We start from the raw sequence: 43,665 nt of genomic DNA, 5'->3' as shown, positions 1-43,665 counted from the left end.
GCGGGCCGTGGGGAGTCTGGCGGACTGTGAGCAATCTCGCGGGCCGTGGGGGCCTGGCGGGCTGTGAGTAGTCTCGCGGGCCGCGGGGGCCTGGCGGGCTGTGAGCAATCTCGCGGGCCGTGGGGGATTCCGGCAAGTTGTAACGGACCGAGAAGCTCTTATTTCCAAAAAAACACTGTTTTTCAAGAGCTTACGGACTCAGATGCAGCTATTTACTGATACTTGCTGGGGATATGCCTGGTAAAGAGGCAATAAGCGCGTTACGGTCCGTTAGACGAACTTTTTGTGCCAAATGGAGTAAATAAGCGCATTACGGTCCGTTAGAAGGGTAATTGCTCCAAATAGAGCAGATAAGGGCTGTGCGGTCCGTAGTAGTCGTAAAGCAGCAGATCCGGAGCCAAAAGCTATGCGGCGATGAAATGTACTGCGAAAAGGATGCATCAACGCTCAAATATTGGAAACCTAGCTTTAGAGAGTAGAATCAAAACTGCAATCTCTTATTCAACTATATATGTTATATAGAATAACATCAAATTCAATAAATCGTCATGTTAAACTGTTAAATTATTTAAAATCCAATATCATGTCATGTATTCACACATATTTTTCTGAAAAATCACTACTTTACGTAAATTTATGTTGACCACTTCAAATTTGATGTATTAATATGTAACATAAAATAAGACATCATGAGGGGGCCATACTATGAAAACATCCACATCTACCCGGCATAGACGTACGCCACGCTACGCGAAGACTCTTATGCACCTTTTGACAGGCGTAATGCTCGGCATCATATTATGTCTGAATCTCTATCCGCTGATGGCCTACGCTCAATCCGAGACGGATGTAACCGAACTAGGTGTCGTAAAACTGGCCGAGGCCCTGAAGACTGGCAAGATTACAAGTGTAGAGGCTGTCCAGGAATACCTGGATCGGATTAAGGCCTACGACAAAAAAATCGGCGATAAACCTGGTCTGGGTGCAATTATTACCCTTAACCAGAATGCGTTAAAAGAAGCCGCCGTGCTTGACAAGGAACGGGCAAACGGCCATATTCGCGGCCCGCTGCATGGCATCCCGGTACTGGTCAAGGACAACATCAATACGGCTGATATGCCCACCAGCCACGGCAATCAAGCACTCGCCACCTACCAGCCTAAATACGACGCTACCGCTGTCCAAAGACTAAAAGATGCCGGAGCAATCGTGTTAGGCAAGACAAATATGGCAGAATTCGCTATGTTTTGGGATACGGTAAGCTCCGTCAAAGGCAGAACGTATAATCCTTATGATCCTTCGAAAAATATTAACGGCTCCAGCGGCGGTACCGGTGCAGCAGTCGCAGCAAGTTTTGCTGCAATTGGCCTTGGAACCGAGTCCTGCGGTTCGATTACCGATGTTGCTTCCTTCAACAATCTAGTCGGATTCCGCCCCACAGTAGGGCTTGGTTCCATGGCTGGAGTTGATTACAATCCGCTAGGAGATGCCATTGGACCTCTGGCGTTGTCCGTTGAAGACGCAGCGATGCTACTTGATGTTCTTGCAGGCACAGACCCTAAAGATCCCTGGACCGCAAAAGCAAACAGCTACAAATCCACTTCATACCTGAACTCATTGAAAGGTTCTTCCCTAAAAGGGGCCCGCATCGGTTACGTCATTGCCCCATTTGGAGGTTATGATTATTCACCAGGCCCTGAGTCTAATAATATTTTAGCGACGGCGGAGAAGGAAATTTCAGTACTAGAGGCTCAAGGCGCCACAGTCATTAAAATCCCGCTTAACCGAAGCTGGTGGAATAAGTACGCCCCGCAGAATGCTTCCTACTGGGCAACAACCGGGCATGAAAGTTATTTCGCAAAGACAGAAGCAACCTGGCCAAAAGGTCTGGCTGGACGGACTGAACCGAAAAACGCGATTAATTTCGGCGACATCGTTGCAGGCAGCCCAAATATGGAGAAGACTACCAAAGAGTGGTTAATGGCGGACGACAAGAAGCCACTAGACAAGGCAGGATTCGCAGCAGCAGTCGCTGCCCGTCAAAAATTTGCTCAAGGGGTAACTGAGTTATTCTCCTCATATAAGCTTGATGCACTCGCATACCCGACAGTAGCTGCCCCACCTGCCAAAGTTCATAAGAATCCTGCCGAACTGCTCGATTCCGAGCAATTCGGCACACATTGCGGATGGGCTAATTTCACCGGCCGTCCTGTAGTGAGTGTACCCGCTGGCTTTGCAGACAAATTCCCTGTCGGAATCAGTTTGCTCGGGTCCAGGTTTGGCGATGCCAAACTATTGGGATATGCCTATAATCTGGAACAGGCATCCCCCCATCGCAAAACGCCTGAATTGACTCCGTCGCTCCTACACATCGCAGGAAGTACTGACACAACGACATCAGCTGCTTCGGCCAATCCTTCCGGAACCAAAGCTTCGCCCGGCTCTGGTGAAGCCTCAAGCGGAAACGCACTCTCCGCCAGCACTTCAAGCATGTCGCCTTCTGGCATTCCACTACCAATCGCCGCAGTCTTCATAGTAGCCATTGGCCTGATTGGACTCGTCGTCCGGCTACGCAAAAACTAACTTTCTCAAGCATATATTCTTAACTAAAAGAGGGGCAATCGATGATTGCCCCTCTTTCCTGTCTCATAAAATCTCTTCCCTTAGACGCAAAAGAAGCTCAAGCGCTAACTACGCTTGAGCTTCTTTTGAATACGATGGACTCTCAGGGACTCGAACCCTGGACCAATTGATTAAGAGTCAACTGCTCTACCAACTGAGCTAAGAGTCCATATGATGTTCTTGGTGGAGCCTAGGGGGATCGAACCCCTGACCTCATCGCTGCCAGCGATGCGCTCTCCCAGCTGAGCTAAGGCCCCAAAGGGCTTGTCTTCTTCAGGTGAACCGTTCCCTGCAAGCGACTTTTATATCATACAAAAGATCAGCTCTACTGTCAATACTTTTCTCGAAATATTTTGAAGAATGGATTGAACAGGCTGCTATGACTCTAGCAAGCTGTTCGATATGCAATAACATCAACTTTCACATCAAAAAAAGAAACCATGGCATTATACAAAATACCATGGTGTCATAATTCTTTTGACTACTATTAAGAACTGAGTTGCTATCTTTCAAAATATCATAACTCTCTTGCTTTAGAAGCACGTTATCGCTCAATGCTTTGCAATTGCTTTATCCTTATTTACAGTCTTCTTTTGCTTAAGAACAATGAAGGCAACCAATATACCTAGCAGTGTTACGATGGTCGTAACGATAAACGCAATATGAATGGAATGATTTAGCTCAGGCGTCGTCATCGTCTCCAATGTCACATTCGAGTTCATTCTCGAGGATATGATCGCCATAATAACAGCAAGGCCAATTGCGCCGCCAATTTGCTGACCAGTTGTAATAAGTGCAGAAGCCACGCCCTGCTCTTTAGGATCGATCCCTGTGCTGCCTGCGATGAACATCGTCGTGAATACAAGTGCTTGACCGATGCCGATAATCACAGTGCCCGGAATGACTCCCCATACAGAGCCCGTAGCAGATAACTGAGTGAGCATCAGGAAGCCGACACCTCCCGTTCCCATTCCCACAGCAATCGTGCCAGCGACTCCAACCTTCGTTAACAGGATATTAATCAGCCTGACTCCCAGAAACGCGCTAAGCGTAAGCGGCAAGAAAGATAAACCGGATTGAATAGCGGAATAGTGCAGAACATTCTGCGTATACAGCGTCAGGAAGTAATAGAGTGTACCGAACGATGCAGAAAACAGGAACGCGGTCAACGCGGCTCCAGTCAAATTGCGGTTGCGGAACAAACGGAAAGATAGCAATGGCGCTGCCGAACGTTGCTCGATGGCGACAAAAGCGATAAGTAAAACAACGCCGACCAGGACAAATGGCAACGTCCCAAGGCTAAACCAGCCTTCGACTGGGGATTGAATGAGATAGTACACGATTAGCAGCAATCCTGCTGTGACCGATAGCGTGCCGCCAACGTCGAAATGTTTTGCTTGGGACGAAATCTTGCTTTCTTTGAGCACGATCGGTGTCATGACAATAGCGAAAAGCGCAATTGGCACATTCACGAAGAAGGTGGCCTCCCATCCGATATAACTTGTTAAAACCCCACCAAGCAGCAGACCAAGAGATAAGCCCACTCCGCCCATTGAAGACCAAATCCCCATCGCTCGATTGCGCTCAGCACCTTCTTCGAAATTGGACATGATCAGTGATAATGTGGCCGGTGACAACAATGCTCCCCCAAGTCCTTGCAATCCTCTAGCAATGATTAATAGGAGTTGGGATTCCGAAAGGCCTCCGAGAAACGAACCTAAACCGAACAAGACCATGGCAATAATGAACATCAGACGTCTGCCCATTAAATCGGATAACCGTCCGCCAATTAACAAAAATCCTCCGAACGCAAGCGAATAGGCGCTAACCACCCACTGCAAATGATTGGCTGTGAAGCCCAGCTCCTCGCCAAGGGAAGGCATTGCGACAAAAATAATCGTGTAATCGAGCGCCATCATCAACTGCGAAATGGCCAGAATGAACAGCGCTAATCCTTTAAACCGACTTGCGTTCATAGAAGTATTCTCTCCTTTTTCAGACCAAATGGTCTATTTTTATTATATTTGACTGATCGATCTAGAATGATCAAAATAAATGAAGCAGGAAACTGCTTCACGTTATCTATTAAGCACAGACAGGGTAACCGCCGTGATTTCCTCCAACACTTTGGCATCATCGGATAATTTGGCAACTTGAGTCAACGCATATCGGGCATGATACAAATACTTCGCAAGCGCAAGCAGGTCCTGCTGGGTATTCAGCTCATTTTGATCCTTGGCCCGAATCAAGGCCTCATGAAACGCCTTCTCTAGCCGAATTCGGTCTTGCTCGAACAACGCCGCGATCTCCGGGTCATGAGGAACCTGGTCGATAGCGCTATATAGAATCAAGCATTCCTTGCGCCGATCCGCATCCTGTAGTGTCGCCACGATCTCACTGAAAATTTTCTCAATCGATTGCTTAACGGATCCCGTCTGCTCCAGATAGGAGACAACAGCCGACGATTTTTCGTTAAGATAATGCTTGACGGCTTTAACGAAGAGATCCCGCTTCGTGCCGTACGTATCATATAAACTCTGACGGGCAATGCCCAAGCCATCGAGCAGAATTTGCAGGGATGTTCCCTCGTAACCGTAATGTCCGAACACTTCCATCGCTTTGTGCAATACAAGATTTGTATCGAATTCCTTACTTCTTGCCACTTCAGCCCCTCCTTTCTGTCTCATAGTACCCTTACCGGATCGTTCAGTCAAGAAAAAAATAGCCCTAAAAATAATTACAGACTGATCGATCTAAAATAATCATTAAAACGACCTTCTTTGTTCCCAACTTTCCAAATCACCACGCGATAATTTCCTATCCCCCTCTCTCACTTCGTGACCATATCTTATCATTTCCAGACTATTTGGTCAAGAAAGAACAAAAACAGTCCATTCAAAAACAATTTTCCCTTAATCCCCCAAAGTATTTCAGTAATTATAAAGAAATAAACAAACAAAAAAACGGCATCTCTGCCGTTTCTTCTGTGATGGACTCTCAGGGACTCGAACCCTGGACCAATTGATTAAGAGTCAACTGCTCTACCAACTGAGCTAAGAGTCCATATAATGCTCTTGGTGGAGCCTAGGGGGATCGAACCCCTGACCTCATCGCTGCCAGCGATGCGCTCTCCCAGCTGAGCTAAGGCCCCGAAGGACTTGTCTTTTTTCAGGAAGATCATTTCCTTCAGTCGACTTTAATATCATATAAAAAATGAGCTCACCTGTCAACACTTTTTTGCAGGTTTTTTTCTGACACATTTATTTTAGTTGCAAATCCTCCTCAGTCTACACTCCCACTTTCATGATAAGCCGGAAGTTCAACGACCATCTCAAGGTAGCCTTTCTCAAGAGAAGCCGATACACTCCCCTTCATCCGCTCCACCAGAAGTTTAACAATAGCAAGACCTAACCCTGTCCCCTTGCTCCTGGCGTGATCCCCCGTATAGAATCGGTCGAACAGCCGCTTAACATCAAGAACAACACCATTGTTCACGGGATTACCGAATGAGAGAATGATCTTCTCTTCCTGATATTTCAAGCGAATTTGAATTTGGCCTGATGCATGCTCACAGCCATTACGAATCAGATTGTTCACGATTCTAGCGAGCATTTCCCTGTCAGCAAGGGCAAACCTTGGCGGAGTCTCCTCAAATTGAACGGACAGCCCTCTTTCCTCCAATAAGGGAACCGCTGCCGCTACACCCTCAGCAATCAGGTTACCCACATTCACTTTTTCCGCTCGGCATTCTGGTTCTGCATTCAACAGGTAGGTATATTCGAAAAAAAGCTCAATCAGCACACCTAAGGCCTCGGTATGCTTCCGGGCAATACGAAGCTTCTCCTGCTGGTCAGAAGGTAAATCACCATTCGCCAGCAGTTGCTGATAGCCCTTAACCGCGGTCAGTGGTGTTCGCAAATCATGGGAAATGTTCGCAATCAGCTCCTTAAAGTTCTTCTCTTCACGCATGGCCTGAAGGCGGAGGTTCTCCTCCGCCTTTAAGCATTGATTAATATGAATGGCTAAACGATTAAGCTCTTTGCTCAAAAGGTCCAGGCTTACCGGTTGCCGTGTATGCTCTGCCAGCCGCTTGCCTAATTGGCGATTAATGCTGCGTAGCTGCTGGTGAATAAAAACAATATACACACTCAGCAGCAGAATTAAAATTATCAAAGCTCCTAATGCCAATGCCATCGCCAACGACTTCACAGCCCTTCCTTACTTAATCTCAGATTTTCTAAATGCCGTAAAGGTGACGGCGAGCATGAATGCAATAAAAATTACGCTGATACCGATCGTTCGTGCCATATCACCTGCAGTTGTCTCCAGCGCCATAAGAGCATGCTTGTTCCCGTAAGGGGTAAGCGAAAAGATACGGCTGAGCACCGATGAACTCTCACTTCCTCCGGCCAGTTGTGCGCACAGAATAGAGAAACCATAATAGATAGCAACCACGAACACAGGTTTTTTCAGAAAAAAAGCAAGCGGCACACATAGGCTTAACTGTGCTATATAGACAATAATCAAAGTCAGCATAATAGCCGCCAGCTTCCCGATCTCTGCAATCTCCATTACGTTGCCGCTTTCAGCTGTCAGCACATGCAGAAAGCCTATTCCCACAGAACCTACGTCGAACTTATCCCCTGTACCAAGCCCCGCCGCCGTAACGATTGCATATGGCAGCAAAAGCAACATTAAGGCAACGGCGAGCGCAACAGCTTTGCTAATGATGATAGCGTATCTCCGGGAGCCGCTAGAAATTGCGTTGTGAATCGTTTTGTTCTCAAAATCGCCGCATATGATCATACCCGCGATCACCGCTCCGAGAATACAGGTCATGTTCATGTCCGAGAACATAAATTCGATGCCTGTCATGCGGGTGTCGATCTTACCAAGCGGAATGAGATAGGCCATAACCGCCGAGATCATCGCGCTTGCTGCTGATATAGCTATCAATACTTTGACCGCCTGTGATTTCATCAGCTTGAATAGATCAGCCCGGATCAGATTAAGCATCCCCTTCACCTCCTAAACAAGAGATGAAGTAGTTTTCTAGCGTTTCACCTTCAACATTAAACTTGGTAACAACAATGCCTTTATCATGAATAGCCCTGGCAACCCGCTCCAACTGGTCTAAACAATCATACAATTTAACCGTACGATCCGGCATAACCTTATAATTCAAGGTGCCAAGCTCCGTCTCCAGTACACTCGTCAACTTTTCCGGCTGGTCACAGCGAATTAGAATATGATGCTTGCAACGCTCATCAAGCTGTTCCTGAGTAAGTGTCTGCTTAATCTCTCCCTTGTGAATAATGATATAGTTGGTCGCGGTCTGATACAGCTCAGGCAGGTTATGACTGGAGATGAGAATAGCCATCTGGCGCTCTTCGCAGAGCTGCCTTAGCAAATTACGAATTTCGATGACGCCAAGCGGGTCGAGTCCGTTAATCGGCTCATCCAGAATAAGCACTTCCGGGCTGCCTAAGAGGGCGATAGCAATGCCAAGCCGCTGCTTCATCCCAAGCGAGAAGTCTCTCGCTTTCTTCCTGACCGTATCTGCCAGACCAACCAGCTCCAGCAATTCATCTTCAATCTCCTCGTTAGGGACACCTCGCATCATCCGATGCAGCTTCAGGTTCTGCTTCGCCGTCATATACGGAACAAATCCCGGGTGCTCAATCATGCAGCCAAGCCGCTTCCGTTCCTCTTGAAGAGGGTACTTTCCGCTATGGCCGAATAGCTCGATGCTGCCTTCTGTAGGGAAGGCTAGACCAGCCAATAGACGCATCAGCGTCGTTTTTCCGGCGCCGTTTTGTCCGATCAAACCGTAGATATGGCCCCCTTTTAAGCGGATAGAAACTTGGCGTAGCGCCGTATAATCACCGTAGTTTTTACTCAGATGATGGGTTTGCACAACGTATGAGTTCATTTTATTCACCTGCCCTTTCTGCCCTCAGTATAACGATCGCAAGTTTAGAAAAGGTTAAGGCTGACATTGAAAAAGTAAAGAAACCGATAAGTTATCCCTGATGTAGCCTATAGCCCAGTCCCCAAACCGTTTCTATGTACTCCTCTTCCGGGCTCATTTTTTTCAGTTTGCTTCTCAGATTGCTGATATGCGTCTTCACCGCATTGTCATCCCCGAGGTATTCGTCCTGCCAGACCGATTCGTACAAATTCGCCTTGGTGAATACCTTACCCGTGTGCTTGAGCAGCATCTCCAGTATCATATACTCTTTGGCAGTTAGCTCAATCTCCGCACCTCCCGCCGTCACGCGTTTAGCATTCTCATCCAACAGCAGATCTTTGTGACGCAGTACCCTGCTTCCCGGTTGATCCCGCCTTGAACGGCGTAAATTGGACTCCACCCGTGCCGCCACTTCTCCTAAGTCAAACGGCTTCGTTATATAATCGTCCGCGCCCAGCTTCAGAAGATCGATTTTCGTACCTACCAGATCCTTCGCAGAAATAATAATGACAGGGGCATCGGAAAACTGGCGCATATCCTTCAGAATTTCATCCCCGCTTTTATAAGGAAGCATAATATCAAGCAGAACCAAATCATACAATCCGCTGTGAATCTCCTGCAATCCATCCGCCCCTGTATAAGCAGACTTAACGCAGTATCCCGCAGAAGCCAGCGACTCCGCCAGCATGTGGTTAACATCTTCCTGATCTTCAATAATGAGGATTGTATTCATTAGGGACCTCTCGTTTCTATTTAAATTGAACTTTAGGTTCGAATATCAGGTTCGGCGCTGAAACTTCTTATATAGTCCCTGATTACGCATTAATTCGGCATGTGTTCCTTCTTCTGCAATCCTGCCTTCATTCATGACAATGATCCGATCGGCTAGCGAAACTAGACTTAGACGATGAGTGATGATAATAACTGATTTGTGTTCCAAGTACGTTTTTAGAGAGGCCACTACTTGTTGTTCTGTAGCAGGATCCAAGGCAGATGTCGGCTCATCCATGATGAACAAATCACAATCTTTATGTATAAAAGCTCTGGCCAAGGCAAGACGTTGTCTTTGTCCACCTGAAAAGTTACTGCCTTGCTCACTGATAACCGTATTATAGTTATCGGATAATTGTTCTACGAATTCTTCAAGCTCTGCGTTTCTTGCCGCGATGTGAATATCATGATCAGTTGCTTGATCATAGGCTAACTTGATATTATCTTGCACCGTTCCAGAGAATAGATATGGCGATTGATTCACATAAACCGATTGACCATGGACCGATACCTTTCCTTGCGTTGGTTCATATAGACCACAACATAATTTTGCAAAAGTGGATTTGCCCGAACCGCTCGGCCCAATGACGACTACCGTCTCTCCGCTTTTCAAGTCAAAGTTAATATGATTCAGAATAGCTCTATCACTGGATTCAGGTTGAAAAGACACATCGTGAAGAGATAAGACTTCTCTTTTATAAGATATCTCCGTCTCTAGCTTCTCATTACTGTTAGAACTTTTTATTGGCGTATTATTAGTCGTTCCCACAAAATCATATATTCGCTGAAACGCTCCAATCCCCTCTTGCACACGGCTATACTGATCTGACATGCCAATGACCGGCCAGACTACAAGCTCGAACAGGACACTAAACGTAATAATCGTTCCAGGAGTCAGTGCATTTCTCGAAGAGGCAATCGCGATGAATACTAATGCCACAATGTAAATGAGATTGAATCCGCTCTCCGTAAAGGTTCTGCTCATGGTGTTCGTCATTGCAAGTCTGGTTTGCGCTTTGCTCAGATCCTTCCTTCCCTGCATGAATGGATTGAGGTATAACTCGCTTACATTAAACACTTTAGCAACGGTATATCCCTGGATATATTCTTGTGCTGTCTCTCTAAGCGCCCGTTCCTTCTCTTGAACATCGCTCGACTGGGTACGAATTCTTTTATCAAACATACGACCGATCCAGAATAGAATAGGTGCACTTATAGCTCCAATCAGCGCTAACACGACATCAATTCGGATCAGATAAACAAACGATAAAATAATGAGGACAAGCACAGTTATAAACTCAATAACGGCGTCTATAATTTGCGAACTATGCTCCACATCGTCCTTCACCCGGGTGACCAGATCTCCGGAATGATATTTTTTTAATTTCTGATAAGGCATATGGTTTATAACTTCAAACAATCTAAGCGTTATATCTCTATGTACATAACCCAGCAGCTTAACGATTAAATGCCGATGGAGTGCCAATAAGATAATCCCTGCAAGTAGCAAACAAATGACTAGTTTAATAACATAGAATAATCTCGCCAACGTACCATGGTCTGCGGTATCAATGAACAGGCCCTGGATTTTAGCTACTCCTAATTCAAATGCAATATCTACCCCAATCAAAAAAGGAAGGAAGATAAGAATCATCCAGTAGCGCTTTACATAGTGAAAAAGAAGGGACAACACTGCCCTGGTATTGATCTGCGAATTCAACGGATACCCTCCCTCTTCATATTTTCCTCTTGCAGTAAACCGAAATACTCCCCTTGATTCCTTATTAAATCTGCATGTGTCCCTACCTCTGTCACTCTTCCACCCTCCACAACAATAATCGTATCCGCATGCCGAATCGTGTCCAGCTTGTGTGCAACGACGATCGTCGTCCGATCTTTAGCAAGCGCTTGCAGGGACTCTCGAAACTTTCTTTCATTCTCAATATCCAACGCTGAAGCAGGCTCATCCAGCACAAGAATGTTGGGCTTTCGTAAATATACCCTGGCGAGAGACAGACGCTGAATTTCTCCTCCTGACAACTGGACACCACGTTCCCCAATAGCTGTGTCATACCCCTGTGGCAGAGCACTAATATAATTATGAATATGCGCTAACTTGGCAGCGTTCACCACTTCGTCCATAGGCACATTCTCTACTCCAAAGCAAATATTATCCTTAATGGAACCAGAGAATACAATGGCCTGTTGTGAAACATATCCAATGCGGGATCTCCACTCCGCCAGCGGGATATCATGTATAGAAACATCGTTGTACAAAATCTCTCCTTTTTCGGGAGTATAGAGTCTTAGCAATAACTTCAGGATCGTAGATTTACCCGAACCGCTGGGTCCTACGATCGCTGCCATCTGTCCGCTTTTTATCGAAAAACTTATGTTATGAATAGTCTTTCTATCGTTGTTATACGTATATTTCACATGTTTAAGCGTAAGATCATGCCGTCCCGGATGAAATACTAGATTCGAATTCTTATTTAGATCATCCTCTTCATTTGGCAAATCTAACAGACTGAGTACTCTCTGCGCTTGGGATATCGCTTGAATCATGTCTGTCCATAATCTTGATATCGATAAAAGCGGGTTCGTTAATTGTCCACTTGTTACAATAAAGGTAGCCAGTGCACCTACCATTAGTTCCCCCTTTAAGACCTGATAGCCCCCGAATCCAAGTGTAAAAATCATTCCGCCAAACGTTGCCACCCTATTCAAAGCGTCAAAGCTTCTTTCCAGAATAGAGATGCGTAGTGATCTTGCCAGCACTTGATGAAGTCTTCCTTTTAAAACACCTTGAAAGTGTTGCTGCAGCCTATAGGTTCGTACCTCTTCAGCGCCTTGAATCGCTTCTTGAAGTATGGAATCCCGATCCGCCACCTCTTTCCCACGCTTGTCATACTGAGCACGTAGAAATCGGGAGATCGGATATGTAATCGCAGGATAGGCCAGTGTAAAACCAACCAGTCCAAGTGTTAGAGGCAAGCTAAGCCAGCTAAAATACGCCATAGCCATCATAATCTGCAGCGCGTTTGTGATAAACGCCAACAGCTTGTCGTTCACTCCGGTTTGCGCATCCGTTACTCCGTTCAACAACCGCCCCACAATGTCGCTGCTATGATAGCTTTCGATATGCTCTACCTTTTTCAGATGAAGCTGGTTCAGAACGTGTTTTTGCATATTGGTTATTGAAGCATTTTTAATTTTTACTGTGACTTGAGTTTGCATGATATTGATGACCGTCTGCAGAACGATCGTTATCCCGGCAAGTGCAGTTCCATAATACACAAGATGAAGAGATTTGGACGTCGCTCCCGCCACAATATTTCGTATTGATTCCAGATAGCCCAGATTTACAAAGGTTCCGCAAAGGATAATTAATAATAATAAAATGTACCGAAACGCTTCCGGTTTTGAGAAACTTAGCAATCTAGCAAATGCTCTTTTTGTTGAATAAGTAATCTCTTGGTTCATGATTAGCTCCTATGTATTGGAATCTTTTATAATATTTCCAGCCCGCCCGCTAACCATGATACATGAACACCTCCCAAGGTAACAAATAGTATAACCGTTTTTTATCCTCATCTTTTTCTGTAAAAAGAAAAAACCCTTGATGTACAAGGGATTTCTTCTATAGAGCCACCACGTACGGTTAAGAATTGCAGGCACGGTCTTATTCTATTATTAAGCCTTTCTCCACAACCTCCAGAGCCTCTTCCAATAATTTAGCAAACTCCAATCGGGTCACTTCTGCACTATAATCCATTAAGGATATATTGACCCCGACGATCACTCCGCCAAAGGTTCGGATCGCTGGATCATCTGAACTGCGTCCAAGTCGCTTGGCAACCATCTGTGTCAATAGGTGCATCATCTGAGTTAAGTTATTCATCGCTGCTGCACGCAGTTCCGGAACTGCCATGATCAGTTGATTGCGTTGGCGCGTTGTCTCCCATTCCTCATCCGTAATCTCCGTAATTCCCGAAATCATCGCATTCCTTACGGCTTGTAGCGGACTAAGCTCTGGTGATTGATTGTCAAAAGCATCCACAAGAAGAGGATCATAGTTATCGGTTAGCACCACATCCTCTTTCGTTGCAAAATAACGAAAAAAGGTGCTCGGGGAAATTTCTGCAGCTTCCGCAATTTGTTCAACCGTTGTGGCATGATAACCCTTCTCCTGAAAAAGCCTCAATGCGTGCATCTGCACACTCGCCATCGTCTTCGCTTTTTTCCGCTCACGCAATCCGATCTTTTGTTTCGCAGTCTCAGGCATTCCTTTCACTCCTAACCAAGTCAAATCACATTCAACATGAACCTTCAAACTTATTTTCATTGATAATAGAGTTCATGTCAAATTGTAGTCAAAAGCATAAACTATTGACTCTCATGAATTGGCAATCGTATTATTCCTTCGCTTCAAGAGCGGCAGTAGAGCTATTACACTCCGCTGATCGTGTTCGTAAGAGGATAACTGTAAAAATAATTCCCACAACTGCGGCCCCTGCACATACCCATAACATATTGCCCATGCCAGTGACGAAAGCATTTTTCACGGAATGAACCAGAGAGTCTGAGCCGGTTCGCTGAGCAGCGGCTAGCCCGGCTGACACATTACGTTGCGCCATTTGGGCAGCTTCTGTAGGCCATTCCTTCAGGTCAAGACCATTGCGATAACCTGCGTTCAACACAGCCCCTAAAATGGCAACACCCAATGTTCCGCCAACTTGTCTCATCGCCATTAGCAGGGCCGACCCCACGCCGCTTCGCTCGGGTGTGAGTGCAGAGATCGCTGTGTCCATAGCAGCGGGAAGGGCAAATCCAATACCAAGCCCGACGGCAGAAATCCAAATTAATTCAAAGCCATATCCGCTTGATATTGTCGTGGCACTCCCCATCGCCAGCCCTATGCCAAGCAGTATAGAACCCGCTATAATCGCCGTCCTGGTTCCAAAGCGCGACTGTAGTACATCAGAGATTGGCGTTCCAAGCAGTAATCCTAATACTAAAGGCAAGAGTCTCAGACCTGCACTGAACGCATCCGCACCTAACACGGCCTGAAGATATTGGGGCAATACGAATAATACACCAAATAGTGCAAAAGAAATGATCGAACCGATCAACGTTCCGCCCGCAAAACGCCGAGAGTGAAATAACGCCGGGTCCACCAATGGATGAGCAGTCCGAGTCTGATACCTAACAAACCATATTAATAGAAGGAAACCTCCAACAACTGTCGATAAGGAAAAGCTATCCCCCCATCCTTTTTCACCTGCTTGAATAACACCATACGTTAAAGCAATCAGTCCAACACTTGAAAATAGCATTCCCGGTAAATCCATTGGTCTATATTCCTGACTCCGTGATTCATGCAAAAGAAAGGAAACGGAGAGGATCGCTATAATCACTAGCGGAAGATTGATGATAAATACTGAGCCCCACCAATAGTGGTTAAGGAGCCAACCTCCAAGAATAGGACCAAGCGGAATGCCTATCGCATTGGCCATCATCCAGACTGCAATAGCTTTGGGCCTTTCCTTCTCCGTGAACAACACTGGAATAATAGCCATAGATAACGGAACAATCAGGGAAGCGCCCAAACCAAGAAAGGCACGCGCGGTTATCAGCTGCCAAGATGATACAGAATACGCACAAGCCAGAGAGGCTGCACCAAAGATGAGCAACCCGGTAAGCAGCATTTTCTTGCGTCCGATCCGGTCCCCCAGCATCCCCATCGGCAGCAGCATAGCGGCAAAAACAAGATTATAACCGTTGGCAAACCATTGAAGCTCAACATTGGTCGCGTGTATGTCTTGAGCCAACATCGGCAACGCCAAATTCAAAATCGTCATATCCAGTCCGATCGCAAGTATCCCGAATGCAAGCGAAGCGAGCACCCACCATCTTTGTTGATTTTGCGAACTCATATTTAATCCCCTCCAGTTATTGACATTAACTTTCTTTTGATAGTTTATTTATTTTGAATGTAACTGTCAATATTTATTTCTCGATGTTCAAGGTAGGCACTGCTTTGTCTCACTGGACCAACTTCTTCAAACAACAAAAAACCGCTTCACATTGAAGCGGTATCTTAGCAGATGCTTGACTTAGACTATACTCTCAAGCTTAAAGTTCTTTTTGCACCCGCTGCAAATCTACTTTAGAAAAGGTGAATAAGATATGAAATATATGGCAGCCGTAATGACAGGCTCAGCATGTTTTGGATTACTCTCTACAATCGCAGTATTGGCTTACGGCAGAGGCTTCCATCTTGGTGAAGTCGTGGGCTCACAGTTTTTTTGGGGATTTGTCTTATCTCTTGCATTTTACTTGGTGAAAAATTTGAGAACAAGCCGGCACAAACAGAAAGCAGCATCTAACCCTACGGACGACTCGAAATTAAGCTGGAAACAAAAGCTGACGCTGGTCAGCGCTGGTTTTCCGCTCGCTGGAGCTGGATTGGTTTACTTCAAGTCGTTAACCTACGTGCCTGCTTCTGTTGCGATTATTTTATTATTTCAATTTATTTGGATCGGCGCGCTTATCCAATCCATTAGAAACAGACGTCTTCCAGACCGGATGACCGTTATCGTCATCGTAATTCTGCTGCTCGGAACTGTGCTGGCTGCGGGTCTTTTGGATGATGGAATTAGAAGCTGGAACCCGCTTGGCATCCTATATGGCCTTAGTGCTGCATTATTGTATTCGTTGTTTATCCTCCTTAGCGGATCTGCCGTACCTAAGGCGCCCGCAGCCACTCGAGCGGTATGGATGCTGGCCGGCGGCATGGTGCTGATCTTCATCCTGTACCCTCCAGCATTTTTGTTTAACGGGAAGATTTTCGGAGAGCTACTGATCTATGGATTCACTCTAGGATTTTTGGGTTCATTTATTCCGCCGCTATTGTTCGCTTATGGCGTTCCGCATGTAGGAGAAGGAATGGCCAGTATATTGGGAGCTACCGAACTTCCAGTCGCTGTGCTTTCATCTTTTTTCATCCTGCATGAACCGATTAGCCCCCTGCGTTGGCTAGGTGTTCTGATCGTATTAACATCTATCGCCCTGCCTGAAATCATACGACGATTCACGCAAAAGCGCAGTCTCTCTAGGGCCTAAGTCGCCAAATATTATTATCCTATCAAAAAAACACCTCCGCCCCCCGCTTTCAGCATGGTGGTGGAGGTGTTCAATCTAATTATATTCCGTCTTGGAAATCGGCATTCAAGGCGACTTCTTTTTGGTTTTCGAAATTTTTCAGTGTGTCTGTATATTTGTTCACCGCGAAATGGTAAGCATCTGCTCCAAGCAGCAACCGAAGCGGCGGTTCTTGAGACTTGGCAACGCTGATAATGGCTTCTGCAGCTTTTTTGGGATCTCCAGGTTCTTTGCCATGGGATTCTCCATTTACAAATGGAGAGATGAGCTCCTCATACTCCTTAATCGATGATTCTGTTCTGGCGGCCGAGCGTCCGGACCAATCCGTACGGAAATTGCTTGGTTCGATCAGCGTTACATGAATATTAAAGGGAGCAACTTCTTTTGACAGGCTTTCTGATATGCCTTCAACAGCGTACTTCGTAGCGTTATAAAATCCCACACCAGGGTACGATACTAGGCCTCCAATGGACGATATATTGATAACATGTCCGGAACGCTGCTTTCTCATATAAGGCAATACAGCCCTTGTCATGTTCATAAGACCCCAGAAATTAATTTCGAACATCGCCCGGGTCTCTTGCTGGACGGCTTCCTCAATAGAGCTAAAATAACCGACGCCAGCATTATTGACCAACACATCAATCCGGCCAAATTTCTCCAACGTAGCTCTTACAGCATTCTCAACTTGTTCAGGCTTAGTGACATCAAGTTCCACGGCCAGAACGTTATCTGTATTCACGCTGACAAGATCAGCAATGGAATGGAGATTTCTTGCGGTTACAACAACCTTATAACCGGCCTCAATCGTTGCTTTAGCAAGCTCTCTGCCGAATCCAGTGGAACAACCGGTGATGATCCAGACGCTATTTTTACTCATTCTGCTCTCCCCTTTAGTCTAAAAATTTGATTACAATCAAACTCTAAACTTGAGAGTAATGTCTAAGTCAAGCTTCATTCCTCATAAAAAATCAGGAGTGTTACTTCTCAATCTCAAGCTATGCATAGCTTGTTGACTTAGAGTATAGTCTAAGCCGTATAATCATTTACTACGTTTTTAAAAAAGGTGGTTTAACCATTGGGATATACAGTTAGTGAAGTTGCCGAGATGAGCGGAATATCTGCACATACATTGCGCTATTATGACAAACAGGGCTTATTGCCCTTTGTTGACCGGAATAAAGTAGGTAATCGAGATTTTAAAGATAGTGATTTTGAATGGCTAGGAGTTATCACCTGTCTAAAAAAAAGCGGGATGCCCGTGAAAAAGATCAGGCAGTATATTGAATGGTCTATGGAAGGAGACGCTACATTAAACGAGCGGCTGGAAGTATTCGAAAACCACAAAAAGGTGGTTATTGAGAAAATAGCTGAAATGCAAAATTATTTGGATAAAATTGATTATAAGATTTGGTTTTACCAAACAGCGATTGAATCCGGGACAGCAGCCATACACGCCCAAAATAACTGTGTATTTACAGAGGGAATGGACTTATCAACAGTTCCAAATCTTCATTTTCCAGAACAGCAGTAAGCTTCTCCTGGTCACCAACGCAAAAACACCTTCAACCGTTCTCCATATCTTACGATAGGGATGCTTTGCGTGAAGGTGTTTTTTCTACGTTATTCAGTTTGCTTAATGATGAGCTGCTTCTTCATTTATATTCTCTTTAATCACAGCATCAACATTCTTTTCAAAGGTATTTAGAAGCTCACGTACTTCATCCGTTGACTTCGTGCTCATCAATTGATTGCATAGTTCACTTGCCCCTCGGAATCCTTTGACATAGATCTTGAAAAATCGTAAAAGGGCTTTAAACGGACGTAGCGTTAATTCTGGTGCATATCTATCATAAAGATCAAGATGCAATCTTAGAAGATCAAGCAATTCGTCACTGTTATGTTCTCTCGGCTCTTGTTCAAAAGCAAACGGATTATGGAAAATACCTCTCCCAATCATTATCCCATCCACACCATATTGCTCAGCAAGCTTTAAGCCTGTTTGTCGATCAGGAATATCCCCATTGATTGTCAAAAGGGTGTCTGGTGCTATGCGATCACGAAGTTCCTTAATTTCCGGAATCAGTTCCCAATGTGCATCTGCTAAGCTCATTTCCTTTTTTGTACGGAGATGAATAGACAGATTAGCAATATCTTGATTTAGAATATGGGTTAGCCAACCCCGCCATTCCTCTATATCGTAGTAGCCAAGTCTAGTTTTTACACTGACCGGTAATCCTCCCGCTTTAGCTGCTTGAATAATATCTGCCGCAAGATCTGGACGCAGAATAAGGCCGCTTCCCCTACCTTTTCTGGAAACATTGTGCACCGGACAACCCATATTGATATCCACACCTTTGAAACCAAGCTTAGCCATACCAATGCTCATTTCCTTGAAATATTCAGGCTTATCCCCCCAAATATGTGCCACCATTGGTTGTTCATCTTCCGTAAATGCTAACCGTCCCCGTATACCATATCTCAATTTAGGATGACAATAGCTCTCCGTGTTTGTAAATTCCGTAAAAAATACATCAGGCTTACCTGCTTTACTTACTACATGCCGAAAAACAATATCCGTTACATCTTCCATTGGTGCAAGTATAAAAAACGGCCGAGGTAAATCACGCCAAAAATTATTTAACACTACTTACTCAATCCTCTCACTATAGATCCAATGCTACGACAAAACCGTCACAATGAGTGTTAAGTGCCTCAACAATCCAAGCTCAAAACTCAAATTTAGCATTGACGCTTCTACTATATAAATATACCGTGGATACATAGTATAACATCTCATCTCTTTTTTTCGAACCATCCAAACAAGACTTTAGACAGATAACGCATATGGTTTAGCTCTATTACTGCTTCCGTATGGCGGAATAGACCTCTGGATTCCTCCTCCAGAATGGCCAAATCCTATACTTTCCACTAAACAACAATAAAAAACCACTTCGAGTTGAACTGCAGCTCCAATGTTCAATGATTCTAACAATTGGGGTGCAGTCCAATAATGAAGTGGCTTTTGTTTGATGAAGCCTAGGGGGATCGAACCCATGACCTCATCGCTGCCAGTGATGCGCTCTACCGCGGATGGTCATTTACACAGCTACGAGTATACATTGAGAATAACTATAAAATTGGCTGCTTCGCGAGGTTCGATCGGTAAGAGTATATGGAGTTAATCATCCAATCCTCTTCCCGCTTCCCCCATGCTTCCTCCGAACGGACATAATAATGATCACGGTTAGCAGAATCGGCGGGATAGCAGCAAGCAGGAAGCGTCTTTCGCCTGATAGAACAGAGATGATGGCAAACAGGATCAGAAACGATACTCCGATTGCAATGCCCTGCACGAGTTGAAGCTTGCCTTTGCCCGTCTCTTCGGGATCGTTTGTCATACGAGCATGTAGGATGATGGAAATCAGCCCCCAGCTGCCCAGATGAACGAATAGCAGAATCCCCAGCGACGGAATTGTGCCGATGGACAAGCCTAATACTTCCAGGGACAGCAACACAGAAATCGCCGCAATCGTGAAGTACCATGAGATCGAGCGAGACTTGGCTGCTATATAGGCGAGCACCTCATCCAGAGCGTTATTTTTGACCGCGCCTCGCCTGCCAAAATACCAACCTGCAATCCCGAACAGCAGACCTCTATATATGCCTACGTATAACATCTACTTCTCCTCCTTTTCTTCAAATACGAATACATCCTCAATGTACATGTGGAACGCTTTTGCGATTTTGAAAGCGAGCTCCAGCGACGGATTGTATTTCATCGTTTCGATCGCTATGACCGATTGCCGAGAGACTCCAATGATCTCACCCAGTTGCTCTTGCGTCATGCCATGCTCGTTTCGCAATGCCCGGACATGATTTTTAATACGAACCCCTCCAAATGCGGTAATCTTAATGTAAAGCAAGGTTTACGTTAAGTGTACTTTACATTATTCAAAATGTAAATATTTCCCTTGATGAAAATTTTGATGCTGAAATTAAAATAAGCATAATAAGAAACAGAAATTACCCAATGTAAATACAACAAAGGCCCCCTTGTGAGGGAGCCTTTGTTCCAATACAATATATTTTCATTGTTAGGTGTTTTATATCATTTTAATATCTCTAGTTCTACAATTGTATTCTATCTAGTTCGACCATAGTAAAATGAATACCCATCCGACACCCCAAGCTTTGTCGTCTCCGTCCCATCCACCAGCTTGACCGCTTTCAGCAGCGATACAATTTGTGAATGCATGAGGTTCACGTCAAATTTGTCCATCTCTCTGTTCTCACTATCCGTCAGCAAGTAATCTGGCATTGGGATAAATCCAAGCACTGGGATACCCGCTTCAAAAAGAGGCTGACTCTCCCCGAACTCAAACTTGTTATGTCCGCGTAAAATTACAGTACGTGCATCGTCTCTCTGCTCAACAGCCTTCTGCCAGATCGCCGCCATCATCTCATTGCCCGCATAGGTATATTCTGTACTTATACGTCCCGTCGGACCATAATACCCCGTGTCGTCATCCTTCCATTCCATGCTGCCGAGATGCTCGACCGTAATTCCTGCTACAGCTTTCATATGGCCATTCTCGCCATCCCATAGCTCACGGTGCCCTTCCATCCAGGTGGATGTCGCCTGAGAAGTCCCTTTGAACTCCGGCAACCGGAAATGTCCGGTCACAAAAGCGAAGATCATCGTCCGTTCCGGCTGCTCCTGCTGCAAGTAACGAATCATGGACAGCATGCCTACGGCTCCATTCTCCTCCACAACATTGATCCCATCGGTATGGGTATTGATGATAATCGCTTCGTCTTTCCTTTTCCCCTCGATCTTCACATAAAAGGATTTCGTCGGTGCGTTTTTTTGTTCATCTGCTTCTAAAATAACCGTACCTTCTTTGTGTTCCTTAGCTGCGCTAATCACCTTTTGCCCCTCTGTCTCATTGACCCAGACCGCAGGGATTCCGGCATAGTCGGTGGTAAACGGCACATATTGCTTCTCAACCTTCTCGTCCGATACACCTTTCCAGACTAAAACAACAGCCTTCACGCCCATTTCCTTCGCTTGCTCCAGTTTGGCCTCTTTTAAGGCTGTGGTGAGTACAAGATCACCTTCACTAGGGGCGATTTTGTTTTGCTTTGGCGATGAATCCCGCATGTTCATGACGATCCCTATCGGAAAATCTTTAAAATTCTCAATTTCCACTACAGCAATTTTTCCGCTTGCCTGTTCATAATCACCACGCTTCGTGTACACCAATTCCCCAGTTACACCCTTTTCGTCCGTTTCCCCGGAATAAGGAAAAGCTGAAGAGACATGAATGGGCTGCTGATCAATAATCAAAGAGCTGCTCTTTTCTTCCCATCGATCAAAAGTATATTGATCACGGTATACGGTCAACCCAATATCCGTTACCTGCTGTTCCAACCAAGCAATAAACTTATTATGGCCTTCCGAGCCGGTTGTACGGCTTCCAAAGGAATTCATCACTTCAATATTCTTTAGCATTGCTGCTGACGAATCCAATCTATGTTCATCAATGGTGGCCGTAACATCCGCTGCTAATGCCACAGGTTTAGTAATCGGCTTCGCATAGATGCCCAGAGCCCACAGCGCACTAACGAGAAGAACAGCAATGCTGAATAATACTTTTCGAACTACCATAAACGCAGTGACTTTTCTTCGTACCGATTGTCCAAAAAGTCCCCTCCATACGCCCGCCACGATCAGCAGCAGGATAGATACCGCCAGCAGCCAAAACTCCTTAGTCAGCAAAAATAACCCTTCTGTTACGATAGCGCCGATCAGCACCACTTGTAGCTTCTCACGTTTCTTTAGAAGTAAATATGAAGTGCCTAATTCGATCAGTAAAATGATAATCGTCGCTATCGAGATTACTGTTTGTTGACCGATAAATACGGTAGCACAGAATGCCAGGATCAACAGCAACACCGCTGACAATCGTCTGTATAAGTTTTTTAACATGACACCCTCCCATTTTAACTATATAGAACGCATTGAAGTGTAATTAACGGCATTTTTGTACCTTAAATCCTCTGCAGCGAGGGGTTAGTGGAGATTAAGTGCAATATTGTACCTTAAATCTCCCAGAAATACCTCTCCAGCGTGTTTTTCCGAAAAATAAGATACAATAATGCCCTTATTTCCCTCATTTAGCTATATATCTGAAAAATAAGGTACAAAAATGTCGTTAGTTGGGGAAGTACCCCCTCTTTTCCACTGTTCAGACGACTGGTGAAGGGAAACTTACCGCTTCTATATGACATCCCTGGATTTAACAGCCATGAATTATAGCTCTTGTTGTCGACAGACTATGATCCGGTGCGAGCTCTCCTATGGAAATCTCGTTCAGGTGAGCGCTTTGTGCCTACAGTTCCAAACTTCTCCTTTCGCTCATCTTCGCTTTTTTTATTTCTTATGTTCGTCTTATGTAGCTACAATTTTGACATTACATTTGTAATGCCTTATGGTTTAGCATATTGAAAAGAGTCATGAAAAACAATAAAACGAACGCCAGAACGTACAAATGGAGGGGAAATGTCATCGCAAATCATGAATTATACAGTCCAAACACCTCTAAACATAATTCCAATAAAGAAACCAATCGCTTGACCAGAGAAGCCATCTGCACGGCATTAGTCTTCTTAATCCAGGAGCAGCCTTTTAGCAAAATCAGCATTACCGATATTGTGAAACGTGCCGGGGTCTCCCGAACCGCCTATTACAACAACTATTCCTCCAAACAGGAGATACTGGTGGATCTGGTCGATTCGCTTATTTTCGAGATTAATCAAAGGCTCCTGCCTTACACCAATGAATTAACAGGCAAAGCCAAAGAGCCTGAAAAGTTTATTAGCGTGCTTTTTGAAGTTATTTTTCAGCAGCGTGATATTTACAGAGCCTTGCAAAGCGCCAAGTTTGATTATGTGATCTTAGATTGCTTGAATGAAATGATGCTGTCTAACGCGCATGACACAACAGACGAAAGCAGATACCGGATATACTTTAAAGCCGGCGCGCTATATAATGCGATCTCAAAATGGATTGGGTCCGACTTCGCAATATCCACGAATGAGATGACCCGAATTAGTCTCCACATTTACCATACTCCGATGTCTCAGGAATAACCTGTAGTGTTAGTAATTGAGATTAATTTCACTGGTGAAAAGAAAAGCCAAATAGCCCGCCACAAGTACAAGTTAATGTGGCGGACTATTTTTCATTTATTCTAATGTCTCGGCCGCTCCTGATATCTGCAGATGGTATCTCCAAATTAGCAGCGATGCAGCAAGACTCTTTACAGACTCTCCAACTCACCCGTTGTCTTGGACAGCAGGCCCTTCAGTTCCTTCATGAACATGTTGATATCCTTGAACTGACGGTACACAGAGGCGAAGCGGACGTATGCGACTTCATCCACTGGATAGAGCTGTTCCATCACGAGCTCGCCGATTTGACGGCTCTCGATCTCTGCCAGGGCGATCCCGCGCAAAGTCTTCTCAACCTCCGACACGATGACCTCAAGGCGCTCCACAGGCACAGGACGCTTCTCACAGGCACGGATCAATCCACGGAGGATTTTATCACGGCTGAATTCCTCGCGGCTGCCATCCTTCTTAATTACGATAAGCGGAGTCTCTTCAATCATCTCAAACGTTGTAAAACGCTTGCTACAGCGCTCACACTCCCGCCTGCGGCGGATGGACTTATTCTCGTTGGCCGGACGTGAATCAAGCACCTTGGTATTTGTATGATCGCAGTAAGGGCATTTCATAAGCTTAATCACTTCCTTTTGCAAAATGGTGTGCGTCCCGTTCCAGTACGCACCTGACTGCGATCGAACACAATCTCTTTTTCCATAATTCACCGTTTGTTTATTGTAATGAATCTGCCAAGTCCGGCACATAATACAGTTACCAACCGATAGGAGGTGAACAGCAATGGGCCAAAACAACAACTCCAACAACCTGGTAGTTCCTAATTCCCGCGCAGCTTTGGAACAATTGAAATACGAAGTTGCTCAAGAATTGGGTATCACGCTTTCTGCAGACGGATACAATGGCAATAAAACTTCTTACGAAAACGGTTCGATCGGTGGTTACATCACTAAACGTCTTGTAACTCTGGCTGAACAACAACTGGCAGGTCAAGTTCACTAATCTGCCTATAGCTTGACTAAAGAAGTATTAAACGGCTCACGGGCTGTTTAATACTTCTTTTCCTATACACATCTAAAATCCTTTGTAGATATCCGTGTACTGATTATAATAGTAAATCACCCGCTGGACATAATGACGTGTCTCCCCAAACGGGATATCTTTTACATTATCCTCCGTACCGTCCCAGGTCCCCTGCTTCAGCCAGTTCTGGACATTGCCCGGACCAGCATTATAAGCAGCAATGACTGCCGTACGATTGCCGTCAAACTGACGAGAGAGCGAGGATAGATACCAGGACCCAAGCTCAATGTTGACGGATGGCTCATGCTTCAGCCGCTCCAGCGATACATCGGGGAGCTTGGCCTTTTCCATAGCCCATTTGGCCGTATCCGGCATCAGCTGCATAAGACCGATCGCCCCTTTTTTCGACTCTTTTCCAGTCTTGAAGTTTGTCTCCACCCGGATAATCGCCGCCACAAGGAATGGATCAATCTCGTAGGTCGTGCTGTGCTTGCGGATCTCTTCTTTATAATGAATCGGATAAAACCACGACATCCAGTTTGTACTGAGGAACAGAATACCTGTAAAGCCGATGAACAGGAGAAGCAGGACTCTTTTTTTGCGCAGCCAGCTCATGACAACCCCAGCCTGTCCCACAAAGCAAGAACCTGGGCCTCAGTATGCTCAAGATCCTTGCTGTTGTCAATGACGTAACTTGCCTTGCCCGTCTTCTCCTGAAGATCCATCTGCGATTGCAGACGGCTCTCCGCCTGCTCCTGAGTCAGACTGTTCCGTTCCATTAACCGGGTCAACTGAATCTCACGGGGAACATATACTACAATAATGTCCTGAAAAAGACCTTCCAGCCCTGACTCAAACAGCAGCGGAATATCTACCACAATCAGCGACTCCGGCGCTTCCTGCTCCATGCGGTACATCCGGTCCTTGATCTCCTGGCGAATCGCCGGATGAGTCAGACTATTCAGCTTCTGACGGGCCTCCGGCTCATGAAAGACAATATTCCCAAGCTTCGCCCTGTCGAGCGTTCCATCCGGGTTCAGAATATCCTCTCCGAAATGTTCAACGACAGCAGCCAGCACCGGGTGTCCGGGCAGCATCACTTCCCTGGCAATGGCATCGGCATCCACCAGTTTGGCTCCCTTGTTCACGAACAGTGCTGATACTGTGCTTTTTCCGGACGCAATGCCTCCGGTTAAGCCCATGATCATGTACTCACCTCATAACAGCTTCATTATTCCCATAACAATCAACATTAAAGCAGGCAGGACAGCGGCATGCTTCATCCAGGAGCTGCCGGCGAACTTGAATCCTGTCTTCATCCCCATAATTAGAAAGCTTCCGCTAAACAACGCAATCGTGACCGCCGTCCAGCCCGGGTTGAACCCAAGCAGTGCGGCACCCAGTCCTGCACCGAACGCATCCAGTGACAATGCAATTCCGAGTATCATTGCCTCCAGCGGCGAAATGCTTCCCGAAGCATCCATATCCGCAGAGGAAGGCGTACGCAAGATCTGTACGACGATGCCGAGCCTCCGCAGCTCCAGTGAGTATACAGCCGGTTTCGCTGGCTGAGCGGACTCATCACCATAACCTTCCGAGTCAGCAGCTGCTTCCCCATATTCGTCTTCGGACGAGAGTTCAGAGATACTGACTGTGGAAATCTGTGCAGTTTCCTGTTCCTGCTGCTCTGCAATAAGATCCTCTTTCTCCTTCTGAATCCGCGATTGAATCAGTGACCAACAGCCCATAAGGATAAGAATAACAGCGCCTACGCTTGCAGCGATACTGGGTGATACCACCTTCGCCAGCAAGACGCCAACCTGCATGGAGACGTAGATGACGATGCCAGAACATAACGAGATGATCAGGATCGAGAGCAGCGGTATTTTCATTTTTCGCAAACCATATGTAATGCCTACGCCAAATCCATCCAGACTCAGGGCCAACGCCAATAACAGCAATGATAAAAATGGGCTGAGCACCCGCAATCCCCCCCGTGAAGAACCGTCCTGCCTAATAAGATTACTTAGGCAAGACGTTCGCTTGATTAGAGCCTTCTTCACACAGTATATGGGCGGGACACATTGAGGGTGTCAACCATCTGCAGCTTGGGATGAAGTTCAAGTACTACATTGAGAACTCAGGCAAGATCCGGCAAGCCGGTGTATAAGATTGATTACCGAGCCAGAACCGTACTGACACGCTGGCAGCTTGGACAATAATGCGTCCCACGGCCGCCGACCACACTCTTCTCAATCAATGTACCACAGACGGCACACGGCTGGTCCTTGCGTCCGTAAATCAGCAATTGCTGTTGATAGGTGCCGCTCTCCCCTTGGCCGTTCACATATGATTTGACGGAGGAGCCTCCAGCATTGACGGCTTCCGTAAGCGTGGATACAATCGCATGATGAAGCTTGTCGAGCTGTTCCCGGCTCAGCGCTTTAGGGCTGTCCTCCGGGTGAATGCCCGCACGGTGTAGCGATTCGTCTACATAGATATTCCCAATGCCGACCACATATTCCTGATTCAGCAGCAGGGATTTGATTTTGGTGCTTTTACCAGACACAATCTCCCTGAACCGTTCCGGGGTAAAAGAAGGCTCGAGCGGCTCCTCCCCCAGCTTGTTCAGCGGCGGCAAACTCAGGTCCTCCCCCGGCTGGAACAGGTGCATCGTGCCAAATTGGCGCACATCTGTGTAGCGAAGCTCGGTACCATCTGTAAAATGAAAAATAACATGTGTATGCTTGTCCAGCGGCTCATCACTGCCATGCAGTCCGTAACGGCCTTCCATCCGCAGATGGGAGACCAGGACAAGACCGTCCAGCAAGATCCGCAAAAATTTGCCTCTACGCTCCACACTTTCAATGGTATGACCCGCCAGCATGTGGGCGAAGGCCATGGTATCATCCGGGCGCTGAATAATCCGCGCCAAGCGGACGGTGACGTTCTCTATCTGCTTTCCTTTGACTAATTCGTTAAGTGTTCTCTTCACTGTTTCGACTTCCGGTAATTCCGGCATAGTTCTCACCTCTACTCCATTATACCGGATATCGGAGGCACGCGGGGGTTCTATTTCGCCTCATACCAGTTGCTTCCATAACTTACCTCTGCCTTGAGCGGAACCGACAGTTTAAGTGCGCCTTCCATGACCTCAGGCAGCAGCACCTTCATCAGCTCCAGTTCCTCCGCTGGCACCTCGAACACAAGTTCATCGTGTACCTGAAGCAACATGCGGCTCTTCAATCCGCGTTCGAACAGTGCCTTGTCCATATGGACCATCGCCAGTTTGATAATATCTGCGGCTGTACCTTGAATCGGTGTATTCATCGCTGTGCGCTCCGCAAAGGAACGCAGGTTGAAATTGCTGGCATTAATCTCCGGCAGGTAGCGACGGCGTTCCAGCAGTGTGGTGACATAGCCGTTCTTCTTCGCCTCCACCACAATCTCATCCATATAACGGCGCACGCCCTGGAATACTTCAAAATATTGCTCGATGAACCGGGCAGCTTCCTTCCGCGGAATATTGAGGTTCTGCGATAGGCCGTAATCGCTGATACCGTACACGATACCGAAGTTTACTGCCTTGGCAGAGCGGCGCATGTTGCTATCCACTTGCTCGGCAGTCACGCCAAAGACATCCATCGCGGTCTTCGTATGAATATCCATGTCATGCAGAAAAGCGTCCTTCAACAGCTCATCGTCAGAGATATGCGCCAGAACCCGCAGCTCGATCTGGGAATAGTCTGCGGCCAGAATGGACCAGCCCGGCTCCGAAGGTACAAATACTTTGCGGAGCTTGCGCCCCTCTTCCAAGCGGATCGGGATATTCTGCAGATTCGGGAACTGGCTGCTTAGTCGTCCGGTTGCCGCAATAGTCTGGCGGTAGAACGTATGGACCTTGCCCGTATCTGGTGAAATTTCCTTGAGCAGCCCTTCCACATAAGTGGATTGAAGCTTGGCGATCGTCCGGTATTGCAGGATCAGCCGCACAACATCATGATAAGGGGCCAGCTTCTCCAGCACCTCGGCATCCGTAGAGTATCCGGTCTTCGTCTTCTTGACGACAGGCAGCCCCAGCTTCACGAACAGAATCTCACCAAGCTGCTTCGGAGAGTTCAAGTTGAATTCCGTGCCGCAAATCTCATAGATCTCAGCGACAAGCTTGGCGATCTGAGCTTCGAATTCCTTACCGAGCTCCTTCAGATCCTCCTTGTTCACGGCAATCCCTTGCTTCTCCATGTCAGCCAGGATGCGCGATAGCGGCATCTCCAGATCATCGAACAGACCGTTCATGTCTGTCTCGTCCAGTTCCTTGTCCTGCTTCTGGACAATTCCCAGCACTGCCGCACTCTTCCGCGCCACATGGTGGCCCAGAACCTCCAGCTCTGGCACTTTGTATTTGGCACCTTTGCCAAACACACTTTCGTCCGTGGCCAGACGTGGCAGACTGTATTTAGCCGCAAGATCGCTCAGATCCTGGTTGGCTTCCGTCGGATCCAGCAGATAAGCTGCCAGCTGTACATCCTTCGCCGCCCCGGCAAAAGGAATCCCTTGCCAGTGGAGGGCCAGATCAGCCCGGTGTAAATCGTAGCCGCTCTTCGGGGTATGCTCGTCCCCCAGCCAATCCCGCAGCTTGGCAGCAGCTGGACTTTGCAACAGGGAAAACGGCACATAGTAATGCCGATCCAACGAAGACAGCCCAATGCCGATCACCTCAGCACGGTGCGGATTGTCCCCGTTCGACTCCACATGCAGTGCGGAGATACCAGGCAGTGCTGCAATCAGATCGTCCAGTTCATCCTCGCCCACAATGGTAATCTCAAGCTCAGCCTCTTGAGCTTCAGCAGCCTCTTCTCCCTCAGGAGCAGGGGCGCTACCACTCAGGGACAGGCGTTCCAGCAGCGATTTGAATTCCAATTTCGCCAGCGCTGGTCCTGCAGTCTCGCGGTTCAGTCCTGTGAAGACCATATCCTCCCAGCCATGTTCCAACGGAACTTCGCGGTAGATCGTCGCGAGCTTCTTACTCATGATGGCATCATCCGCATGTGCTTCGAGCTTCTCTTTCATCTTGCCTTTAAGCTCACCAGTGCCTGCGATAACCCCTTCCACAGAGCCGAATTGATGCAGCAGCTTCAGTGCAGTCTTCTCGCCGACACCTGGTACGCCGGGAATGTTGTCACTGGCGTCACCCATAAGCCCTTTAAGGTCGATAATCTGTTCCGGGGTCAGATCATATTTCTCACGAATCTGTTCCGGTCCGTACAGTTCAATTTCGGTAACGCCTTTGCGGATCAAGGCAACAGTTGTATGCTCCGAAGCCAATTGCAGCATATCCTTGTCCCCTGAGACGATCATGACCTCACGACCAGCTTCGTCCGCCTTGCGGGAGATACTGCCGATGATATCATCGGCTTCATAGCTCTCAATTTCGAACTGAGGCACGCCGAGGTTACGCAACAGGTCTTTCAGCAGCGGGAACTGTTCGGACAGCTCCGGCGGTGTTTTTTGCCGCCCGCCCTTATATTCTTGATACCCCTCATGACGGAAAGTAATCTTGCCGGCATCGAATGCCACGATCATATGTGTCGGTTTATGTTCCTCTATGAGACGCAGCAGCATCGTTGTGAACCCGTACACGGCATTCGTCTGCTGTCCTGCCGTATTCGTTAGAGGAGGCATTGCAAAAAACGCCCGGTAAATAACGTTGTTGCCATCTATAAGAATCAATTTATCCATTGTTGCACCCACCCTTTTATGTTGCATACTTTCACCATTTTAACATATGGCCGTACGAAGACGAAACGATTTCGCCTATCACCTGGCAGAACTCTGTAAATAGAACAAACGCCGGCGGGGGCCGGCGTTCATAAAGATTCATCTATTCTGTATTCCCGTATTAACGATTATTGATTCAGATCAGGGCGCTTGCCTGTAACCAGATATACCACACTTTCACCAATGTTAGTGGCGTGATCGGCAATCCGCTCGATATAACGGCCCACCAGCGTCAGCAGCATAACCTGATTCAGTGCATCCGGCTTCTCTGTCAAGAACGTGTACAGCTCAGTGATCATCGCACTATAGAGGTGGTCTACCTGATCATCGTCCTGAGCCATTTTGTAGGCCAGATCCGTGTTCTCATCCAGATAAGCAACGATCGCTTCCTTGATCATTACGTTGACAATCTCAGCCATACGCGGGATGTCTACCAGCGGTTTGATCAATTGCTGTCCTTGAATGCGCATTGTAACCTTGGCGACATCAATCGCCAGATCGCCCATCCGCTCCAGATCGCTCGATATTTTAAAAGCAACGATAATACGACGCAGGTCCTTGGCAACTGGCTGCTGGGTAATGATCAGCTTCGATCCGATCTCCATGATCCGGTCTTCCATGGCATTAAGGCGCAAATCGGCCTTCACTATTTCCTGAGCGCGCGTAGTATCGAGGTTTTGCAGCGCGGAAACCGCACCTTCGAGCGCATTCGTTACATGCTCACTCATCTGCTGTAGCAGACTGCGCAGCTCTTCCAAGTCCTTGTCAAATTCTTTTCTTTGAATCATATCCAGAGCGATCCTCCTCAGGTGGTATGTCAGTTGTCACTTCAATCCCGCTTTATTAAAAAGCTTAACCGAAGCGTCCCGAAATATAATCTTCCGTGCGTGAATCCTTAGGGTTCGAGAACAGCAGCTCTGTATCTGCCGCCTCCACAATCACACCGTTCAGGAAGAATACTGTTCGTCCTGAGACGCGTGCCGCCTGATGCATGTTATGTGTAACCATAACAATCGTATACTTGTCCCGCAGCTCCTGCACCAGCTCTTCAATCTTAAGCGTGGATACAGGATCAAGCGCTGAGGTTGCTTCATCCATGAGCAGGATGTCAGGCTGCACAGCGAGTGCTCTGGCAATACAGAGCCGTTGCTGCTGTCCCCCGGACAGACTGAGCGCGGATTTCTTCAGGAAGTCTTTAACTTCCTCCCAAAGAGCGGATTGACGCAGACTTTGTTCTACGATACCGTCCAGTTCACTCTTCGAGCGGATTCCGTGCAGTCGAGGACCGTAGGCTACATTGTCATAAATGGACTTTGGAAAAGGATTAGGCTGTTGGAATACCATGCCGACCTGCTTGCGCAAGCTTTCCACTTCAACATCGTCACTGTAAATATCTTTGCCGCCGATCTTAACTTTACCTTCAATACGTGTTCCGGGAATCATATCATTCATTCGGTTTAGGGTACGCAAAAGCGTAGACTTACCACAGCCGGAAGGCCCGATAAAAGCTGTAACCTGTTTCTCCGGAATCTGTAGTTCCACATTCTTTAGCGCGTGAAAAGACTCATAATAGAGATCCAATTTCTCTATGTCAATGATGGATTTCATTAGTTTTGCGTCTCCTTCTCATCATCTTCGTACCTCATGATACCCGGGCAGTGTAAATAGAGTTGTGGAGAAATGTTAACGCATTGTAAAATAAGACGCAAAAAAGAACCCCCGTCAATTATATGACAGGAGCCCTCTTCTTATTCACAACGAGTTTGTAGCCAACTCCGCGAATTGAATCAATATGAACCGACTCGGGATCAAGCTCCAGCTTTTTACGCAAGGAGCTGACATGCACGTCAACCGTCCGCTGTCCACCAATGTAGTCGAAGCCCCACACTGCATTCATCAGATCGTCACGTGTAAGCACAACCCCTGGCTTGCGGGCCAAGTACAGCAGCACTTCAAATTCCTTCGGACGCAGGTTGATGCTGTGTCCGCCAAGCGAAACCTCGTACCGCTCGGGATAAATCTCAAGTTGTCCCAAAATAATGGTAGATGCAGACGCCGTCGTTTCCGCCGGTGCCTCTTCTGCCAGTCCAGAAATCCGGCGTAGCACTGCGCTGACCCGGGCCAGTAGCTCTGAGACGCCAAATGGTTTTGTTATATAATCATCAGCTCCCGATTTCAATCCACGGACAACATCTTCTTCTGCATTTTTGGCGGTCAGCACAATAACCGGTGTGCGGATGCCTTGACCACGCAATTTATCAAGAATGTCAATACCGTTCATTCCAGGCAGCATTAAATCCAGTACGATGAGGTCAAAGGGCTCCCGGGTCGCACGATCATATCCTGCGGTTCCATGATCCTCTACCGTGACCTCATAACCTTCCTGTGTCAGGTTGTAGGACAACAGGCGGGCCAGCGTCGGTTCGTCTTCAATGACAAGCAATCGTTGTGCCATAAGTTCCCCCGTATTCATATGTTTTAAATTTTACAAAACAGCAACAATGCCATCATATCACCGAAATGTTAACTTGGTGTAAAAAAGATAGAAACGCTCAGCGATTAATTATCCCCACACTTATTCTTCATCTTCCTGAAGCAGCGGAAGTTCAACAGTAAATGTGCTTCCAATGCCAAGATCACTTTCAACACTGATATTTCCGCGGTGTAAATCCACGAGATGCTTCACAATGGACAATCCAAGACCTGTACCACCGGAACTTCTGGACCTCGCTTTATCCACCCGGTAGAAGCGTTCGAAGATACGCGGCAGGTCCTTACGCGGAATGCCCATCCCGGTATCACTGACCGCGAAGATCACTTTCTCAGTGCCGTCGTCCTCCATCCGGTTGGCCACGGTTACCTTCACATTACCCCCGTCCTGGGTGTAGTTGATGGAATTGGACAACAGGTTCATGAAGATCTGACGAAGCTTGTCCTCATCGCCCTCCATGAATAGCTCCGGCGGCACTGTGGCACTGAGGCTAATATTCTTCTTCTCTGCCACTTTGCTCATCGTCTCCAGTACGGAATCGAAGAAATCAATAACATGAACTGGCGAGCATTCCAGTTGAACACGCTTGGACTCAATTTTGGATAGTTCCAGAATATCACCGATCAAGCGGTTCAATCGTTCATTCTCATCATAGATGATTTGGAGGAACGAACGTGCGGTCTTCTCGTCTGTAACACCCCCGCCGAGCAAGGTCTCCGCAAAGCCCTTAACTGCGGCTACCGGAGTCTTCAGCTCATGAGAGACGTTCGCCACGAACTCGCTGCGCATTTTCTCCAGGCGCCGGATATCCGTAACTTCTTGCAACAGGAACAACATCCCTCTGTAAGAGCCATCCTGCATCATTGGTACACCGTCCAGGCGTACAATACGCTCTGTCGGATTATAAATACTGCGTTCCTCATGGATCGGCTCTCTTCGAGAGACCCCCTCATCCACTAGCCGGGTCAACTCGTAATGACGCTTTAGCTCCTGATACGACTGTCCGGCCATCTCGTTGTTGCTGACATCCAGCATATGCTCGGCAGCCCGGTTCAACAGCGCAATCTCGCCCTCTTCATTAATCATCAGGATGCCCCCGGTCATATTGTCGAGCACGCTTTGCAGCAGATCCTCGTTGTCGCGGATCGTCTTGAGTTGATTCTGCAGACTGTCCGCCATGGCATTAATCGCTTTGGCCAACTGCCCAATCTCATCCTTGCGCTTCATCGGCACCCGGGCGTCATAGTCCAGATCCGTGATACGCCTTGCCACCCTCGTGATCTGTTCAATCGGCGAAGTCATGCCGGACGCCACCCTGTAACTGACAAAGGTAGCGGCCATAAACAGGAGAACCAGACCTGCGGCCATAATCATCCAGGCCCGGTTCAGCCCTTCGGTCACAGCATCCAGGGACATCGAGAGACGAATATAACCGTGAAAACCTTGATCGGAATCCACAGCTCCGGCAACATACATCATTGTTTTGTTCAAAGTATCACTATATCGAATGGCACGGCCTATGCCTTCCTTGGCAGCCAGCACCTCTTCCTCCCGTTTGGAGTGGTTGTCCATCAGCAGCGGATCCTTCTCCGAATCCCCGATCACCTTTCCGTCCTTGGTAATGAAAGTGATTCTGGACTTAGTCAACCCTGCGATATGTCTGGCTTGCTCCGTGTAGTAAGTCATAGCATCCGGGCTGTTCATTTCCCTGAACTGAAACGTACCCGACAGTAATTTTATTTCCCGGGACATGTTTTCTTCGAGCGCTGAAATATGTGATTCCTTGAAGAGATGCGCCATTGTAAATCCGGCACCGATCATCGAAATCCCGATAAGTGTCATCAGTATGATTGTAAGCCGAATACGAAACGGTTTCATGAATAAGTTTCCTCTTTCTTTACATATGTTCTCTAAAAATAATCCTAACCTCATTTTTGTTAAAATGCCAGTTCGATTCTGTTCATTATACAGGCCAAGTTTTAACGCAATGTAAAATGCCAAAATAAAGAAGGGCCACCTCCGCAGAAAATCTGCAGCGGCGCCCTTCCTGGTTACATCCTGCTAAGAGGCACTCAATCTTGCGTACGAGTCGCAATAAACCACTGGTTCCCATGGGGGTCTCTAATGCCGGCACCGCGTTCACCATATGGTTTATCCACCGGCTCATCAATAATGATCCCACCGGATTCCAGGCATTTTAGATAGGTTTTGTCCACGTCACTAACATATAGATGAATGGTTTGCTGCACCGGCGGATATTTCTTATTGGCTTCGGACAACTCGATCATTGAGTCACCGATTCGGAGTTCGGCATGCTTGATCCGCCCGTCGTCGCTGCGCAGCATATCAATGATCCGGGCCTCAAAACAATGCACTACAAAATCTACCAAGCGGTCAGCATTAGATACAATAAAATAAGGAGTAATCGTCTGAAGCCCGTTTCTTACATAGTGTGGTGACATCTGTTTCTTCCTCCCCCGCAATTGAATAAGAAAGCCCGCTGAGTCCATCGCTATGCGTGGGGCATCCACATATAACAAGGCTATCAAACGGGCTAGATAATGACTTACTGGAATACCGGCTCCCGGAATTGAGCTAACTTGGCAGCTGAATCCTTCTCCACGTCAGCATGCAGACTGTTCCCGTGAGCGTCCATCGTGACGATGGCTGCGAAGCCATCCACCTGCAGATGCCACATGGCTTCCGGAATGCCAAACTCCATGAAATCCACAGCGTTAACTTTCTTGATGCATTCCGCATAATATTGCGCAGCTCCACCAATGGCATTGAGGTACACGCCGCCGTGTTCCTGCAAAGCCTTCAACGTTTTGGCCCCCATGCCGCCTTTACCAATAACGGCGCGGATACCAAATTTCTTCAGAATATCACCTTGGTATGGCTCCTCGCGGATGCTGGTGGTCGGCCCCGCCGCTTTTACATGCCAGCCTTCCTCATCCTTGAGCATAACCGGACCGCAGTGATAAATTACTGCACCATCGAGATCCACCGGCGCCTCGTGATCCATCAGGTATTTATGCAATGCATCACGTCCAGTGTGCATCTCGCCTGACAAAATAACTACATCTCCGACCCGTAGGCTGCGAACGTCCTCTTCGCTGATTGGTGTCGTCAGACGCACTTCTCGTGAACCGCCTGTAGCTGTCCCGGAACCTGCATTTTCCAAACCGCTACCTGCTTCGGAAGACTCCGACAAAGCCGCTACAGGAATTGCAGCCTCGGTGCCATCTTCCACAGAGATTCCAGTTCCACTTTCGTAAAGCCATTCTGTGATTCCGCCCGTAGTTGGATCGACCAGCACCCCTTGACGGCGGAAAGCCCAGCAGTTATAAGCAACGGAGACAAAAAAGCTCGCCGGAAGACGGTTCATCACACCAACCTTGCAGCCCAGCAGCGTCACTTCGCCGCCAAAGCCCATCGTCCCAATGCCCAGCTTGTTGGCATTCTCTAAAATATAGTCTTCCAGCTTCTGCAAATCTTCCAACGGATTGACATCATCGACCTTACGGAACAGCTGTTTCTTCGCCAATTCGTAACCCGTTGTGCGGTCACCGCCAATGCCAACACCGATGAATCCGGCACTGCATCCCTGACCCTGCGCTTGATACACCGCATGCAGGATACATTTGCGGATACCATCCAGATCACGTCCTGCTTTGCCCAGTCCTTCTAGTTCGGCAGGAAGGCTGTACTGAATATTTTTGTTTTCGCAGCCGCCACCTTTAAGAATGAGCCTGACATCTATGCCTTCTTCTTCCCATTGTTCAAAATGAATCACTGGTGTTCCGGCGCCAAGATTATCTCCGCTGTTCTCCCCTGTGAGCGAGTCTACAGAGTTCGGGCGCAGCTTGCCATTCTTGGTCGCTCTTTGCACAGCGCTGAAGATATCCTTCTTCATCTCGATCTGGTTGATACCCACTGGTGTGTGGATGATAAAGGTAGGCATGCCTGTGTCCTGACAGATCGGCGAAGCCTGCTGCTCTGCCATCCCGATATTTTGCGCAATCGTGGCGAGTGCCAGCCCCGACCGGGTCGCCCGGTCTTCAAGTGCACGTCCCTTGGCAACCGCCCGCCGGACATCACCCGGCAGATTCGTGGAGGTCTCTACAATCAGGTTATAAATGCTGTCTTCAAATTGCTGCATGCTTCATCAGGCTCCTCTCAGTCCTAGGTTGTCTCAGGTCTATTTATAATTAATATAATATCATATTGAGCCTCGTATGAAAGGGTTTACTTTAAATTTGACAGGTTGACCATCTACACTTTATACCTCCCGCTGCACACCAAAAAAAGCGCCTCTCCAAATCCTGTTCAAGGATAGGATAGACGCTTCTGTTATAACCTCCAAATACGCTTAGCCGTTAACAACCTCGCCACCGTTGACATGAATAACCTGCCCGGTCACATACGTCGAGTCGTCGGAGGCCAAATAGACATAAGCCGGTGCCAGCTCTTCTGGCTGTCCCGGGCGTTTCATCGGCTGAGTGGCCCCGAATTCACTAACCTTCTGCGCATCGAAGGTGGATGGAATCAGCGGAGTCCAGATTGGCCCAGGCGCGACCCCATTGACCCGAATCCCCTTATCGGCCAGATTAGCAGACAGCGAACGGGTAAAGCTGAGAATCGCCCCTTTGGTGGACGAATAATCCAGCAGCTGCGGGCTTCCGCGATAAGCCGTAATGGAAGTCGTGTTGATGATGGTCGAGCCTTCTTTTAAATGCGGCATAGCTGCCTTCGTTAAATAGAACATGGAGAAAATATTCGTACGGAAGGTCCGCTCCAGCTGCTCGGAGGTTATGTCCTCGATTTTATCCTGCGGATGCTGCTCTGCGGCATTATTGATGAGGATATCCAGTTTGCCGAGACCGTCCACAGATTTATTGATTAAATCCTGGCAAAAGGCCTCCACGCCGATATCCCCGGAGATCAGGATACATTTACGCCCCTCCTGCTCCACCTGACGTTTAGTCTCTTCTGCATCCGAATGTTCGTTGAGGTAGGAAATGACCACATCGGCCCCTTCTTTGGCAAAAAGAACTGCCACCGCCCGGCCAATCCCGCTGTCCCCTCCGGTAATTAACGCTGCCTTGCCCAGCAGCTTGCCTGCCGCCTTATAACCCTTCGGCTCATACTCAGGACGTGGATTCATTTGACTCTCGATACCGGGCTGGCTTTGTTGCTCCTGTGGCGGTAAAGTCTTCTTCGTCTGCTTGCTATCTGACATCTTCCCTGTCTCCTTTCGCGGTGCAATTGGATGTAAGCTGATCATCTTAGGATGGCTCAAGGGTCCATGTTTATGCGTTGCTGACAGTTTGGCCTGTCTTTACGTTATGTTACTTACCACACATTGGAGTGGATCAAACATAGCAGCTCAACAAGAGGAGATTAGAAAATTTATTATTTCTCACGCCAAAAAGACCGCCTCTCGTCAGCCATGCTCACAAGTAACGGTCTTTTATCCGCTTTCAATCTGTTCCATGCAGAACTAGATAATTTGGTTGTACACCATGAAGAACACCATCAATAACAGAACCACCATTAATAGTGCACTCATAGTACGGATTTTCGCAGTCTCGCCCGAGACATCACGATTCTCGCGCATACCGGCAGCGGCCAGACGCAGCGGCTTGCTCATAATGCCACCCAGGGCAAACATCGCAAGCAACAGCACAACTACGATAATCATCCACGGTACGGAGTACTCGCCTTTGGTCATCATGTAACCACCAGTCAGTAGTTGAATAACCAATCCATACTGGGCAAAACGGTTAAATCCGCCAATCGCGCTGAGCGTACCTTCTTTAGCAGCTGGTGACAGCTTCTCCGCACGGCCCAGAATAAAAGGCAGCACCAGATAAAATCCCAACGCCAGAGTCCCGATCATATGTAAGAAAAACAAAATCTTCCCGTCCATAATCTACCTCCTCCTGTATTCATTGTGATAAAAGTTATATCACTATCAATTATACCCAATATCAATAGCCAAGAAAAGGATATCGGGCTGAAATTGGAAGGTTGTTTGGGAAAAGGAGGTGTTGGGCAGAGGGTTGGTGGTGGGGGAGCGCTATGCTCCCACATGGGAAGCTACAATGCTTCTAAATTAGTTACTCAGACATTTGCTCAATTTCAATCTATGCTTTCGCATGGGGAGCGACGTCATAACTTCAGCGCTGGATCCGCTTAGTTCGATTTCAATCCACGCTCCCGCATGGGGAGCGACTGGTTACGTCCGGGTTATTGGTGACCACCTGAAAGTATTTCAATCCACGCTCCCGCATGGGGAGCGACTAAATCTGCTCCTGCTTCTCGTTCATAGCCATCAGATTTCAATCCACGCTCCCACATGGGGAGCTACCCTTGCAGATAGGTTAGGTATGCCTCCTGATACCCCATTTCAATCCACGCTCCCACATGGGGAGCGACGGAATCGCATTGTTTTCTCCACGATTACCCGCAAATTTCAATCCACGCTCCCACATGGGGAGCGACGAGGCTGAAGATCCGGCTATGACTCCTATCAAAATATTTCAATCCACGCTCCCACATGGGGAGCGACTTCTACTATTCGCGAACTTAATTTTTGCCCATCATTTCAATCCACGCTCCCACATGGGGAGCGACTGATTACGACTATGACGGACTTGATATAAACTATATTTCAATCCACGCTCCCACATGGGGAGCGACCTCCTTCTCTCGTTCTAACTCAATTCCCTGCTGATTTCAATCCACGCTCCCACATGGGGAGCGACAGCGATTTTCACCTATAAAAAGGTAAAATACCTTATTTGGGGCGAAAAATTACTCATTAACTCCAGTCCAAAGGATAAAACCACACTTTACCAACAAAAAAATATACAATTAATGTAATATTCGTGGTGCGGAGGACCCGGGATTTTTATGTGAGCTATACATTCGCACTGCCATTTGCAACGTACAAAGTCCATAGCCTCATATGCAAATTGAGTGATAGCGTGACTGGCATCGCCATATTCCTCTTTCAAGATTCTCCATCTTTTTTCAAAATCCTTGTTTTGCGATCTATCTCAAAATCAGTACTCGCTTCGTGTTTCGTATTGTAACGGACTCCAGCGACGTTATTGACTCCGACCGGCCACTTTTAGGAAAATAAAGGACTCCAGAGACCCTATGAACAGAAATCCGGTTAAAAATCCGCTGTTTGGGAGGAAATAACGTCACCTGAGTCCATTACATATTCCAAGGGCAGCTTAATGTATAAATAACGACCATAGGGTCCGTTAGCGCCTTTGCAAGAGCTTCAATCCTCTGAAACGGCTGTTTTTACGAAGTTGTTTGACGAAATTGCTCAGACAAAATTGGTAGACGAAGTTGGTTTGACTGAATTGGTTTTACGAAGCTATTTTGGCCAGCACTGATAGGGAGTTGAGCCGCTTTCTATATACAAAAAAGCACCCGAAAGCCTTCAACGGCTTTCGGGTGCTCTTCACTTCAACATTTACCGCAACTTAGACTGTAATGATGTTCGTTACGTCACGTACGGATTCTGCCGATTTATCCAATGCGGCCTTCTCTTCAGAAGTCAGCTCCAGTTCAAAAATCTGCTCAATCCCGCCAGCCCCAAGCCGTGTAGGAACGCCCATGAACAAGTTCTCATAGCCGTATTCACCTTCCAGCAGGGCAATGACCGGAATGATCCGCTTCTTGTCCTTAAGGATCGCTTCAGTCATCTGCACCAGCGAAGCCGCCGGCGCGTAGTAGGCACTACCGTTGCCCAGCAGGTTGACGATCTCACCGCCGCCCACACGGGTGCGCTGCACGATTGCTTCGATGCGCTCTGCTGGAATAAGCGTGTCGATAGGGATGCCGCCGACGCTGGAGTAACGAACCAACGGCACCATATCATCGCCATGGCCGCCCAGTACAAAACCGCGCACATCCTCAACAGAGACGTCAAGCTCCTCGGCGATAAAAGTACAATAGCGTGCGGTATCCAGCACACCGGATTGTCCGATGACGCGATTTTTCGGGAATCCCAGGGTCTTATAAGCCACATAAGTCATAGCATCCACAGGATTACTCAGAATAATTACGATGGATTCCGGGGCTACACGCTTCACATTTTCACATACTGATTTCACAATCCCGGCGTTCGTGTTGACTAGATCATCACGGCTCATTCCCGGCTTACGGGCAATCCCCGCTGTTATGATCACAATGTCAGAATCCGCGGCATCTTCATAGTTCGACGTACCGGTAATCTGACTATCGAACTTCTGCACAGGACTGGCTTCCATCATATCAAGTGCTTTGCCTTTAGTCGGATTCTCAAGCTGGGGAATATCAAGCAGCACCACATTACCAAGCTCCTTCTGAGCCAGCATAAGTGCTGTGGTAGCACCGGTGAACCCGGCACCCACGATTGTAATTTTATACCGTTTGATAGCCACCGTTTATCCTCCTAGATCGGTTTTGACGGGACAGCCGGACTGATTCGTCCATGACTGTCACCGGCAGCACTCTTACATGTGGTTGATAACTTCGTCAGCGAATGCGGAGCATTTCAGCTCAGTAGCACCTTCCATCAAGCGGGCAAAGTCATAGGTAACTGTCTTGTTGTTGATTGCAGTCTCCATGCCTTTGTAGATCAGATCAGCCGCTTCCTGCCAGCCCAGGTGCTCAAGCAACATAACGCCGGAGAGGATAACCGAACCTGGGTTTACAACGTCTTTATCTGCATATTTAGGAGCTGTACCATGGGTCGCTTCGAAAATAGCATGTCCTGTCACATAGTTGATGTTCGCTCCTGGAGCGATACCGATACCGCCGATTTGCGCAGCCAGTGCATCGGACAGATAGTCACCATTCAGGTTCAGCGTTGCAATGACATCGAAGTCCGTAGGACGAGTCAACACTTGTTGCAGCGCGATGTCCGCAATGGCATCCTTGATGATGATTTTGCCAGCAGCTTCGGCTTCTTTCTGTGCCGCATTCGCAGCAGCTTCGCCATCACGATCCTTGATTACATCATATTGGTTCCAGGTAAATACTTTATCGCCGAACTCCTGTTCAGCCACTTCGTAACCCCAGTTCTTGAAGGCACCTTCGGTGAACTTCATGATGTTACCTTTATGCACCAGCGTAACGCTCTTGCGTCCGTGCTTGATTGCATACTCTACAGCAGCGCGCACCAAGCGCTTGGAACCTTCGGAGGATACTGGCTTGATGCCGATACCGGAAGTTTCCGGGAAGCGGATCTTGTTCACGTTCATCTCTTTTTGCAGGAATTCGATCACTTTCTTCACTTCTGCCGAACCTTCCTGATACTCGATACCAGCATAAATATCTTCCGTATTCTCACGGAAAATAACCATATCTACCAGTTCAGGACGTTTTACAGGGGAAGGCACGCCTTCAAAATAACGTACTGGACGCAGACATGTATACAAATCCAGCTCCTGGCGCAGGGCCACGTTCAGGGAGCGGATACCGCCGCCGATTGGCGTCGTAAGTGGACCCTTGATCGCTACAATATATTCGCGGATCGCTTCCAGTGTATCGTTCGGCAGCCATTCACCATATGTATTGAAGGCTTTCTCGCCGGCAAAAACTTCGTACCAGGCAATCTGCTTCGAACCGCCGTAAGCCTTAGCTACCGCAGCATCGAGTACTCGTTTGGAGGCTTTCCAAATGTCACGGCCTGTGCCGTCGCCTTCAATGAATGGAATGATCGGCGTATTCGGAACAACCAGCTTGCCGTCCTCTATCGTAATTTGTTCGCCCTCTGTCGGCAATTCGTATTTTTCCAGTTTCAACATTTGTGTGTACTCCTCCCAATATTTTGTGATATGAATCATATACTTTAAAAATTACGGCGCGTACGCTTGGCTCTAATTCTACTAAAAGAGAGGAGCGGCCTGCAAGGCCGCCCTATCTTTCGTCGACCGGAACGTATGTCTGCTCTAGCAGACCGGTGTACTCTGCACGCGGACGAATCAGGCGGTTATCCTCATATTGCTCCAGGATATGCGCTGTCCATCCCGATGTCCGGCTGATGGCAAAGATCGGCGTGAACAGTTCACGCTCAATGCCCAGCTGGGTATAGACGGAAGCGGAATAGAAATCGACGTTAGGTCTCAGGCCCTTCTCGCCGGTGATCAATTCTTCGATCTTCACTGACATTTCGTACAGCTCAGTATTGCCTTTCATAGTTCCAAGCTCCCGGGACATCTTCATCAGGTGCTTGGCGCGAGGATCTCCGTTCTTGTAGACACGGTGCCCGAAGCCCATAATCTTCTCACGACGCTCCAGCTTGCCGCGCACGTAAGGCTCTACGGATTCAATACCGCCAATTTCCTCCAGCATCTTCATAACGGCTTCATTCGCTCCACCGTGCAACGGGCCTTTCAAGGCACCGATCGCGGAGGTAACGCCAGAGTAGATATCTGAAAGGGTTGCTACAGTCACACGCCCAGCAAAAGTGGACGCATTGAGCTCATGGTCAGCATGCAGCACCAGCGCAGTGTCCAGCGCTTTGACAGAAATCTCATCCGGGTCCTGGCCACGGAGCATATACAGGAAGTTCTCGGCTATGGAGACGCCTTCCTTCGGTGCTACAGGCTCCAGTCCTTTGCGGATACGTGACAGTGCAGCAACAAGAGTC

Annotated in this window: 37 protein-coding genes, 4 tRNA genes and 1 CRISPR repeat array (1 of these 42 only partly in view); of the genes, 5 read left to right on the top strand and 36 right to left on the bottom strand. The window is 47.4% G+C overall.

Annotation, left to right across the window (positions count from 1 at the left end):
* Positions 1-705 precede the first annotated feature (705 nt).
* Positions 706-2,583 (top strand): amidase, encoded by a 1,878-nt coding sequence (locus HPT30_RS26625; RefSeq protein ID WP_175374294.1) that lies wholly within the window; start codon positions 706-708, stop codon positions 2,581-2,583.
* A 135-nt stretch (positions 2,584-2,718) separates the two neighbouring features.
* On the opposite strand, the gene HPT30_RS26620 is transcribed toward HPT30_RS26625, so the two are convergent.
* The 14 genes from HPT30_RS26620 to HPT30_RS26555 all read right to left on the bottom strand — a co-directional run bounded on the left by HPT30_RS26620 (position 2,719) and on the right by HPT30_RS26555 (position 15,300).
* A tRNA-Lys gene (locus HPT30_RS26620) sits at positions 2,719-2,791 on the bottom strand.
* A gap of 12 nt (positions 2,792-2,803) precedes the next feature.
* Positions 2,804-2,879 (bottom strand) — tRNA-Ala (locus HPT30_RS26615).
* A 294-nt stretch (positions 2,880-3,173) separates the two neighbouring features.
* Positions 3,174-4,598 (bottom strand): MFS transporter, encoded by a 1,425-nt coding sequence (locus tag HPT30_RS26610; protein ID WP_175374293.1) that lies wholly within the window; start codon positions 4,596-4,598, stop codon positions 3,174-3,176.
* 102 nt (positions 4,599-4,700) lie between these two features.
* Positions 4,701-5,285 carry a TetR/AcrR family transcriptional regulator gene (locus tag HPT30_RS26605; protein ID WP_175374292.1) on the bottom strand — a complete coding sequence of 195 codons (585 nt, stop codon included), beginning with the start codon at positions 5,283-5,285 and terminating at the stop codon, positions 4,701-4,703.
* A 327-nt stretch (positions 5,286-5,612) separates the two neighbouring features.
* A tRNA-Lys gene (locus HPT30_RS26600) sits at positions 5,613-5,685 on the bottom strand.
* Between the two features lie 12 nt (positions 5,686-5,697).
* Positions 5,698-5,773, bottom strand: a tRNA-Ala gene (locus HPT30_RS26595).
* 131 nt (positions 5,774-5,904) lie between these two features.
* Positions 5,905-6,795: a sensor histidine kinase gene (locus tag HPT30_RS26590; RefSeq protein WP_246317462.1), complete on the bottom strand. Its 891-nt coding sequence runs from the start codon at positions 6,793-6,795 to the stop codon at positions 5,905-5,907.
* 45 nt (positions 6,796-6,840) lie between these two features.
* Positions 6,841-7,638, bottom strand: coding sequence for an ABC transporter permease (locus HPT30_RS26585; RefSeq protein ID WP_175374291.1), 798 nt, complete (start codon positions 7,636-7,638; stop codon positions 6,841-6,843).
* Complete coding sequence (locus tag HPT30_RS26580) at positions 7,631-8,554, bottom strand: ABC transporter ATP-binding protein (protein ID WP_175374290.1); 924 nt, start codon at positions 8,552-8,554, stop codon at positions 7,631-7,633. Before HPT30_RS26580 ends, HPT30_RS26585 begins: the two co-directional genes overlap by 8 nt.
* Before the next feature lie 91 nt (positions 8,555-8,645).
* On the bottom strand, positions 8,646-9,326 hold the full coding sequence (locus tag HPT30_RS26575; RefSeq protein ID WP_175374289.1) for a response regulator transcription factor: 681 nt from the start codon (positions 9,324-9,326) through the stop codon (positions 8,646-8,648).
* Positions 9,327-9,371: 45 nt separating this feature from the next.
* Positions 9,372-11,084: an ABC transporter ATP-binding protein gene (locus HPT30_RS26570; RefSeq protein ID WP_175374288.1), complete on the bottom strand. Its 1,713-nt coding sequence runs from the start codon at positions 11,082-11,084 to the stop codon at positions 9,372-9,374.
* Complete coding sequence (locus tag HPT30_RS26565) at positions 11,081-12,847, bottom strand: ABC transporter ATP-binding protein (RefSeq protein WP_175374287.1); 1,767 nt, start codon at positions 12,845-12,847, stop codon at positions 11,081-11,083. The genes HPT30_RS26570 and HPT30_RS26565 overlap by 4 nt, the downstream gene beginning before the upstream one ends.
* A 199-nt stretch (positions 12,848-13,046) precedes the next feature.
* The gene (locus tag HPT30_RS26560) at positions 13,047-13,649 is read right to left on the bottom strand and encodes an acyl-CoA-like ligand-binding transcription factor (RefSeq protein WP_175374286.1); all 603 of its coding nucleotides are present in this window, start codon (positions 13,647-13,649) and stop codon (positions 13,047-13,049) included.
* Between the two features lie 130 nt (positions 13,650-13,779).
* Complete coding sequence (locus HPT30_RS26555) at positions 13,780-15,300, bottom strand: MFS transporter (RefSeq protein WP_175374285.1); 1,521 nt, start codon at positions 15,298-15,300, stop codon at positions 13,780-13,782.
* A gap of 253 nt (positions 15,301-15,553) precedes the next feature.
* Between HPT30_RS26555 and HPT30_RS26550 the strand changes: the two genes are divergently transcribed.
* Positions 15,554-16,489, top strand: a complete 936-nt coding sequence (locus tag HPT30_RS26550) for an EamA family transporter (RefSeq protein ID WP_175374284.1) — start codon at positions 15,554-15,556, stop codon at positions 16,487-16,489.
* Between the two features lie 79 nt (positions 16,490-16,568).
* Here HPT30_RS26550 and HPT30_RS26545 read toward each other — a convergent pair whose 3' ends face one another.
* Positions 16,569-17,408 (bottom strand): oxidoreductase, encoded by an 840-nt coding sequence (locus HPT30_RS26545; protein ID WP_175374283.1) that lies wholly within the window; start codon positions 17,406-17,408, stop codon positions 16,569-16,571.
* A gap of 198 nt (positions 17,409-17,606) precedes the next feature.
* Here HPT30_RS26545 and HPT30_RS26540 point away from each other — a divergent pair, with 198 nt between their 5' ends.
* Positions 17,607-18,062 carry a MerR family transcriptional regulator gene (locus tag HPT30_RS26540; RefSeq protein WP_175374282.1) on the top strand — a complete coding sequence of 152 codons (456 nt, stop codon included), beginning with the start codon at positions 17,607-17,609 and terminating at the stop codon, positions 18,060-18,062.
* Between the two features lie 102 nt (positions 18,063-18,164).
* On the opposite strand, the gene HPT30_RS26535 is transcribed toward HPT30_RS26540, so the two are convergent.
* The 4 genes from HPT30_RS26535 to HPT30_RS26520 form a co-directional block, all read right to left on the bottom strand.
* The gene (locus tag HPT30_RS26535; protein ID WP_175374315.1) at positions 18,165-19,121 is read right to left on the bottom strand and encodes a tRNA dihydrouridine synthase; all 957 of its coding nucleotides are present in this window, start codon (positions 19,119-19,121) and stop codon (positions 18,165-18,167) included.
* A 592-nt stretch (positions 19,122-19,713) separates the two neighbouring features.
* Entirely contained in the window at positions 19,714-20,208 is a 495-nt protein-coding gene (locus HPT30_RS26530) for a hypothetical protein (protein WP_175374281.1), read from the bottom strand.
* Complete coding sequence (locus HPT30_RS26525) at positions 20,209-20,394, bottom strand: helix-turn-helix transcriptional regulator (RefSeq protein ID WP_376767062.1); 186 nt, start codon at positions 20,392-20,394, stop codon at positions 20,209-20,211.
* 278 nt (positions 20,395-20,672) lie between these two features.
* On the bottom strand, positions 20,673-22,520 hold the full coding sequence (locus tag HPT30_RS26520; RefSeq protein ID WP_175374280.1) for a hypothetical protein: 1,848 nt from the start codon (positions 22,518-22,520) through the stop codon (positions 20,673-20,675).
* Positions 22,521-23,047: 527 nt separating this feature from the next.
* Here HPT30_RS26520 and HPT30_RS26515 point away from each other — a divergent pair.
* Complete coding sequence (locus tag HPT30_RS26515) at positions 23,048-23,683, top strand: TetR/AcrR family transcriptional regulator (protein WP_175374279.1); 636 nt, start codon at positions 23,048-23,050, stop codon at positions 23,681-23,683.
* Between the two features lie 170 nt (positions 23,684-23,853).
* Here the strand turns inward: HPT30_RS26515 and nrdR are convergent, their stop codons facing one another.
* Positions 23,854-24,330: a transcriptional regulator NrdR gene (gene nrdR, locus HPT30_RS26510; RefSeq protein WP_066374240.1), complete on the bottom strand. Its 477-nt coding sequence runs from the start codon at positions 24,328-24,330 to the stop codon at positions 23,854-23,856.
* A gap of 166 nt (positions 24,331-24,496) precedes the next feature.
* On the opposite strand from nrdR, the gene HPT30_RS26505 reads away from it, so the two are divergent.
* Positions 24,497-24,715, top strand: a complete 219-nt coding sequence (locus HPT30_RS26505; protein WP_066374239.1) for an alpha/beta-type small acid-soluble spore protein — start codon at positions 24,497-24,499, stop codon at positions 24,713-24,715.
* 72 nt (positions 24,716-24,787) lie between these two features.
* Here HPT30_RS26505 and HPT30_RS26500 read toward each other — a convergent pair whose 3' ends face one another.
* From HPT30_RS26500 to citZ, 16 genes are all read right to left on the bottom strand, one after another.
* Positions 24,788-25,351, bottom strand: a complete 564-nt coding sequence (locus HPT30_RS26500; protein WP_175374278.1) for a lytic transglycosylase domain-containing protein — start codon at positions 25,349-25,351, stop codon at positions 24,788-24,790.
* Entirely contained in the window at positions 25,348-25,944 is a 597-nt protein-coding gene (gene coaE, locus HPT30_RS26495; protein ID WP_175374277.1) for a dephospho-CoA kinase, read from the bottom strand. Before coaE ends, HPT30_RS26500 begins: the two co-directional genes overlap by 4 nt.
* 9 nt (positions 25,945-25,953) lie before the next feature.
* Positions 25,954-26,718 (bottom strand): manganese efflux pump, encoded by a 765-nt coding sequence (locus tag HPT30_RS26490; RefSeq protein ID WP_175374276.1) that lies wholly within the window; start codon positions 26,716-26,718, stop codon positions 25,954-25,956.
* 194 nt (positions 26,719-26,912) lie between these two features.
* The gene (mutM, locus tag HPT30_RS26485; protein WP_175374275.1) at positions 26,913-27,758 is read right to left on the bottom strand and encodes a DNA-formamidopyrimidine glycosylase; all 846 of its coding nucleotides are present in this window, start codon (positions 27,756-27,758) and stop codon (positions 26,913-26,915) included.
* Positions 27,759-27,808: 50 nt separating this feature from the next.
* Positions 27,809-30,475 carry a DNA polymerase I gene (gene polA / locus HPT30_RS26480; RefSeq protein ID WP_175374274.1) on the bottom strand — a complete coding sequence of 889 codons (2,667 nt, stop codon included), beginning with the start codon at positions 30,473-30,475 and terminating at the stop codon, positions 27,809-27,811.
* Positions 30,476-30,642: 167 nt separating this feature from the next.
* On the bottom strand, positions 30,643-31,302 hold the full coding sequence (phoU, locus tag HPT30_RS26475; protein ID WP_175374273.1) for a phosphate signaling complex protein PhoU: 660 nt from the start codon (positions 31,300-31,302) through the stop codon (positions 30,643-30,645).
* Between the two features lie 64 nt (positions 31,303-31,366).
* A complete protein-coding gene (gene pstB / locus HPT30_RS26470; RefSeq protein ID WP_066374223.1) occupies positions 31,367-32,122 on the bottom strand; it encodes a phosphate ABC transporter ATP-binding protein PstB in 756 nt (251 codons plus the stop codon).
* 118 nt (positions 32,123-32,240) lie between these two features.
* Entirely contained in the window at positions 32,241-32,969 is a 729-nt protein-coding gene (locus tag HPT30_RS26465; RefSeq protein WP_066374221.1) for a response regulator transcription factor, read from the bottom strand.
* A 120-nt stretch (positions 32,970-33,089) separates the two neighbouring features.
* Positions 33,090-34,883: a two-component system histidine kinase PnpS gene (pnpS, locus tag HPT30_RS26460; protein WP_175374272.1), complete on the bottom strand. Its 1,794-nt coding sequence runs from the start codon at positions 34,881-34,883 to the stop codon at positions 33,090-33,092.
* Positions 34,884-35,077: 194 nt separating this feature from the next.
* Positions 35,078-35,467 (bottom strand): VOC family protein, encoded by a 390-nt coding sequence (locus tag HPT30_RS26455; RefSeq protein WP_175374271.1) that lies wholly within the window; start codon positions 35,465-35,467, stop codon positions 35,078-35,080.
* Positions 35,468-35,571: 104 nt separating this feature from the next.
* On the bottom strand, positions 35,572-37,167 hold the full coding sequence (locus HPT30_RS26450) for a fumarate hydratase (protein WP_175374270.1): 1,596 nt from the start codon (positions 37,165-37,167) through the stop codon (positions 35,572-35,574).
* A gap of 210 nt (positions 37,168-37,377) precedes the next feature.
* Positions 37,378-38,247 carry an SDR family oxidoreductase gene (locus tag HPT30_RS26445; RefSeq protein WP_175374269.1) on the bottom strand — a complete coding sequence of 290 codons (870 nt, stop codon included), beginning with the start codon at positions 38,245-38,247 and terminating at the stop codon, positions 37,378-37,380.
* 261 nt (positions 38,248-38,508) lie between these two features.
* Complete coding sequence (locus tag HPT30_RS26440; protein ID WP_175374268.1) at positions 38,509-38,937, bottom strand: hypothetical protein; 429 nt, start codon at positions 38,935-38,937, stop codon at positions 38,509-38,511.
* Between the two features lie 209 nt (positions 38,938-39,146).
* A CRISPR array of direct repeats spans positions 39,147-39,775; the repeat unit is 32 nt; unit sequence ATTTCAATCCACGCTCCCACATGGGGAGCGAC.
* 735 nt (positions 39,776-40,510) lie between these two features.
* Positions 40,511-41,452 carry a malate dehydrogenase gene (gene mdh, locus HPT30_RS26435; RefSeq protein WP_175374267.1) on the bottom strand — a complete coding sequence of 314 codons (942 nt, stop codon included), beginning with the start codon at positions 41,450-41,452 and terminating at the stop codon, positions 40,511-40,513.
* Between the two features lie 72 nt (positions 41,453-41,524).
* Positions 41,525-42,820 carry an NADP-dependent isocitrate dehydrogenase gene (gene icd, locus HPT30_RS26430; RefSeq protein WP_175374266.1) on the bottom strand — a complete coding sequence of 432 codons (1,296 nt, stop codon included), beginning with the start codon at positions 42,818-42,820 and terminating at the stop codon, positions 41,525-41,527.
* Between the two features lie 112 nt (positions 42,821-42,932).
* A protein-coding gene (gene citZ / locus HPT30_RS26425; RefSeq protein ID WP_175374265.1) for a citrate synthase crosses the window boundary here: on the bottom strand, positions 42,933-43,665 show its 3' portion. Its footprint extends 380 nt past the window's final position; 733 of the gene's 1,113 nt are visible here — the last part of the coding sequence; the start codon falls outside the window, past its right edge; it ends in the stop codon at positions 42,933-42,935.

This window comes from Paenibacillus agri, from assembly GCF_013359945.1.
Lineage (GTDB): Bacteria > Bacillota > Bacilli > Paenibacillales > Paenibacillaceae > Paenibacillus_AQ > Paenibacillus_AQ agri.
The sequence above is the reverse complement of the archived record's forward strand: the minus strand, read 5'-3'. Positions and strand labels throughout refer to the sequence as shown.

Excerpts from the sequence above, each read along its gene's own strand:
- HPT30_RS26450 (WP_175374270.1), bottom strand. The coding sequence starts at position 37,167 with ATGCAGCAATTTGAAGACAGCATTTATAACCTGATTGTAGAGACCTCC.
- HPT30_RS26585 (WP_175374291.1), bottom strand. The coding sequence starts at position 7,638 with ATGCTTAATCTGATCCGGGCTGATCTATTCAAGCTGATGAAATCACAG.
- phoU (WP_175374273.1), bottom strand. The coding sequence starts at position 31,302 with ATGATTCAAAGAAAAGAATTTGACAAGGACTTGGAAGAGCTGCGCAGT.
- HPT30_RS26515 (WP_175374279.1), top strand. The coding sequence starts at position 23,048 with ATGAAAAACAATAAAACGAACGCCAGAACGTACAAATGGAGGGGAAAT.
- pstB (WP_066374223.1), bottom strand. The coding sequence starts at position 32,122 with ATGAAATCCATCATTGACATAGAGAAATTGGATCTCTATTATGAGTCT.
- HPT30_RS26580 (WP_175374290.1), bottom strand. The coding sequence starts at position 8,554 with ATGAACTCATACGTTGTGCAAACCCATCATCTGAGTAAAAACTACGGT.
- icd (WP_175374266.1), bottom strand. The coding sequence starts at position 42,820 with ATGTTGAAACTGGAAAAATACGAATTGCCGACAGAGGGCGAACAAATT.
- mutM (WP_175374275.1), bottom strand. The coding sequence starts at position 27,758 with ATGCCGGAATTACCGGAAGTCGAAACAGTGAAGAGAACACTTAACGAA.
- HPT30_RS26535 (WP_175374315.1), bottom strand. The coding sequence starts at position 19,121 with ATGGAAGATGTAACGGATATTGTTTTTCGGCATGTAGTAAGTAAAGCA.
- HPT30_RS26505 (WP_066374239.1), top strand. The coding sequence starts at position 24,497 with ATGGGCCAAAACAACAACTCCAACAACCTGGTAGTTCCTAATTCCCGC.
- HPT30_RS26565 (WP_175374287.1), bottom strand. The coding sequence starts at position 12,847 with ATGAACCAAGAGATTACTTATTCAACAAAAAGAGCATTTGCTAGATTG.
- HPT30_RS26610 (WP_175374293.1), bottom strand. The coding sequence starts at position 4,598 with ATGAACGCAAGTCGGTTTAAAGGATTAGCGCTGTTCATTCTGGCCATT.
- HPT30_RS26445 (WP_175374269.1), bottom strand. The coding sequence starts at position 38,247 with ATGTCAGATAGCAAGCAGACGAAGAAGACTTTACCGCCACAGGAGCAA.
- coaE (WP_175374277.1), bottom strand. The coding sequence starts at position 25,944 with ATGATCATGGGCTTAACCGGAGGCATTGCGTCCGGAAAAAGCACAGTA.
- HPT30_RS26560 (WP_175374286.1), bottom strand. The coding sequence starts at position 13,649 with ATGCCTGAGACTGCGAAACAAAAGATCGGATTGCGTGAGCGGAAAAAA.
- HPT30_RS26530 (WP_175374281.1), bottom strand. The coding sequence starts at position 20,208 with ATGTTATACGTAGGCATATATAGAGGTCTGCTGTTCGGGATTGCAGGT.
- HPT30_RS26555 (WP_175374285.1), bottom strand. The coding sequence starts at position 15,300 with ATGAGTTCGCAAAATCAACAAAGATGGTGGGTGCTCGCTTCGCTTGCA.
- HPT30_RS26455 (WP_175374271.1), bottom strand. The coding sequence starts at position 35,467 with ATGTCACCACACTATGTAAGAAACGGGCTTCAGACGATTACTCCTTAT.
- HPT30_RS26545 (WP_175374283.1), bottom strand. The coding sequence starts at position 17,408 with ATGAGTAAAAATAGCGTCTGGATCATCACCGGTTGTTCCACTGGATTC.
- HPT30_RS26625 (WP_175374294.1), top strand. The coding sequence starts at position 706 with ATGAAAACATCCACATCTACCCGGCATAGACGTACGCCACGCTACGCG.
- HPT30_RS26575 (WP_175374289.1), bottom strand. The coding sequence starts at position 9,326 with ATGAATACAATCCTCATTATTGAAGATCAGGAAGATGTTAACCACATG.
- HPT30_RS26500 (WP_175374278.1), bottom strand. The coding sequence starts at position 25,351 with ATGAGCTGGCTGCGCAAAAAAAGAGTCCTGCTTCTCCTGTTCATCGGC.
- polA (WP_175374274.1), bottom strand. The coding sequence starts at position 30,475 with ATGGATAAATTGATTCTTATAGATGGCAACAACGTTATTTACCGGGCG.
- HPT30_RS26465 (WP_066374221.1), bottom strand. The coding sequence starts at position 32,969 with ATGGCACAACGATTGCTTGTCATTGAAGACGAACCGACGCTGGCCCGC.
- HPT30_RS26520 (WP_175374280.1), bottom strand. The coding sequence starts at position 22,520 with ATGTTAAAAAACTTATACAGACGATTGTCAGCGGTGTTGCTGTTGATC.
- HPT30_RS26550 (WP_175374284.1), top strand. The coding sequence starts at position 15,554 with ATGAAATATATGGCAGCCGTAATGACAGGCTCAGCATGTTTTGGATTA.
- nrdR (WP_066374240.1), bottom strand. The coding sequence starts at position 24,330 with ATGAAATGCCCTTACTGCGATCATACAAATACCAAGGTGCTTGATTCA.
- HPT30_RS26440 (WP_175374268.1), bottom strand. The coding sequence starts at position 38,937 with ATGGACGGGAAGATTTTGTTTTTCTTACATATGATCGGGACTCTGGCG.
- pnpS (WP_175374272.1), bottom strand. The coding sequence starts at position 34,883 with ATGAAACCGTTTCGTATTCGGCTTACAATCATACTGATGACACTTATC.